The sequence below is a fragment of the Psychrobacter sp. TPE 89C genome, assembly GCF_055522395.1.
On sequence record NZ_JBVFXW010000024.1, the window covers coordinates 1 to 51,044 of the forward strand.

General features: G+C 40.4%; 41 protein-coding genes, 1 tRNA gene and 1 pseudogene. 29 read left to right on the top strand and 14 right to left on the bottom strand.

All coding sequences use genetic code 11. The features are described from left to right. Positions 1 to 864 precede the first annotated feature (864 nt). The 4 genes from thrS (at position 865) to rnr (ending at position 7,316) form a co-directional block, all read left to right on the top strand. Positions 865 to 2,799 carry a threonine--tRNA ligase gene (thrS, locus tag ACZW67_RS08575; RefSeq protein ID WP_110924416.1) on the top strand — a complete coding sequence of 645 codons (1,935 nt, stop codon included), beginning with the start codon at positions 865 to 867 and terminating at the stop codon, positions 2,797 to 2,799. Positions 2,800 to 2,822: 23 nt separating this feature from the next. Continuing rightward, entirely contained in the window at positions 2,823 to 3,326 is a 504-nt protein-coding gene (gene infC, locus ACZW67_RS08580) for a translation initiation factor IF-3 (protein WP_010197324.1), read from the top strand. A 339-nt stretch (positions 3,327 to 3,665) separates the two neighbouring features. Then, the gene (locus ACZW67_RS08585; protein ID WP_110924417.1) at positions 3,666 to 4,910 is read left to right on the top strand and encodes a toxic anion resistance protein; all 1,245 of its coding nucleotides are present in this window, start codon (positions 3,666 to 3,668) and stop codon (positions 4,908 to 4,910) included. Between the two features lie 141 nt (positions 4,911 to 5,051). Continuing rightward, positions 5,052 to 7,316 carry a ribonuclease R gene (rnr, locus tag ACZW67_RS08590; RefSeq protein ID WP_465182922.1) on the top strand — a complete coding sequence of 755 codons (2,265 nt, stop codon included), beginning with the start codon at positions 5,052 to 5,054 and terminating at the stop codon, positions 7,314 to 7,316. Between the two features lie 105 nt (positions 7,317 to 7,421). Here the strand turns inward: rnr and ACZW67_RS08595 are convergent, their stop codons facing one another. From ACZW67_RS08595 to hisA, 3 genes are all read right to left on the bottom strand, one after another. Next, complete coding sequence (locus ACZW67_RS08595) at positions 7,422 to 7,730, bottom strand: hypothetical protein (RefSeq protein ID WP_465182923.1); 309 nt, start codon at positions 7,728 to 7,730, stop codon at positions 7,422 to 7,424. Between the two features lie 189 nt (positions 7,731 to 7,919). Further along, positions 7,920 to 9,548 (bottom strand): mechanosensitive ion channel domain-containing protein, encoded by a 1,629-nt coding sequence (locus tag ACZW67_RS08600; protein ID WP_465182924.1) that lies wholly within the window; start codon positions 9,546 to 9,548, stop codon positions 7,920 to 7,922. Between the two features lie 59 nt (positions 9,549 to 9,607). Next, positions 9,608 to 10,348: a 1-(5-phosphoribosyl)-5-[(5-phosphoribosylamino)methylideneamino]imidazole-4-carboxamide isomerase gene (hisA, locus tag ACZW67_RS08605; RefSeq protein ID WP_465182925.1), complete on the bottom strand. Its 741-nt coding sequence runs from the start codon at positions 10,346 to 10,348 to the stop codon at positions 9,608 to 9,610. A gap of 1,050 nt (positions 10,349 to 11,398) precedes the next feature. On the opposite strand from hisA, the gene ACZW67_RS08610 reads away from it, so the two are divergent. The 14 genes from ACZW67_RS08610 to ACZW67_RS08675 all read left to right on the top strand — a co-directional run bounded on the left by ACZW67_RS08610 (position 11,399) and on the right by ACZW67_RS08675 (position 27,087). Then, positions 11,399 to 12,751, top strand: a complete 1,353-nt coding sequence (locus ACZW67_RS08610; protein WP_201589170.1) for a Na(+)-translocating NADH-quinone reductase subunit A — start codon at positions 11,399 to 11,401, stop codon at positions 12,749 to 12,751. A gap of 5 nt (positions 12,752 to 12,756) precedes the next feature. Further along, positions 12,757 to 13,992 carry an NADH:ubiquinone reductase (Na(+)-transporting) subunit B gene (locus ACZW67_RS08615; protein ID WP_194196322.1) on the top strand — a complete coding sequence of 412 codons (1,236 nt, stop codon included), beginning with the start codon at positions 12,757 to 12,759 and terminating at the stop codon, positions 13,990 to 13,992. Further along, positions 13,973 to 14,875 (top strand): Na(+)-translocating NADH-quinone reductase subunit C, encoded by a 903-nt coding sequence (locus ACZW67_RS08620; RefSeq protein WP_465182926.1) that lies wholly within the window; start codon positions 13,973 to 13,975, stop codon positions 14,873 to 14,875. Before ACZW67_RS08615 ends, ACZW67_RS08620 begins: the two co-directional genes overlap by 20 nt. A gap of 1 nt (position 14,876) precedes the next feature. Beyond that, positions 14,877 to 15,548, top strand: coding sequence for an NADH:ubiquinone reductase (Na(+)-transporting) subunit D (locus ACZW67_RS08625; protein ID WP_465182927.1), 672 nt, complete (start codon positions 14,877 to 14,879; stop codon positions 15,546 to 15,548). Continuing rightward, on the top strand, positions 15,548 to 16,156 hold the full coding sequence (nqrE, locus tag ACZW67_RS08630) for an NADH:ubiquinone reductase (Na(+)-transporting) subunit E (RefSeq protein WP_011281361.1): 609 nt from the start codon (positions 15,548 to 15,550) through the stop codon (positions 16,154 to 16,156). Before ACZW67_RS08625 ends, nqrE begins: the two co-directional genes overlap by 1 nt. A gap of 122 nt (positions 16,157 to 16,278) precedes the next feature. Continuing rightward, positions 16,279 to 17,514, top strand: a complete 1,236-nt coding sequence (gene nqrF / locus ACZW67_RS08635) for an NADH:ubiquinone reductase (Na(+)-transporting) subunit F (protein ID WP_110924426.1) — start codon at positions 16,279 to 16,281, stop codon at positions 17,512 to 17,514. Positions 17,515 to 17,693: 179 nt separating this feature from the next. Further along, the gene (locus tag ACZW67_RS08640; protein ID WP_465182928.1) at positions 17,694 to 18,494 is read left to right on the top strand and encodes an SDR family NAD(P)-dependent oxidoreductase; all 801 of its coding nucleotides are present in this window, start codon (positions 17,694 to 17,696) and stop codon (positions 18,492 to 18,494) included. A 178-nt stretch (positions 18,495 to 18,672) separates the two neighbouring features. Further along, positions 18,673 to 19,791 carry an FAD:protein FMN transferase gene (locus ACZW67_RS08645; protein ID WP_465182929.1) on the top strand — a complete coding sequence of 373 codons (1,119 nt, stop codon included), beginning with the start codon at positions 18,673 to 18,675 and terminating at the stop codon, positions 19,789 to 19,791. Positions 19,792 to 20,104: 313 nt separating this feature from the next. Then, positions 20,105 to 20,350 carry a (Na+)-NQR maturation NqrM gene (gene nqrM / locus ACZW67_RS08650; protein ID WP_110924429.1) on the top strand — a complete coding sequence of 82 codons (246 nt, stop codon included), beginning with the start codon at positions 20,105 to 20,107 and terminating at the stop codon, positions 20,348 to 20,350. Between the two features lie 355 nt (positions 20,351 to 20,705). Then, entirely contained in the window at positions 20,706 to 21,983 is a 1,278-nt protein-coding gene (locus tag ACZW67_RS08655; protein WP_465182930.1) for an MFS transporter, read from the top strand. Between the two features lie 94 nt (positions 21,984 to 22,077). Then, positions 22,078 to 22,959, top strand: coding sequence for an arylesterase (locus ACZW67_RS08660; protein WP_465182931.1), 882 nt, complete (start codon positions 22,078 to 22,080; stop codon positions 22,957 to 22,959). Continuing rightward, on the top strand, positions 22,956 to 23,684 hold the full coding sequence (locus ACZW67_RS08665) for an ABC transporter ATP-binding protein (protein WP_465182932.1): 729 nt from the start codon (positions 22,956 to 22,958) through the stop codon (positions 23,682 to 23,684). Before ACZW67_RS08660 ends, ACZW67_RS08665 begins: the two co-directional genes overlap by 4 nt. 34 nt (positions 23,685 to 23,718) lie before the next feature. Next, a complete protein-coding gene (locus ACZW67_RS08670) occupies positions 23,719 to 26,292 on the top strand; it encodes an ABC transporter permease (protein ID WP_465182950.1) in 2,574 nt (857 codons plus the stop codon). 81 nt (positions 26,293 to 26,373) lie between these two features. Then, the gene (locus tag ACZW67_RS08675) at positions 26,374 to 27,087 is read left to right on the top strand and encodes a hypothetical protein (RefSeq protein WP_465182933.1); all 714 of its coding nucleotides are present in this window, start codon (positions 26,374 to 26,376) and stop codon (positions 27,085 to 27,087) included. A 99-nt stretch (positions 27,088 to 27,186) separates the two neighbouring features. Here the strand turns inward: ACZW67_RS08675 and ACZW67_RS08680 are convergent, their stop codons facing one another. After that, entirely contained in the window at positions 27,187 to 27,894 is a 708-nt protein-coding gene (locus ACZW67_RS08680; RefSeq protein ID WP_465182934.1) for a hypothetical protein, read from the bottom strand. Positions 27,895 to 28,314: 420 nt separating this feature from the next. Here ACZW67_RS08680 and ACZW67_RS08685 point away from each other — a divergent pair, with 420 nt between their 5' ends. After that, a complete protein-coding gene (locus ACZW67_RS08685) occupies positions 28,315 to 29,649 on the top strand; it encodes a valine--pyruvate transaminase (RefSeq protein WP_465182935.1) in 1,335 nt (444 codons plus the stop codon). A 52-nt stretch (positions 29,650 to 29,701) separates the two neighbouring features. On the opposite strand, the gene ACZW67_RS08690 is transcribed toward ACZW67_RS08685, so the two are convergent. The 3 genes from ACZW67_RS08690 to hisB all read right to left on the bottom strand — a co-directional run bounded on the left by ACZW67_RS08690 (position 29,702) and on the right by hisB (position 31,719). Then, entirely contained in the window at positions 29,702 to 30,091 is a 390-nt protein-coding gene (locus tag ACZW67_RS08690; RefSeq protein WP_465182936.1) for a hypothetical protein, read from the bottom strand. Positions 30,092 to 30,247: 156 nt separating this feature from the next. Then, positions 30,248 to 30,883: an imidazole glycerol phosphate synthase subunit HisH gene (gene hisH, locus ACZW67_RS08695; RefSeq protein ID WP_465182937.1), complete on the bottom strand. Its 636-nt coding sequence runs from the start codon at positions 30,881 to 30,883 to the stop codon at positions 30,248 to 30,250. A 188-nt stretch (positions 30,884 to 31,071) separates the two neighbouring features. Further along, on the bottom strand, positions 31,072 to 31,719 hold the full coding sequence (gene hisB, locus ACZW67_RS08700; RefSeq protein WP_465182938.1) for an imidazoleglycerol-phosphate dehydratase HisB: 648 nt from the start codon (positions 31,717 to 31,719) through the stop codon (positions 31,072 to 31,074). A 428-nt stretch (positions 31,720 to 32,147) separates the two neighbouring features. On the opposite strand from hisB, the gene ACZW67_RS08705 reads away from it, so the two are divergent. Further along, the gene (locus tag ACZW67_RS08705) at positions 32,148 to 32,570 is read left to right on the top strand and encodes a hypothetical protein (protein WP_201589143.1); all 423 of its coding nucleotides are present in this window, start codon (positions 32,148 to 32,150) and stop codon (positions 32,568 to 32,570) included. 122 nt (positions 32,571 to 32,692) lie between these two features. After that, positions 32,693 to 32,768: transfer RNA gene (locus ACZW67_RS08710), tRNA-Phe, on the top strand. Positions 32,769 to 32,847: 79 nt separating this feature from the next. Here ACZW67_RS08710 and ACZW67_RS08715 read toward each other — a convergent pair. After that, the gene (locus ACZW67_RS08715; protein ID WP_201589141.1) at positions 32,848 to 33,189 is read right to left on the bottom strand and encodes a hypothetical protein; all 342 of its coding nucleotides are present in this window, start codon (positions 33,187 to 33,189) and stop codon (positions 32,848 to 32,850) included. A 179-nt stretch (positions 33,190 to 33,368) separates the two neighbouring features. Between ACZW67_RS08715 and ACZW67_RS08720 the strand changes: the two genes are divergently transcribed. Together ACZW67_RS08720 and ACZW67_RS08725 are read left to right on the top strand one after the other, a co-directional pair. Then, positions 33,369 to 33,869: a DUF4385 domain-containing protein gene (locus ACZW67_RS08720; protein WP_201589139.1), complete on the top strand. Its 501-nt coding sequence runs from the start codon at positions 33,369 to 33,371 to the stop codon at positions 33,867 to 33,869. A 137-nt stretch (positions 33,870 to 34,006) separates the two neighbouring features. Further along, positions 34,007 to 34,681: a phosphoglycolate phosphatase gene (locus tag ACZW67_RS08725; protein WP_201589136.1), complete on the top strand. Its 675-nt coding sequence runs from the start codon at positions 34,007 to 34,009 to the stop codon at positions 34,679 to 34,681. 101 nt (positions 34,682 to 34,782) lie between these two features. On the opposite strand, the pseudogene ACZW67_RS08730 reads toward ACZW67_RS08725, so the two are convergent. Then, positions 34,783 to 35,427: pseudogene (locus ACZW67_RS08730) on the bottom strand (ATP-binding protein); the annotation flags it as partial. A 143-nt stretch (positions 35,428 to 35,570) separates the two neighbouring features. Here ACZW67_RS08730 and ACZW67_RS08735 point away from each other — a divergent pair. From ACZW67_RS08735 to ACZW67_RS08760, 6 genes are all read left to right on the top strand, one after another. Beyond that, positions 35,571 to 36,215 carry a TnsA endonuclease N-terminal domain-containing protein gene (locus ACZW67_RS08735; protein WP_465182939.1) on the top strand — a complete coding sequence of 215 codons (645 nt, stop codon included), beginning with the start codon at positions 35,571 to 35,573 and terminating at the stop codon, positions 36,213 to 36,215. Next, on the top strand, positions 36,202 to 38,184 hold the full coding sequence (locus tag ACZW67_RS08740; protein WP_465182940.1) for a Mu transposase C-terminal domain-containing protein: 1,983 nt from the start codon (positions 36,202 to 36,204) through the stop codon (positions 38,182 to 38,184). The genes ACZW67_RS08735 and ACZW67_RS08740 overlap by 14 nt, the downstream gene beginning before the upstream one ends. Beyond that, positions 38,184 to 39,074, top strand: coding sequence for a TniB family NTP-binding protein (locus ACZW67_RS08745; RefSeq protein ID WP_465182941.1), 891 nt, complete (start codon positions 38,184 to 38,186; stop codon positions 39,072 to 39,074). Before ACZW67_RS08740 ends, ACZW67_RS08745 begins: the two co-directional genes overlap by 1 nt. Beyond that, positions 39,032 to 40,198: a TniQ family protein gene (locus tag ACZW67_RS08750; RefSeq protein WP_465182942.1), complete on the top strand. Its 1,167-nt coding sequence runs from the start codon at positions 39,032 to 39,034 to the stop codon at positions 40,196 to 40,198. Before ACZW67_RS08745 ends, ACZW67_RS08750 begins: the two co-directional genes overlap by 43 nt. Before the next feature lie 118 nt (positions 40,199 to 40,316). Continuing rightward, positions 40,317 to 41,594, top strand: coding sequence for a hypothetical protein (locus tag ACZW67_RS08755; protein ID WP_465182943.1), 1,278 nt, complete (start codon positions 40,317 to 40,319; stop codon positions 41,592 to 41,594). A 64-nt stretch (positions 41,595 to 41,658) separates the two neighbouring features. Continuing rightward, positions 41,659 to 43,284, top strand: a complete 1,626-nt coding sequence (locus tag ACZW67_RS08760; RefSeq protein WP_465182944.1) for an N-6 DNA methylase — start codon at positions 41,659 to 41,661, stop codon at positions 43,282 to 43,284. A 93-nt stretch (positions 43,285 to 43,377) separates the two neighbouring features. Here the strand turns inward: ACZW67_RS08760 and ACZW67_RS08765 are convergent, their stop codons facing one another. The 5 genes from ACZW67_RS08765 to ACZW67_RS08785 all read right to left on the bottom strand — a co-directional run. After that, the gene (locus ACZW67_RS08765) at positions 43,378 to 45,618 is read right to left on the bottom strand and encodes a S8 family peptidase (protein ID WP_465182945.1); all 2,241 of its coding nucleotides are present in this window, start codon (positions 45,616 to 45,618) and stop codon (positions 43,378 to 43,380) included. Positions 45,619 to 45,743: 125 nt separating this feature from the next. Beyond that, complete coding sequence (locus ACZW67_RS08770) at positions 45,744 to 46,832, bottom strand: AAA family ATPase (RefSeq protein ID WP_465182946.1); 1,089 nt, start codon at positions 46,830 to 46,832, stop codon at positions 45,744 to 45,746. A 269-nt stretch (positions 46,833 to 47,101) separates the two neighbouring features. After that, positions 47,102 to 50,188 (bottom strand): Eco57I restriction-modification methylase domain-containing protein, encoded by a 3,087-nt coding sequence (locus tag ACZW67_RS08775; RefSeq protein ID WP_465182947.1) that lies wholly within the window; start codon positions 50,186 to 50,188, stop codon positions 47,102 to 47,104. 98 nt (positions 50,189 to 50,286) lie between these two features. Beyond that, on the bottom strand, positions 50,287 to 50,697 hold the full coding sequence (locus tag ACZW67_RS08780) for a hypothetical protein (RefSeq protein ID WP_465182948.1): 411 nt from the start codon (positions 50,695 to 50,697) through the stop codon (positions 50,287 to 50,289). After that, positions 50,690 to 51,044, bottom strand: a 355-nt coding sequence (locus ACZW67_RS08785; RefSeq protein ID WP_465182949.1) for a hypothetical protein, incomplete at its 5' end; no start/stop codon positions are given. The genes ACZW67_RS08780 and ACZW67_RS08785, both read right to left, overlap by 8 nt.

Consider the following 51,044-nt stretch of genomic DNA (forward strand, 5'->3'; position numbering starts at 1 on the left):
CCAACTTTATTTTTTAACATTCTGAATCAGCAAAAATCCACACAAGTTGTTCTTTAGTTATGCTTTTAAATAATGCCTAATCACTGTCGTCCAGTGTTAGTATTTCAAACTAAATACTCCCAGCCAATGTGGCTTATCCTATTTAGCGAGCTGACTATCATATCATGTTTTAATAGTCTGTCAACTTCTTTTTTAATTCGTTTCAATGAGTTAACTGGGTTTTAATTAAGTAATTATCTCCTAATTACTGCCAGTTCTCCCTAATGAGGTGCGTATTATATAGAGTTCTCACACCGTGTCAACTGCTTTGCTAAAGGTTTTTTAACTAATTTGACAGCATATTTAATAACTGATTATTTTCAATGGGTTAGGAATAGAAATACTTAAACCGCATTTTAAGAAAGTCTTTTCACTGCTGTTTTATGTGGTTGGAAGGCTCATTTCTACTATCTAGTCTCTCACTATGAACTTACTATAGTCATTGATCTGATATTTAACGCTACCTATATTAATCACTATTGATATTGGTACAAAGTGTACCTATATATAGAAGCAGACCTAACCCCTTACTATCTAGTGTTGATAGGCAGTTTTTGCTATAATAGTCGCTTTTATGACATTGCTTAATAGCCGTTCTGCTTTATCGTACGAGAAGGTAGTTCGTTTCACCTTATATAGCGTTGATTATAGCTTGTTAAATGGCGCTTAATCATCATGTTATATAAGGTAAAAGACAGTGCTATTAAGTTGTGCTTATCTCTTACAACATATCATAGTAGTTAGATATAATTGACGTGGTCTCACGGTTATATGATTGATGGTTGCAATCATCACTGCCAACGGACCCAAAAAGGTGAATAGATTATGGTAGCGATTACTTTACCCGATGGTAGCGTAAAAAACTTCGAAGGCAATACTACGGTCATGGAAGTGGCGCAAAGTATAGGAACAGGACTAGCGAAAGCAACAGTTGCTGGACGTGTAGATGGGCAGTTGGTAGATGCGCATGATCCTATCATTGCTGATGCTAAAGTCGAAATCGTGACGCCAAAAGACGACGACGGTGTTGATATCATTCGTCACTCATGTGCGCATTTGTTAGGTCACGCTGTCAAGCAGCTGTACCCTGATGTGAAGATGGTCATCGGTCCAGTAATCGAAGACGGCTTTTATTATGACATCTATAGTGAGACGCCTTTCACCCCTGAGCATATGGAAGCGATTGAAAAGCGCATGATGCAGCTGATCAAGCAAGATTATGACGTTGTTAAAAAGATGACACCACGTGCAGAAGCAATTGAGATATTTGAGTCACGTAACGAAGATTATAAGCTTAAGTTAATCAATGATATGCCAGGTGAAGAAGCCTTCGGTTTGTATCATCATCAAGAATACGTCGATATGTGCCGTGGCCCACACGTGCCAAACACACGATTCCTAAAAGTATTTAAACTAACCAAAATGTCTGGTGCCTATTGGCGTGGTGATGCGAAAAACGAGCAGCTACAACGTATTTATGGTACTGCGTGGGCGGATAAGAAACAGCTAAAAGCCTATATTCAACGTATTGAAGAAGCAGAAAAACGTGATCATCGCAAAATTGGCAAAGCGTTGAATCTGTTCCATATGCAAGAGCAAGCACCCGGTATGGTGTTCTGGCATGCAAACGGCTGGACCATTTATCAAGTACTTGAGCAATATATGCGCAAAGTGCAACATGATAATGGCTATGAAGAAATTAAAACGCCACAAATCGTCGATCGTAGCTTGTGGGAGCGTTCTGGACATTGGGGCAACTATGCCACTAACATGTTCACGACATCTAGCGAAAACCGTGATTATGCCGTAAAACCGATGAACTGCCCTTGCCATGTGCAAGTGTTTAACCAAGGCCTAAAGTCTTACCGTGACCTGCCTTTGCGTATGGCAGAATTTGGTTCTTGTCATCGTAACGAGCCATCAGGTTCATTGCATGGCTTGATGCGTGTTCGTGGCTTTACCCAAGATGACGCGCATATCTTCTGTACTCAAGCGCAAATTCAACAAGAAGTGGCTGACTTTATCAAGCTAACGCTTGCGGTCTATGAAGACTTTGGTTTCGATAGCATTATTATGAAACTCTCAACTCGTCCTGAAAAACGTGTTGGTAGTGATGAGTCATGGGATTTTGCAGAAAAAGCACTGTCAGATGCGCTTGATAGCTCAGGTCTTGACTGGGATTATTTACCAGGTGAAGGTGCATTCTATGGTCCAAAGATTGAATTCAGTCTAAAAGACTCATTAGGTCGTGTATGGCAGTGCGGTACCATTCAGGTTGATCCAAACATGCCTGAGCGTTTAGATGCTGAATTCGTTAATGAGCAAAATGAGCGCGAAGTACCTGTTATGTTGCACCGTGCTATATTAGGTTCATTTGAGCGTTTCATCGGTATATTGATTGAAAACTATGCGGGTTGGATGCCAGTATGGCTAGCACCACAGCAGGTAGTTGTCATGAATATTACCGATAAACAAGGCGAAGCTTGTGAAAACGTCGTCAGCGAACTAAAAAATGCAGGTTTGCGAGCTATTAGTGACTTGCGTAACGAAAAGATTGGATTTAAGATACGAGAGAAAACATTAGAACGTATTCCCTATATGCTAGTATTAGGGGATAAAGAAGTCGAATCGGGCAGTGTCAACGTCCGTACGCGTGAAGGTGAGAACCTTGGCGTGATGAGTGTTTCTGAATTTATTACATTAGTACAGACCGCTGTCGCTGAGAAAGGCCGACAGACCCCAAAAACAGATGAGGAGTAATACCTATTAAACAGTCGAACCGTTTGAACATCAACGAAGATATCAGTGCCAAAGAAGTCCGTCTGGTTAAAGAAGACGGCGAACAAATGGGCGTGGTCGATATCGACACCGCGATGAAAGCGGCACGTGAAGACAGTCTAGATTTGGTTGAATTAGTTCCTGAAGCTAAACCGCCAGTATGCAAAATCATGGATTATAAGCATTTCCTCTATGATCAAAAGCAAAAGGCAAAAGAAGCTAAGAAAAACCAAAAACAGACTCAGCTCAAAGAGATGAAGCTACGTCCAAGTACCGAAGAAGCCGATTATCAGGTTAAACTGAGAAAAATCGTTAGCTTCTTGGAAGATCAAGACAAAGTTAAAATTAGCATTCGTTTCCGCGGACGTGAAATGGCGCACCAAGATATCGGTCGCAAACAACTTGATCGTATTATTGAAGATACCGCTGATATCTCAAACGTCGAGCAGTACCCTAAGATGGAAGGTCGTCAAATGGGTATGCTGCTTGGACCAACTAAGAAAAAATAATCTGTTTTTTAGATTATTTTAGTTGTGGCTGTTAGTCGATGTAGATACTTGTAATCTTAACCATCAATATGCTGCGGGATATTGATGGTTTTTTAATATTTAGGCCTGTAAATAGTCTTTTTTTAATATAATAAGTCGACGCTACTTTACAAAATCTATCTTCTCAACCTTTTCATTACCAGTTAATCTAAAGGTCTGCTGTACCACATTTATATCATTTGAATTAAGTACAATCGAGTGTATAAAAACATCCATCTACTGTTAACGTGTTTTACGATTACCGTCTTTTGTAGCTATTGACCAAAAATACTGTCCATTTCAGATATTATAGGAAACTTCATGCAAGAATTGACTCCACCAGAAAACGCAACAACTCCAAGTATTTCTTTGACGCCGCCTGAACCTGTGAAAGAAATACAGAAAAGTGAAGCAGATCAGATGGTCAAGTTGGATGAAAGTCAGATTCCAGAGCTCGATGCCAAAGTTGATGCTTTTGTGGACCACGTTATCACTAACTCTGTTCATAGCGACGAGTTTCGACAGAACGTACAGTCTATTCATAATTTAGGTACGAAAGAAATCCGAGAATCCGCACAGGTTTCTAATCGTATGTTGGATTTGCCAGCCAAAAGTCTCAATGATAGCTTGTTTGACAACTCCCCTATTGCCAAGTCATTGACTGAATTGCGCGGTATCGTAGAAGATTTAGATCCGAGTAAAAAGGAGCTAACCAGCTCACGCAAGCTGTTCGGTCTCATACCTTTTGGCAACAAAGTGCAAGACTACTTTCGCCAATATGAATCAGCACAATCACATATCAATGCCGTGGTGACCAGTCTTTATAATGGTAAAGATGAGCTGCTCAAAGACAATGCGATGATTGAGCAAGAAAAAGTCAATATGTGGGAATTGATGCAGTCTATTCGTCAGTATGTCTATGTCGGCAAAAAAATTGACGAGCAGTTGGAACACAAAATCTATGCAATAGAAGCAACTGACCCTGAAAAAGCTCGCATTATTAAAGAAGAAATGCTGTTTTATGTGCGTCAAAAGAATACGGATTTCTTGACCCAATTGGCTGTCAACGTACAAGGTTATCTGGCACTCGATACCATTCGCCGCAACAATTTAGAGCTAATTAAAGGCGTCGATCGTGCAACGACCACAACTGTTTCAGCATTACGTACTGCTGTCGTCGTCGCTCAAGCAATGACCAATCAGAAACTGGTACTTGATCAAATCACTGCGTTGAATAAAACCACCAGTAGCTTGATTGAATCAACCTCGGCGATGCTAAAACGTCAGTCAGGTGAAATTCATGAACAAGCTACTAGCAGCAGTATCGAGCTTGATAAACTGCAAAACGCCTTTAATAATGTCTATGACACGATGGATATGATTAGCAATTATAAGATTGAAGCGCTAGAAAACATGAAGCTAACAGTCAACACCTTGACCAGTGAAGTCGATAAAGCACAGAAATATCTCGATAAGTCTAATCAGACGACCGTGCTAGAAGTCTCAAAAGAAATTGACAGTAAAAAGATAACCAATAAATCAAGTAAGGTCGATGTTGATATTTGATTTATCACAATAGTTGTTACCAGTTGAAGGTAACGACTCCTTGCTACTGAACACACATAAGACAATTGACGCAAGATATTGCCACGTTGTTCGTGTTAAGATAGCCCCTATTAATAATTTTAAAAATAGATACGGTAATTTATGAGTTGGAATGATCCAAACGCCTCAAGCGAGGCAAAAAGATATGACAATCCCATCCCTAGTCGTGAGCTGATACTTAGCACGATTACTGAGCATGGTGAAGTCACTCATCAGCAATTGGCAAAAGCCTTTAATATTGATGATCCGGACCAGTTTGATGCTTTGGGCAATCGCCTAAAAGCAATGGCGCGTGATGGACAAGTAAACCGCGACGGTCGTCCTTATCGCTATCGCACAGTGACTCAGCAAGATATTGTCACTGGTACAGTGTCTGCGCATCCTAAAGGTTTTGGTTTTGTGCTTTTGAGCGACATGCCAGATTTGTTTTTGCATGAAAAACAAATGCGTTGGGTATTCAATGGCGACACCGTCGAAGCGGTCGGTACTTCAACAGACAATCGTGGCCGTACCGAAGGGCGTATTGTCGATGTCGTTGAACGTCGCCAAAACAACTTTATTGGTACATTGGCTCGTGATGATGATGGCTACTGTGTCGAGCTTGGCAGTCCAAATAACCATCAGCCAATTACGGTTACTGAAGACAACGTACAAGCGTTTAATGCCAAACAAGGCTCTCCTGTCAAAGTCGATATCATCGATTGGCCAAACCAGCATGAGTTTGCTACTGGTAAAATCACGGAACTGCTGTCTGATGACAATGATCGTGAACTGATTATTGAAACCACGCTACTCAATTATGACATCCCTTCAGACTTTAGTGAAGCCACGCTCAAACAAGCTGATGGCTATCAAGAGCCGACTGAAAAAGACATAAAAGGTCGCACAGACTTACGTCATTTACCACTCGTCACTATTGATGGTGAAGATGCACGTGATTTTGATGATGCCGTATTTGCTGAAAAACGATCTGGTGGTAACTATCGCGTTTTAGTAGCGATTGCTGATGTCAGTTATTACGTGACGCCAAATTCAGCACTTGACCAAGATGCTTACGAACGTGGTACCTCAGTATACTTCCCGCATCGCGTGATTCCGATGTTGCCAGAAGTACTTTCTAACGGTCTGTGTTCATTGAACCCTAATCTTGATCGTCTGTGTATGGTTGCTGATATTAAGATATCACGCGCAGGCAAGGTTACTGGGTATGAGTTTTACCCTGCGGTCATGCATTCACAAGCACGCTTAACCTATAATCAAGTAAATGATTATCTGGTAAATCCGACTGATAAGCGCTTGCCTGAATCATTAACAGGTAATAAAGACGTTAAAAAATCTGTCGACACGTTACATCAGCTTTATGAGCTACTGCTTAAAAAACGTGAAGAACGTCATGCGATGGAATTTGAAACCGTTGAAACCTACATCAAATTCAACGAAAAAGGCGGCATCGAGGCTATTCTGCCACGTACTCGTGGTGATTCTCAGAAACTTATCGAAGAATGTATGCTACTGGCCAATACTTGTGCAGCGAACTTTGCGCTAAAGCATGAACTACCTGTCTTGTATCGTAACCATGATAAGCCTGATGGTGAAAAATCAATGCGTATTCATGAATACGCAAAGAACTTTGGCCTATCTTTCCCAGAAGAGAATCCAACGCAAGCGGATTATCAGCGCATCATTGAAGCGACTAAAGACAGACCCGATGCGATTAGTATCCATAGCATGCTATTGCGTTCGATGATGCAAGCAAACTATGCACCTGACAATATCGGTCACTTTGGTCTGGCATATGACGAATATAGCCACTTTACGTCCCCTATTCGTCGTTATCCTGATCTGATGCTGCATCGTGCTATTAAAGCAAAAGTGACTAATAGCCAACAGCCTACCATGGACTTTTCTCTTGAAGGTGCTGGTACGCAAACGTCAGATACAGAACGCCGTGCAGAAAAAGCCTCTCGCTATGTAGAGTCTTGGCTCAAATGTCATTACATGAAAGACCATGTCGGCGAAGAGTTCGAAGGTGTGGTGACTACCGTTACTAGCTTCGGTCTATTTGTGACATTGACCGACTTATATATCGATGGTTTGGTTCATATCTCAAATGTCGGCGATGACTTCTTTGTCTATGATGAGCAGCAGCAACAACTGATTGGTAAAGACAAAGGTACTTTGTTTGGACTTGGTGATTCGGTCAAGGTTAAAGTTGCTGGCGTGAACATGGATCTATTGCAAATTGACTTTGATTTAAAAGCCAAACTACAATCTAGTGAAATGAATCAGACAAAAAAAGCACCTGCTAAAAAGAGCCCAGCCAAGAGAAGTAGCAGTCGTAGTAAAGGCGCTAATAAGAAAGGCTAGTTTTGGTTAAATACTAGAAATATGAAAAAGGCTAACGTCATCGTTAGCCTTTTTTTATGTCTCACTATTCATATAAATGCGTGGTACTTGCTTAATAAGCACTGGCTACTGTGCAGTGTTATTCATCTCTTCTAGGTTTTTCTGTTCTGTTTGTTGAGCTTGATCTATTTGAGTCGTGGCACTGTCAAGGATGGCTTTAGGCTGCTCACCCAAAGGCTTGCTAGTGATAGCATCAGAGCTGCTTGCTTCGATGTGAGTCTCAGGTATTTCTGCGCTGATATCACTATGCTCAGATGTTACGCTACTGACGAGCGCTTCTCTATTTTTGTCACGTTGACTACCATTAATAAGGTTAAAACCAAGTAAGGCTACCATGCCAACTAGCGCGAATATAATCAGATGTTTCATTTGCATAGAAAATGTCTCGTATTTGAATAATTATCAGATATACGTTTCGTTGCATTTTCTATGCCTATTTTAAAACTGGTCTATATATAGTTGATTCAATATAATCTGGATACAAGGAAGGCGAGTGAAAGTACTACAAATAGTAGACTAAATGAGACTGACACAGTATCCAGTTTATAGAGGATTGACTATACGTCATTCTTGCGGGCTATTATTATTCAATAAATCAGTCTCATCTGAACGTTCTGCAATCTCTTGCTCGACCTTTTTCATTAGCTTGTCATCAGAACGCGCACTGAGAACATCACTAGCATTGTCATCTTGCAAAATAAGCTTGGCACGTGCTTTTGCTTGTTTTTTGTCCTTATTATCAGTATTACTACTATCACCATTTATAACGCTATCGGGCACAGCCGGTGTAACCGTCACGTTAGATGTATTGTTTACATGACTGCTTTGCATATGCTCAAAGGCTTTTTCCAAATCACGATTAAAACGTAATCGATAAATAGGTTCAGGTAGGCTGAAACCTTCATCCTCTAATGCATGCTTGGTCTCACGAATGGCAATACTGCGTGCTTTTGAAAAGTCCGTCTCTGATTGATCTACCCAAACTTGAAACTCTAAGACGATATTAGAGTCACCAACATTACTAATGACAGCGATCGCTTTTGGCTCATCCAAAACGAACGCTAAACAATGTATTGCGTCCAATCCAACCTTGATAGCAGCTAATGGATCATCATTAGCATCGACGCCCAACTCAAAGGTGAATCGACGTTCGGGGTTTTTGGTGTAATTGAGGATAGTACCTTTGAAGACTTCAGAATTAGGAATCCGTAACTGATTGCCATCTAGTGTCATCAATATCGTTGCGCGTGAAGTCAAGCGCACCACTATACCCTCTTGCCCATTAATCACAATATGATCACGTGCACGAAATGGTTGGCGAATACTGAGCATTAGCGATGCGATATAGTTTTCAATCGTATCTTTGACCGCAAAACCAACCGCAATACCGATAACACCAGCACCACCAAGCAATGTGCTTAAGATGGTCTCTGCTCCTATTAAGCTGAGCGCTAGGATCAGGCCAAATATAATAAAGATGACTTTGACGGTTTGTGACAGTAGTTCAGCGACAAATGGATTAGGTGTCAACCGTTGCCACATTCTTTTGCGATTAGACAACCAGCTACCAAACCAGCTTACCAGTATAAACAGAATGATACCGACCAATAATAGTGGTAAGGCTTTAACTAAATTTTTGGCTTGTATTTTGAGACCTTGATAGACAGTAGTGACGTTATCTTGTACATCTAAGGTACGATCAATCTGATCTGACACGGTGACCACATCTGTCAAACGATTGGTTAAATTAATGGCCTGCTGTGCTTTCTTTTCGTTTGGAGTCTCTCCCGTTAAGGTAACAACACCTTGGGCGACACCAACATTGACAGCTTGTAACCCATCAATTTCAGAAAAAATACCTTCGATACGTTGACGAATGTCATTGTCTTTTTGCGGGGTCGGTGTGGTTTCAATTTGGGCATTATTGGTACTTTCGCTGACGGTTACCGGCGATGGAGTTGGCTCAGGTTCAGATGACTGCGTAGGAAGCTCAACAATGTCAGCTTCTGGTTCCGCAATATTATTTGATACAACGCTTTCTGCACGCTCTATTTCTGATACTTTGGTTATATCAGTGGTTTCTTCACCAACAGCATAAACCGGAAGAGAACAAAGGATACTTAGTAGCAACCATATCTGACACCACGCTCTTGGACAACTGCGTATCCTTGGAAGGTCTAAACGAGTTGCCATAAGCATCCTTTGCTAGCTTTACTGATTTTTATTGCTAATTTTCACTGCTAAATTGTGTCTTATTTATGATCTAGATAAATCTGCGCTTCACTTAGGCTTAGCGTGCCCTCATAAATAGCACGGCCAGTAATGATGCCCTCGATACAGTCACCATAAGGCTTCAATAGCTCGATATCTTTCATATTGGTCACGCCACCTGACGCAATCACTGGTAAGCCGCCTTCACGAGCCAAGTTAACCGTTTGCTCGACATTGACGCCTTGCATCATGCCATCACGGGCAATATCGGTATAGACTATTGAAGAGACACCTACATCAGCAAAACGCTTGGCAAGCTCAGTTGCTTTGGTATCAGTAACATTCGCCCAACCATGGGTTGCGACCATGCCGTCTTTTGCGTCGATACCTACAATGATATGCCCCGGAAATTCGCGGCAAGCTTCTGCGACAAACTCAGGGTTTTCAACTGCTTTTGTACCGATAATAATATAAGTCAAACCTGCAGTGATATATTGTTCAATGGTGTTCATATTACGCACACCGCCTCCCAATTGAATAGGCAAATTCGGATACGCTTTGGTGATATCATTGACTACTTGTCTATGAACAGGCACACCATCAAAGGCGCCATTCAAATCAACCAAGTGTAATCGGCGTGCACCTTCCTCTACCCAGCGTGCTGCCATCGCAACTGGATCATCAGAGAATACCGTATCATCTTCCATACGGCCTTGTTTTAAGCGTACACATTTACCATCTTTTAAATCAATCGCCGGGATAATGACAGGCACAGCACACATATCGCATTCCTTATAAAACAAAATATTAAATAAATTTGAAAAACTAAACTTTGAGTATTATGGTGTATTGAGTCCTCAACACACGCTAAATAATGATAAAAAACATTGCCCAAAACCGTATTCATGACATAAAAACTAAAAGTTATAACTATAAGTTTTTATAATTACAGCCATTGAAAACATTAGGTAAATTGAATTCCTGACTGGCAATTTTAGGTCAATTTAGCGTATAATCCTAGGTAAATTTTATTTGTTTCTATGTGATAGTAACCATACGTTATATTTTTATTAGGTCAATCACGACTAAAAAAAGAGTAGCGGTCAGGATGAATCGAGTAAGAGCTAAATACATTTACATGATATTGGCTGACTTCTTGCTAAGAAAGGTTATATTAGAAATCTCAACTGGTCGATCGAAACAGATTACCCTGCAGTATTACACACTCTAATTAAATACCTTTCCTAACGTTTTCATATAGTCTTTATCACTGGTCAACGACACTAAAATAGCTATTATCGGCTTTATAGCAATATTATACGATAAGTGAACGCTGCTTGTTAATTGCTTAGCCAGTTTGTCTTTTTACCAGTTTATCATCTATCTCAATAGATCGTTATTTGGCTACATACTTATTCAATTAAGTATCTTTTCTAGGATACTGAACTTATAAGTAGGGTCTACAATACTGGTATTAAGAACTTTAATTTTCAATGAAACGTATGATAAAGCTGTTTATCTTAAGAACTGTCACTTTTAGCTCACTGCTTTAGCGATGGTTTTTAATTGGATAGTTTTAACATACACCTTGGTAGCCAGTCGCCACTTTGGTAATTCGAATAAGACATTAACGTGTTGTTAAGGAGTCTAAGGTCAGCGTTAATACTCTTAATAGTAGTTATGATCGTGCTTTATTTTTAGAAAACTCTATCACCATCCTATTATAGGAGTCGGTGAGTGAGTGCTTTATTAAATGATGCATATGTTCATACTACCGATGTACCAAACAGGAAGTCTGGTATCGTTTTAGACTATGGACTAAGTTTTCGCTTATGATTACCATCAAAAAAGGTTTGGATTTGCCCATCACCGGCGAACCCTCCCGCGAGATATCTGAGCACCAACCGACACACGTAGCTCTTATTGGCTATGATTATATCGGTATGAAGCCCACGATGAATGTCAAAGAAGGTGACATCGTAGCAAAAGGTCAGCCCGTTTTTGAAGATAAAAAACGTGCAGGCGTTATCTACACTGCCCCTGCTGCTGGTAAAGTTGTCGCGATTAAACGCGGTGACCGTCGTGTGTTTGAGAGCCTCGTTATTGCGGTCGACCCAAACGGTGAAGAAGTAGACTTCGAGCGCTATGACTCCCAGCAACTGGCTGACCTAGACTCTGAAGTTGTCGAAACCCAATTACTTGCCTCTGGCGAATGGACTGCGTTTCGCACGCGTCCCTTTAGCCGTACGCCAGAAATCGGTGCCCGTCCTCATGCCATCTTTGTCACTGCTATAGATACCAGTCCCCTAGCGTTTGATCCAATGTTGCTGATCAATGAGCAGCTACAAGCGTTCAATGATGGTCTTGCTGTGTTGTCGACACTCAGCCCAAAGACGTTTGTCTGCCATCATGGTAATGCCCAGCTGACACCGGTCGCAAAAACTGCTGCGAATAATGTTACTGAGTATCATGGCTTTGCTGGTAAGCATCCAGCTGGTCTGGCAGGTACGCACATTCACTTTTTACACCCAATCATGCGTGGCGTGAGCGTCTGGACGATTGGCTATCAAGATGTGATTGCGATTGGTAAGCTATTTACCACCGGCCGTCTATACACACCTCGCTTGATTAGCTTAGCAGGCCCCTCTGTCAGTAACCCACACTTGGTTATGACTGAGCGCGGCGCTGATATTACTGCCTTGACCAAAGGTCAGCTAGCAGCTGGCGAGAACCGTATCATTTCAGGTTCGGTATTATCTGGTCGCAAAGTGTTTAGCAATATTGCCTATATTGGTCGTTTTCATAATCAGATCAGTGTGCTGACGGAAGGTCATGAGCGCCCAGCGTTCCACTTCTTTACGCCAGGTAAAAACCGTTTCTCAAAGCTGCCTATCTATATCTCGCAGTTTTTTGGTGGCAAAAAGTACAACTTTACCACCACGAGTAATGGCTCACCGCGAGCGATGGTACCAATTGGTGTCTATGAAGAGGTCATGCCTCAAGACTATCTACCAACCCAACTACTACGCGCATTGATTGTCGAAGATATGTTGGTCGCCGTTGATTTAGGCGTACTTGAGTTGGATGAAGAAGATTTGGCACTATGCACCTTTGTATCTCCTGGCAAATATGAATTCGGTGATATCTTGCGTGATAACTTAACGCGCATCGAACTGGAGGGCTAACCACGATGAAATTTTTACACAATATGTTCGATCGTATGGAGCCATCTTTTACCAAAGGCGGCAAACACGAAAAATACTATGCCATCTTTGAGATGTTTGATACGTTTTTGCGTCAACCAGACTCAACCACATACGCGTCATCACACGTACGTGACGGGATTGATCTAAAGCGCATTATGATTACCGTATGGCTATGTACTTTCCCAGCGATGTTTTGGGGTATGTACAATATCGGTCATCAAGCGCTAACGGCGGTTGCTCAGCTTGGCTTGCAGCCTGAAGGCTGGCGTACGGTTATCACTAGCATGGCAGGCTATAACCCAGACAGTGTCTGGGCAAGTTTTGTCTACGGTGCGATGCAGTTCTTACCTATTTACCTTGTGACATTTGCCGTTGGTATTCTCTGTGAGATTATCTTTGCTGTTGTGCGCGGGCATGAAGTCAACGAAGGCTTCTTTGTGACCTCGGTATTATTTGCACTATGTCTACCACCAGATATTCCTTTATGGCAAGTTGCCTTGGGTATTATCTTTGGTGTGGTCGTAGCCAAAGAAGTATTCGGTGGTACAGGTAAAAACTTCCTTAACCCTGCCCTATCGGGTCGTGCATTCCTATACTTTGCTTACCCAGCCTATATGTCTGGTGACTCTGTATGGACAGCGGTTGATGGTTTTTCAGGAGCAACGCCTCTCGGTCTTGCTGCACTTGGTGTCTCTCCTCAAGATTTCGTCGATGTCTATGGTAATGCGATCACGTGGAGTGATGCATTCTTCGGTAACATGCAAGGCAGTATCGGTGAAGTATCAACACTAGCAATCTTAATGGGTGCCGTTGTTCTACTATGGACGCGTATTGCCTCATGGCGCATCATGGCAGGTTGTGTGGTTGGTCTTGTGGCTACCTCGCTTATCTTCAACATGATTGGCTCTAAAGACAACATGATGATGAACTTGCCATTCTATTGGCACTTAGTTATCGGTGGTTTCGCCTTCGGTGCCGTGTTTATGGCAACCGATCCAGTCTCAGCTGCACATACCAATAAAGGCCGTTGGGCTTATGGTATCTTGATTGGTTTTATGACGGTATTGATTCGTGTCATCAACCCAGCTTTCCCAGAAGGCATCATGCTGGCTATTCTATTCGCCAACTTATTTGCGCCATTGTTTGATTATTTTGTGACCCAAGCAAACATCAAACGCCAAACAGCTCGGAGGGTTCGTTATGTCCAAGCCCAAAAGTAATAATGCGAAAACCATCAGTGTGGCATTAACGCTATGCTTGGTGTGTTCAGTATTGGTCTCAGCAGTTGCAGTTGGCCTAAAGCCTGCACAACTTGAAAATGCGCGTTTAGATCGTAACAAAAACATCTTAGTCGCGGCCGACATGTATGATGCTGAGTCTGACACACAAGACGATGTTGCCGAACGATTCAAAGACTTTGATGTCGAAATTATTGACTTAAGTAAAGGCAACTATGTCGATGATGCAACGCTAGCAGACGCGGGTATCCCTGATCGCAATGCTTATGACGCTAGTCAAGCGACTAAGAATCAAGCATTGAGTGACGACCTAGGTAACGATGATCCTGCGGGTATCGGTCGTAAGCCTAAATATGCCAAAGTCTATGTCAAAAAAGACGATGCTGGTCAACCTGAAGTCGTCGTATTACCTATTCAAGGTTACGGACTATGGGGCACTATCTATGGTTTCTTGACGCTAGAGAGCGACATGAATACTATTAAAGGTATTAGCTTCTATGAGCATAAAGAAACCCCAGGTTTGGGTGCTCGTATCGAAGAGCCAGAGTGGCGCGCCAAGTGGACTGGTATCCAGTCTTATGATGAAAACGGTGAAGTTGCTACTGGTGTGACCAAAGCAGGTAATCCAAAAGACAACTGGGTTGATGGTATCAGCGGTGCGACATTGACTAGTCGCGGTGTCAGTAACATGATTCAGTTTTGGTTAGGCGAGCAAGGTTATAAGCCTTATCTAGATATGCTGCGCAAAGAGGGTGGTCAGACAGTTGATACTGCAGAAACACAAGCAAATCAATCAAAGCAAACCGCTCAACCTAAAACCGAACTGGCAGCAAAACTACCAGTAGCAAACGGCAAGGAGGCTTAACATGGCTGACACTAAAAGTATTTTAACCTCGCCTGTCTTTGATAATAACCCTATTGCCCTACAGATCTTAGGTATCTGTTCGGCACTAGCGGTCACCACGAGCATGGCAAACGCCATGGTTATGTGTGTAGCATTGACACTGGTAACGGCATTTTCGAGCTTCTTTATCTCGATTATTCGTAAGCAAATTCCATCAAGTATTCGTATCATCGTGCAGATGACCATCATTGCCTCATTGGTTATCTTGGTCGATCAGGTACTAAAAGCTGTCGCTTACGATGTGAGTAAAGGCTTGTCAGTTTTCGTTGGTCTGATTATCACCAACTGTATCGTAATGGGCCGTGCTGAAGCGTTTGCTATGAGCAATCCACCAATACCGAGCTTTTTAGATGGTATTGGTAATGGTCTTGGCTACTCTGCGGTACTACTGTTCGTCGCCACTATCCGTGAGCTATTAGGCGCAGGTACTTGGTTCGGTATCACTATTCTACAACCAGTGACTGACGGCGGTTGGTATATACCAAACGGCCTATTATTGTTACCACCGTCAGCATTCTTTATCATTGCTTTGTTCATTGTCATCGTCCGTATTTGGAAACCAGAACAGGTTGAAGAAGCGGAGTTTGTAATGAAGCCGCAGTCTAAAGGCATGGCACATGGAGGCGGTCACTAATGGGACATTATGTTAGTTTATTTATAACCTCAGTCTTTATTGAGAATATGGCGCTTGCCTACTTCCTAGGTATGTGTACTTTCTTGGCAGTATCAAAGAAGGTTTCAACCGCTATTGGTCTTGGTGTTGCCGTTGTCGTCGTCATGGCGATTACCGTTCCGCTAAATAACTTACTATTTCAGTTCATCCTAAAAGATGGTGCACTGGCATGGGCAGGTTTCCCTGATATCGATTTAAGCTTCTTAGGTTTGCTTAGTTATATTGGTCTTATTGCCGCTACCGTACAGATTTTAGAGATGTTCTTGGATAAGTTCGTTCCTAGTCTATACAACGCCCTTGGTGTGTTCTTACCGCTTATCACTGTAAACTGCGCTATCTTAGGTGGTGTACTATTCATGGTTGAGCGTGACTATAACTTCGGCGAATCAGTCGTTTATGGTGTGGGTGCAGGCTTTGGTTGGGCATTAGCGATTACCGCATTGGCTGGTATCCGTGAAAAACTGAAATACTCAGATATCCCAGCACCGCTGCGTGGTCTTGGTATTACGTTTATCACCGTTGGTCTGATGTCACTTGGCTTTATGTCTTTCGGCGGTATGTCAATTTAGACCGCTAAGCTTAAACACTTATTTAGCGATTTGACCTATTTAATTCATTTATTCGGTAGGGGTTCAGAAAAACGTTATGACGTTACTTCGCTCCCCTACTCCATAGATTAAGGATACCTACCATGGATTACGCTACGGCGATTGGTGGCGTTGCTATGTTTACCTTGATCATCATGGGCCTTGTCGCCATTATTTTGGCGGCGCGCTCAAGACTGGTCAGTTCAGGCGATGTTACCATCCATATCAATGATAATTCCGATAATGACGTCGTGACACCAGCGGGCGGTAAACTACTGCAAACACTTGCGAGCGAAGGTATTTTCTTATCTTCAGCATGTGGTGGCGGTGGTACCTGTGCGCAGTGTCGTTGCCGCGTTATTGAAGGCGGCGGTTCTATCTTGCCGACCGAAGAAGGCTATTTTACTCAAGGCGAAATCCGCAATCACATGCGCTTAGCTTGTCAGGTAGCTGTTAAGCAAGACATGAAAATCGAGATTGATCCTGAGTTTTTTGATGTACAAAAATGGGAGTGCGAGGTTGTCTCTAACGATAACGTTGCCACTTTCATTAAAGAGCTGGTACTAAAAATTCCTGAAGGCGAAGAAGTTAACTTCCGCGCTGGTGGTTATGTACAGCTAGAAGCGCCACCGCATGAAGTGCACTATAAAGACTTTGATGTTGCAGAAGAATACCGCGAAGATTGGGATAAATTTGGCATCTTTAATTATGTGTCAAAAGTTGATGAGCCAGTTATTCGTGCTTATTCAATGGCCAACTATCCTGAAGAAAAAGGTCTTATCAAGTTCAACATCCGTATCGCAAGCCCACCACCACGTGGCCCAGACGGTATCCCACCAGGTAAGATGTCTTCTTGGACATTTAGCTTAAAGCCTGGCGATAAAGTAACGGTATCGGGGCCTTACGGTGAGTTCTTTGCTAAGAAAACTGAAGCTGAAATGATCTTCGTCGGCGGTGGTGCAGGTATGGCACCAATGCGCTCGCACATTTTTGATCAGCTTAAGCGTTTGAACACAGACCGTAAGATCAGCTTTTGGTATGGTGCACGCTCTATTCGCGAGATGTTCTACGTAGAAGACTATGATCAACTTCAAGAAGATTTTTCTAACTTTGAGTGGCATGTGGCATTATCAGATCCGCTTCCTGAAGACAACTGGACAGGCTACACCGGCTTTATCCATAACGTCTTATTAGAAGAATATCTGAAAGGTCATCCAAACCCAGAAGACTGTGAATATTACATGTGTGGGCCACCGATGATGAATGCTGCGGTCATCGATATGCTACATAGCATGGGTGTTGAAGATGAAAACATCATGCTTGATGACTTCGGTGGTTAAACCCACTGGTTAGAAAGTACGATTAAGTTAATACCATAAAAAAGAGTCTCAATTGAGGCTCTTTTTTTTGTTTCTGATAATCGTATTTTTTGGATGTAGTATAAGGCTACAAATTTAACTAGTCGCTAGCACTTATCATCCTATATCATGAACTATTCACATGTGAAGAAAGGATTCTTATGAAAACCAACGTTAAAAAATTAACCATTTGGATTACTGGTGCCTCTAGTGGTATTGGTCAAGCACTTGCTATTTCTTTCGCCAAGCGAGGCGCCAGAATTATACTGAGTGGTCGTGATCAAGAGAAACTAGAAGCGGTCAGAAAAAACTGTAAAGGTAGCAAAAACCATATTGTCATTCCATTTGATATTGGTGATACCAGTCAAACAAAAATAGCGTATGAGTCAGCTATTCAGCAGGCAGGTAAAATTGATTGGCTGATTAATAATGCTGGCATCAGTCAACGCTCATTAATCGTGGAAACCACAGAAGACGTCGAACGGCAATTGATGGAGATAGATTACTTTGCACAAACACGTCTGACCAGACTGGTATTACCAAAGATGATCGCACAAGGTGGCGGTAAAATAGTCATGGTATCGAGTATCGCAGGTCTACTAGGTACTCAGTATCGCGGCGCTTACAGTGCTGCCAAAGCGGCTATTCATATGTGGGCGAACAGCTTACGTGCTGAATTACATGATCAAGGCATAGAAGTCGCCACCATATTTCCAGGGTTTATCCAAACCAATGTGTCTATCAATGCGTTGACTGGAGATGGTAGCGCGCAGGGTACGATGGATGACGCCACTAAGAAAGGGTTGACTGCCGCAGTATTTGCCAAACAAGCCGTCAAAGCGCTATTAAAAGAAGAAGAATATATTGTTATTTCTGGTCCAAAAGAGAAGTTTGCCACCAAGGTCAATCGCATATCTCCACCCAAACTGTACAAACTCATTCGTGAGTCAAAAGTGACCTAAGCAAAATGCCATCTTCACCCTATAGCGTTAGCTATGAATACATAGCGCTATTAGTGTCTAATATTACTAGCAAAAATGTTGTTTACGCTCAAAGCAATTGGCGTTATCGGTGGCAAGAGGTGTAAAATAAGCACAGTTTGTTTTACACCTCTCACTCCTCTGCTATAGCAAAAAGCTTATGAAAACGATAATACTTTCTACTAAGACAACTCGCACAGGTTACAGCCTTATCGCTCTTGTCAGTGCGCTTAGCCTCACCGCTTGCCAGCAAACACCAGATTACGACTATCTGGCTGGGGAGACAATGGGTACTAGCTATCATATTAGTTATCAACTACCCGATGATGTCGATGAAGCGACTATACAAGCTTCGATAGATGAGCGCTTAAAGCAAATTAATGACAGTATGTCTACCTATCAAGCAGACTCGACTATCTCTACATTCAATCAGTTAGGCAAAGAAACACCCATCACTATCGATGCAGATTTTAGTCGCGTGCTCGACGTCTCGCGTATCGTGTACGAACAATCTGGTGGGGCATTTGATCCGACTGTGATGCCATTGGTAGAAACGTGGGGCTTTGGTAGTACTATGACCGTTGATCGGTTACAAAGCCCACCGACGGCCTTAGAGATTGCTCAAGCTAAAGCATTGGTAGGTTTTGACAGTATCATACACAAAGACAAAACCATTTATAAAACCAAAGAGGGAGTCGAACTTGATTTCTCAGCAGTGGCAAAAGGCTATGGCGTCGATGTCATCGCGGATGTATTGAGAGAGGATTATAAGATTCGCAATTATATGGTCGAGATTGGGGGTGAGATTTCGACTGCTGGTGTCAATAACCAAAAGCAGCCATGGCAAATTGCAATCGATGCGCCTATTGAAGGCAGCACAGTGAGCGAGCGCGAGACGATATCGGTCATTCGCCAACCAATCAATACGCACAATAAAATGCATTTAGCGACGTCTGGCAACTATCGTAACTCCGTCATATTCGATGGTAAACGTTATAGCCATACTATTGACCCTACCACTGGAGAGCCTATCGCTGGTGGCGCACCTTCTGTCACTGTAGCAGCTGATTCCGTTGCACTTGCTGATGCATGGGCCACTGCTCTGACTGCAATGCCATATCAGAAAGCCCTAGAAGTTGCTAAAGAACAAAACCTAGCTGCCATGTTTGTCATCTTGACTGACGATGCAAAAAAGAACAATACCGACGATAACATCGATGATTGGCAAGTGATAGAAACACCTGCCATGCAAGCTCTACGCGCTGATAAAAAGTCTTAGATGCTAATACTAGGGCGTGTCCTCAATTCAATCGATAGTTATCTAAATGAGTTAAAAATGGCTAAATCTTGCCAAACGGCGTCAAATAGCTGACTAATATCTCGATATTATCTGCGCTATTTTCCTTGTTTGACTGCTATTTATCTCATTTTTATCACCATTTTTAAAATGAGCACACGCCCTAATACATGAACTAACACGATAGGTATAAACGAGCGAAACAAAAATTTGCTATACTATTATGTAGATAATGTTGAAGATATATCGTTATCATAAAGATAACTACCCTATTTTGAGAACTGAGGTGCCCACTATGCTTAGTCAATTGCTTCCCATGCTCGCTATTACCTTTACTGTATTTGTCCTATTTTTTGTATTTATGGGTATCGGTTATATGGTAAAAAAGACACCACTTAGAGGGTCTTGTGGTGGTGTCGCTAAACTGATGGGCAACGAAAAATGCTCATACTGCGGCGATGATCCTAACAAGTGCGACTCCATCATTGCTGAACAGCAAGAGAACGCACTCAAAGCCGCTCAGTTAGGCAAGTCTGTATAGACTTAATCCTTACATACACCGCGTTTGTTACCATACGCTGGTAGTATTGCCTGACATCTGTTCTTATAATAGCGCTGGTTCTTTGAAAAGGACTGGCGCTATTTTTATTATATTACTCAAATCATGTTGCTCAGGTTATAACGCTTAGGTCATATAATTATTTTCAAAGACATGACTCATATTTTGTACTCTGCACATATTTCTATTTTTAATTTGCGATTCTGTTTTTCAATTCTAATTTACGATATCAGTCACCCTTTAGGTACGTTTTCTTTGGTGTTGTTTACAAGCGATGATTCTTCAGCGCGGTTTAACGACGTATTCTTTTTCTTATTCTAATAATAGTCGTCCTGTTATGCCTACCTCTTCTCACTCTCAATCGGATTTGCCATCACAGCCTCATTCAGATAGCGCCTCACCATTGAAGCTACCCTCTTCACGCTTTACTTTTTGGCTCATACTGTGTGCCATGATTTTACTCGCCAGCAATATGCGAGCACCTATCGTGGCGCTAGGCTCTATTGCACCAGTCGTAAAAGACGCGCTCAATATCTCAGAGACGCAAATTGGTTGGTTAGGTGCAGTTCCAATGCTAGGATTTGCCATTGGCGCACTTATCTCACCAGCGATTGGGAAGCGATTCGGTCTAGAAAACACCCTGATTGCGATGATTGCGCTATTAACTGCCGGTATGATTATTCGCAGTATTGTACCGACTTGGAATTGGTTTTTGGCAGGTACGTTATTACTGACATTGGCGATCGGTTTTGCCAATACCCTAGCAGCACCTATTATCAAACAGCGTACACCCAAACATATTCCATTAATAACAGGTTTATTTAGTCTAACCATGACGGCAACAGCAGGAATTGTCTCTGGGTTAGTATTACCGCTATCGGAGCAAGTAGGCTGGCAATGGGCACTGGGCGGTTGGGCTATATTAGGTATCTTCGCCATCGTACTTTGGGGGTTTTTGCGTTTACGTTTAGGCTCATCCAATCATCAAACAGCTATCCTGCCAACGTCAGCCTCTTCAAACATATCTAGCATATCTATGTGGCGTATGTCATTTGCTTGGCAAATCGCGATATTTATGGGTTTACAGTCATTACTGTTCTATACCGTGGCCAGCTTCTTACCTTCCATTTGGGCCAGTAAAGGACTATCAGTGGTTCACGCAGGGCAAATGGGCTCAGTATTTCAGTTTATGGCGCCGATATCTATCTTAAGCTTAACCTGGCTCATCAATCGTGGTCGTCCTATTCAGGCATTGGCGGTATTTGCGTCGGTATTAAATGTCGTTGGCATATTGGGCGTCAGTTATTTATCCACGGATTTAGCTTGGCTGTGGTCAGGGATGATGGGGATAGGTTGTTCAGCGATTTTTACCTTGAGTATGATGCTGTTCTCATTACGGACTTATACCACCAACCAATCAAGCGAGTTGTCTGGTATGGCTCAAGCTGTCGGTTATTTGATTGCGTTTTTTGGTCCATTGGGTACTGGTTGGCTGCACGAAGCGACAGGTAGTTGGGACTTACCACTTTTATTGATATTGATACTAATGGTTGTCAATGTTGTCATTGCGTGGCTGGTCAGTCGTCCTGTTATGGTCGATGGTAAAAAAATCTAATATTCACGATTAGATAAAGTAACCTTCGGATAATATTGGTATTCGTCTTATTTTGCTACACTGGCTTAATTGCATATAGGACAGAATAACTATCATGAAAGTATTTCCTCATTTCTCTCGACACTTGCCAGCGGTGGTGATGCTAACCATGGCATTGGTCATCAGTGGTTGCCAAAAAGACGCTGAACCAACTGACACCACTGATTCACAAAATGCCAGTTCGCAAAGCACTAATTCACAAAGCACTGATGCGTCAATCGCTAACACTCAAACTGATACCAATGAAGTCACGGCTGACGTGCCAGTATCTACCGACCAACAAGTCAACTCATCACCCGTCACCATTTTAGCGCTTGGTGACTCACTAACCGAGGGGCTGGGTGTCGATAGTGATGCCAACTATCCTGCGCAATTGGAAGCTAGCTTAAAAGAGCTGGGCTATACCAATGCTAAAGTCATCAACTCAGGTTTGAGCGGTGAAACCAGCACTGGCCTAGTGAATCGTTTGGACTGGGTGGCGCAGACCGAACCTGATATCACTATTTTGACCATTGGTGCCAATGATGCAATGCGTGGTTTAGATGTAGCGACCATTGAAGAGAACATCCGTACTGCGGTCAAAACGCTGCAAGACAATGGCAGTGAGGTTATCTTAGGTGGTATGTCAATCTATGACAATCTAGGTAATGACTATGTTTCCGCATTTTCAGACATCTACCCTCGTGTGGCAAAAGACATGAATGTGCCTCTGATACCTTTCTTTTTAGAAGGCGTGGGCGGTGACCCTGAGCTTAATCAAGCCGATGCGATTCATCCAACCAAGGAAGGCTATCAAATTATCGTCAAAGACAATATCTTGCCTATCTTAAAGCCTGAGATTGAAAAATTAAAAGCCAGCAATTCTACCAATACGACAGCATCAAAACTACCTAATGAACCAGCATCAAACAATACGCCAACTGAGACCATGCAATGACATCATCACCTTCAGCTGACACAGTGACGACGCCTACCGCTACAGAAAAAGCATTACTGACCGCCGCGCATTTAAACAAAACCGTGCAAGTCGGCGAACAAACGCTATCCATTATTAAAGACGTGAACGTTCATATTAATGCGGGCGAGTTTGTGGTCATCATGGGCAAGTCTGGCTCTGGTAAATCGACGTTATTGGGATTGCTAGCAGCACTCGACTATCCTGATAGTGGAACCGTTGAGCTGGCAGACCAAATGCTCAGCAGCCTTGATGAAGATGCACTGGCGGCTATCCGTCAACGCGACATGGGCTTTGTGTTTCAGTCATTTCATCTACTGCCAACGCTGACCGTGGCAGAAAACATTGCCTTTCCGCTAGATATTGCACGGCAGCCAAACCCTGCACGAGTCGACGAGTTAATCGAAGCTGTTGGCCTCGGTCATAGACGTGATAGCTTGCCCAATCAATTATCAGGTGGTGAGCAGCAACGTACTGCTGTCGCCCGCGCATTGGTGTCGCATCCAAAAATCGTATTCGCTGATGAACCTACGGGCAACTTGGATGAGCAAAACGCCGACCAAGTCATGCAGCTACTGTTAGATTTAAGACAGCAAGTCGGTTCGGCATTGGTCGTCGTGACCCATGACCCTGCACTAGCGAACATGGCAGATCGAGTCATCACCATGCATGATGGCATGATAGATGGATCAGCTGCCAATGGATAAGCCTTCTATAGACACCAATGGCAACGCTAACGATATGAATCAAAGTAAAAGTAGCAATCCCTTCAGTTCTCGAACTTTAGGTGCGAAAGCTTTGTCTCGCAGCTGGTGGCGACGTTGGGTATATCCGCTGCTATTCTTACTCACGTTGATGCTATCGCTTGCCACTTATCTGACGTTGGACTCTATCCAACAGTCGGTGAATACCTACGTCAATGACAATCAGCTGGCACTCGTCGGTGGTGATTTAATATTAGAAAGTAATCAAGCATGGCCTGAGGAAGTCTTGGCACAAGTCCAGACGTTGCCTGATAGCCAAACGGTTTATGACTATCAATTTAATGCCATGTTGGTCGCAGCAGACCAGACACTGTTGGCTCGTATCAAAGGTGTTACGGTTGCTTATCCTTTATACGGTGAGGTTGAACTGGCATCAGGCAAACCCTTATCCGAGCAGCTGAGTGCAACAAACGTGGTAGTCGCGCCTGAGGTTCTCAGAAGTCTAAACGTGTCGATTGGTGACAGTATCAATATTGGTGAGGGAACATTCACCATCAGTGATGAGCTCGTCAAAGAGCCAGATCGCCCACTAACGGCCTTTGGCTTTGGTGGTCGCGTCATGATGCAGCAAGACGCATTAGAATCGACCGATTTAATCGGTCAGCGCAGTCGAGTCAGTTATCAAATCGAGATGGCAGGCACGCCAGAAGTCATTGCCACTCAGCGTGAGCAGTTGACGCAGATGCTCGTTAATTATCCCGATATTGAGCTGTCTGACCCTACCTCAGAGGAGACATCTGTCTCACGCATCTCTGACAATGTATTGATGTTCTTGAAACTGCTGGTCATTGCCGTTCTCTTATTATCTGCGGTTGCTATGTATGGGGTGATTACGGCCTTTGTGACCAAACAGCAATCCAACGATGCCATACGTATGGCGCTGGGTGAGACCAATCGTTCGATTAAGCGTAGCTATTATTGGCTACTATTAATCATGGCGGTCTTGGCCTGCGTCGCGGCAGTATCGCTCAGCCTTGTGTTACTCAAAATTGGTCAACCATATCTGACGGCTATTTTACCGTCAGACTTAGGATTGGCGATTAACCCGATTAGTATCTTCAAAACGATCGTCATCGCGCTTGTCATGACGCTACTGATTACCCAGCGCAGTCTGCGCGCCCTTGATGGCACGAAACCTGCGGCACTGCTCAATCAAGCGACTGGCAAATCATCAAAACGTTTGCCTTGGCAGCAGCGGATACCATTCTTACGCTATGGTTTATTATTCATCGGACTGTATGCCTTCCTTGCCTATGAAGTGCAATCTTTAGCATTGGGCGCACAGATACTGGTCGGATTGATTGTATTCATTGCGATATTCTGGGCATTGGCACGCGGTTGGCTTTGGTTGCTGGCGCGCATCGCCACGGGCAAAAAAATCAGCTGGATGCAACGCATCGCGATTCATAATCTGGCTCGTAAGGGAAATCAGTCAGCGTTGTTCTTTGTGACATTGTCATTGTCCGTTGCGGTATTGACCCTTATCACGTCGATCAATCATAGTATCAATGAGCAGTTTATCAATGCCTATCCTGAAGATGCACCGAATCTGTTTTTATTGGATGTGCAGACCGAGCAGCACGATAAAATAGACAGTATTCTCAAAGCACCTGTCACTTATTATCCAGTGATTCGAGCACGTATCGGTACGGCTAACGGTGTGGAACCCAAAGATATCGATGCGCCTGAAGGCGAAGATGACCCTACTCGGGTGTTCAATTTAAGTTATTCCGATACGGTCATGGACACAGAGTTCATTACTGAGTCGCTGACTGACGATGCGCTTTATACGCCGATTGAAAATCAAGATGCGAGTGCCTCTCCGATTTCGCAAGTACAGCCGTTGTCTATTTTGGATACGGCAGCCGAGATGCTAAACGTCGGTATGGGCGATCAGATCAGCTTTAATATTCAAGGTATCGAGTTGGTTGGCGAGATTACCAGTATTCGCTCGCGTTTCGAGCGTGGCCCGAGTCCGTTTTTCTACTTCTTATTTGAACCTGAGATACTGGCGAGCGCACCGCAAATTCAATTTGCGACGGCACATGTCTCTGCCGATGATATTCCTGACCTGCAAGGTGAGCTGGTACGCGAGTTCCCAGCGGTGACCAGTATTGACGGTACGATTATCGCTGAGCAAGTCCAAGGGTTGGTCGCACAGATGAGCCGCTTGGTGTATATCTTTACTTTGCTTGCCTTGCTTACGGGCATCATGGTGCTCATCAGCTCGCTACTCTCTACGTCACAAGATCGTATGAAAGAGAGTGCCTCGTTTAGACTATTGGGTATGCAAAAGCGTGACTTGTACATGCTCAATATCTTAGAGCTGGGTGTGCTTGGAATTAGTGCGGCGACATTTGCGGTGATTATCGCCACTGGTGGTGCGTGGCTGGCGGTCACTCAATGGTTCAATCTACGCTTTAGTGTGCCGTGGGCAAACTTAGGATTTGGCGGTATTGCGTTAGTTGCCTTGCTGTTTGCCATCGCCATTATTTATGTTAGATTGGTGATTGGACGCGGAATTATGGCGCGGGTAAGGGCGATGGTTTAGGCGTATTCAGTTTTGGCTTTAAACTAAAAAACTCCTTAATTGGGGTTTTTCAATAAACATGACCTTAATTAGGATAAGAAAATGTTACAAGAAAAATTGTTTGAGCGTTATATGAGTATTGCCGAAGAGCATAAGGATTTTTTAGATAAATCTTTATCTTATGAAGGCTTAGCAAAACTGCTTTTGGGCGGTGTACCTGATGAATACGAAAAAGCACCTAATAAAATACTAATTATTGGTAGAGAAACTAGGGATTGGTTAGAAAGTTGGAAAGACCTCCAATATAATGAAGATGGAATCAAGCGTTTAATGGATAAAAGTAAAAGCTTTGTAGGAAATCAATTAAAAGAGGAGAAAACAAATACTCGAGGTCACTCATTTTTTAATTTTGTGCGTGATATTGCAAACAAGAGCGGCAAAAACGGTATCTTATGGGCTAATATCTATGCCTTTGACTATAAAGGAGGACATATCAATCACATAAAAGATGAGAATATGATAAAAGAGATAGAAATTATTTCTAAAAAAATTATTGTCGCTCAAATTGAGGTACTAAATCCCGATATCATCATATTTGCTACAGGCAATCAGGGTATTGCCGCAAGACGTAGATACTTCCCAAATTCGGAGTTGAGAGAACGTACAGCTATTGAAGGCTACCCCTCAAAGGATTTATGGGCTTTTAAACTGCCTGAACACGATGCCCAGTGCTATCGAATACATCATCCTAGCTCATTTCGTAGTGAGAAAAAGCAAGCAAGACAAAAATTGATTAATTTATTACCAAATCTATAAGCATTGAAGGCTCGGCTAAGTAGTCTTTAGATAAAGTATGAAATAGCCAAATTATTTATATTACTTTCATTTGCCGCAGCGAGTCATGACTTCTTAACTTCATTGTGGCTCTATAGGGTATACGACACTGATATAAGCATAGTTTAATATACTGCTCGCCATACTATAAATCGGAACGTCAGAATCACTAATTTGTCTATTAACTATGTCTATAATTTCATTAAACCGCTCAAAACTTGCAGGATTAATTGTATGTGTGTAGAGCAATAAACTCTTAACATTTATTATCGGTAATTTAGCTATAAAATCTTTTAACTCTTGTTTGTTTTTCTCAATAAAGTCATCTGATAAATAGAGTTTTGATTCAGTATATCGAGTATACGGACATTTATTAAAAAAACTGATTATGTCATTTAGATCCATAGCGATGTAGCTTCCGTGTACACTTAACATAGCTTGAAACTGATGTATTAGCCGATCAACTTGCTCAAGCTCGCAGCAAATAGTACCGTCTACGACGTTATCAGTTTCCATAAATCTATCACTGGTTTGTATACCAATTAATAAGTCTGCACCTGCCTGCCTTTTTAATACTTTAAGGTCTGTTTTATCCCACTCATTATTAGTTAAAAAGAAAGCACAGCAACAAGGTACGTTAAAGTCATCTTCTGGATAATACAGTCTAAATTGTGTGTTAAGTTTCCAGTTATTGATAGTATCATCTGATATATAATACTTTGAGCCTGTCGATTTGATGGGTTTAGTTTTGAGGTCAACTTCGTTAAGTAAGTGTTTGACGCTATTCATTCTCACTCCTTTCATTATCTAAAATAAATCTACCGAACCGCACTATAACTGCATTAGCAGCATCATAAATATTGCACTCTGCTTTATATATCTGTGTTTTTAGGTTTTTTAGCCCATCTCGTAACTCTGCATCAGCATAAATACTCACAGTGCTAACCTCATGCGCTTTTTATCACTGCTTGGTCGATTTAACTTAAATATAGCTAAATTAACCAGTTTTATTATGAGGTTGGCGTTAATAGTATAACGTTACCTCATAAAGTATTTTAGAGGTTGTCATAAACTATTTAGCATTCAAACTCAAATATCTATCGAGCCACCTGATTACTTATATAATTAACACACCATTTGCTATACTAGCCTAAATTTTATCAATCAAACTCCTTCTTATCAAACCCTCCAAAACAGCATGGTAGTCTTATGAAATTCTCAAAGTTCGGTCAAAAATTTACCCAGCCCACTGGCATCTCACAATTGATGGACGATTTGGGTGATGCGCTAAAAAGCGATCAGCCAGTCAACATGCTGGGCGGTGGTAACCCTGCCAAAATTGATGCAGTCAATGAGCTATTTTTAGAGACGTATAAAGCGCTTGGTAATGACAATGATGCAGGCGAGGCCAATAGTAGCGCGATTATTAGCATGGCGAATTACTCTAATCCTCAAGGTGACTCGGCCTTTATCGATGCCTTGGTTGGCTTCTTTAACCGTCATTATGATTGGAATCTCACCTCAGAAAACATCGCCCTGACCAATGGCTCACAGAATGCGTTTTTCTACCTGTTTAATCTGTTTGGCGGTGCGTTCAGTGATAATAAGCTTGATGAGAAGAACGAATCTATCGATAAATCTATTCTACTGCCATTGACCCCTGAGTATATCGGCTATAGCGACGTGCATGTCGAAGGTCAGCATTTCGCAGCGGTATTGCCACATATCGATGAAGTGACTCATGATGGTGAGGAAGGTTTCTTTAAATATCGTGTCGATTTTGACGCATTAGAAAACTTGTCAGCGCTAAAGGAAGGCCGTATTGGCGCGATTTGCTGCTCACGCCCGACCAACCCGACTGGCAACGTGCTGACAGATGAAGAAATGGCGCATTTGGCCGAGATTGCCAAACGTTATGACATACCGCTTATCATCGATAATGCCTACGGTATGCCCTTCCCTAACATCATTTATTCAGATGCGCATTTGACATGGGATACCAATACGATTCTGTGCTTTAGCCTGTCTAAAATTGGCCTGCCCGGCATGCGTACGGGTATTATCGTGGCCGATGCGAAAGTAATCGAAGCGGTCAGCGCGATGAATGCCGTAGTGAATCTAGCACCGACACGCTTTGGTGCAGCGATTGCCACGCCATTGGTGGAAAACGACCGTATCAAACAGTTAGCCGATAATGAGATTAAACCGTTTTATCAAAAGCAGGCGACCCTTGCCGTGAAGCTGTTAAAAGAAGCTTTGGGTGATTACCCATTGATGATTCATAAGCCTGAAGGCGCGATTTTCTTATGGCTATGGTTTAAAGACTTGCCAATTACCACAGTTGAGCTGTACGAGATTTTAAAAGAAAAAGGCACGCTCATCGTACCAAGTCAGTACTTCTTCCCTGGTGTCGATGTCAGTGATTATCAGCATGCACATGAATGTATTCGTATGAGTATCGCGGCTGACGAGCAGACGCTGACTGATGGTATTGCAGCGATTGGTGAAGTGGTGCGTGAGCTTTATGATGAAGCCAAAAAATAAGATTAACTGCTAGAATCATAAATTCAAATAGCAAAATCAAAAAACGGACTTATTAATAGTCCGTTTTTTTATGCCGTTTGGTCAACGAGGTAGGTTTGCTGGTTGGACGAAATATGGTCGTCCATTTATTCAACGCATAAAGCACATAAGACAGCATGCAGGTATTGATCAAATCACGGATACTTGCGGTAATCTGATCACGGCTTAGACCTGCCATGCCAAGCGATTCAATCGTCTCTCGATTGTCCAAATATTCACCCAATAATGCAATACAAGTCACTATTACTAAGGCGACAAAAGACCTGATACCTTGCTTCTTAAAAATAGGACGCAGCAGTACCAAACACAGCAAATAGACACCAACACCGACATAGATGTGCAAAGCATCTTTGGCCAGCCCTGTTGTCTCGATAATATTCATTTTAAAGGCAGTAAAATCCACTGAGATATTCCAAATATAAACGAGCAGAAAACAACTGAGCGTATCACTAAACAATGATGGTTAAAAAGTGATAGCTGAGAACAAAAAAGGCAGATTATACAATGGATAATCTACCTTACTGCTGAATCAAATATTCAATTCACGTTTATCGTCTATTTATATATCCCACTCTACAAAGTTCTTTAGCAATTGCAAGCCAGCGGTGTGGCTTTTCTCTGGATGGAACTGGGTCGCAAATAAGTTATCTTGGATAACACTGGCACAAAACGGCTGACCATAATCACAAATAGCAGCCACTTGTGAGGGATTGGCAGGCTCGCAGTAATAGCTATGCACAAAGTAAAAATGCGCATTGTCTTGAATGCCATTCCACAATGGATGCTCAAAATCCATGCCGCTGATGGTATTCCAGCCCATATGCGGTACTTTGATAGTTGCGCCTTGCTTGTCTTTCCACGTAGGGTCAAAGGCTTCTACCGTGCCCTTTAAGATGCCAAGACATTCTGTACCACCATTTTCAACTGACTGCTCAAACAACGCCTGCATGCCTATGCAGATGGCCATAACAGGCTTATTAAATATAGCCTGACGTATGACATCATCAATCCCAGCGTCATGCATGCCAGCGATACAGTCGCGCATGGCACCGACACCGGGGAAGACGATTTTATCTGCTGCAGCGACGACTTTGGGGTCGTTGGTGATAGAGACTTCTGCCCCGACCACTGACAATGCTTTACTGGCGGAATGCAAATTACCCATACCATAATCTAATAGTGCAATTTTGGTCATCGATTGGTTCTCATTTTTAAATATTTTGACTACTGTACTATTTATATCGTTAGCCATTTATATTGTTGGCTATTGCCTTTTCTATTATCGCGGGTGTAGATAAGGTTTTGCTACAAGGAAGTCAAGCGCAGGCTGTACAGCTAGTACGCCAAGCTTGACTGACACCGTAGAAGAGCCTTAAATACACCTTAGAAAGCCTCTTTGGTCGATGGCAAGGTGTTCAACGCACGCTCGTCATATTCGCAAGCCATACGTAGGGCGCGAGCAAAAGCCTTAAAGGTCGACTCAATTTGGTGATGGCTGTTTTTGCCTTTGAGATTGTCCAAATGCACGGTCATCCATGAGTGATTGACGAAGCCGTAGAAAAACTCACTGAACAAATCAACATCAAAACCGCCCACGTGCGAGCGGGTAAACGGAATGTCCATGTGTAAACCAGGACGACCTGATAGATCGACAACGGCGCGAGTCAACGACTCATCGAGTGGTGCATAAAAATGCCCATAACGACGGATGCCTTTTTTGTCGCCCAATGCTTTATTGAACGCTTGTCCCAAGGTGATACCGGTGTCTTCGACGCTATGGTGATCATCGATAAAGGTATCGCCTGCGCACTTGATATCCAAGTCAAATAAACCGTGACGCTTGATTTGATCAATCATATGATCTAAAAACGGTACACCAGTGTCTACAGTGCCTTGACCAGTACCATCAAGGTTGACAGTGCACTTCACTTGCGTCTCTGCAGTGATACGCTCAACCGTGGCGATACGCGCTGGACGACCATGTAGGTTCGGATTCTGTGATGGGTTTTGCTCAGTTGCATTGGCTGTCATGGCTACTCTCTATCAGTTTTTTATCAGTGAAAAGCGGTCAATAAGATAGGACGAAAACACGCCCGAGTCTTTAAATAAGTGAATAATGAAAAATTTAAAAAATCTATCAATGTTTACGTATGATACGAATAATATTAGGATTTATGCCTACTAGGGCGTGTCCTCATTTTTAACCCATTTAGATAACTATCGATTGAATTGAGGACACGCCCTAGGCATTGTCTGTCTTCATCATAGCAAAACCTAACATTTACTGCTATGTCCAAGCCGTAAACCACGCACAAATTTACCTCATTCTGCTAAAATAGTGTGTTCAGTATTATCAATCATGATGCACGCTAATGCTATAACACGACCATTTGCGACACCACACTCTATGACATTATGATGTCTCACATCATAGAAACCCTCTGTTTATAGGAACTGCTATGCCTTTAGAAGCGATCGCCATCAATAGTTTGGATGCACCACTGATTAAAAAACCTGCACGCGAAAACGAGCTGGCAGAACGCCTACAGGCTTTATATGACAGTGACGATGCTCAGCCCAGTGGTGCCGATGTACTCAGTCTCGTTGAGCAAGGATTTAAGCGTGGACAGTATCTCTATGTCGGTATGTTCAATGACAAGCCTATCGCTGCTGTCGCCTGCTTTGATGATGGTCAGACCAATGCCAAGCGTTTGCAGTATCTAACGGTGCATGAACAGAATCGCGGCCGAGCCATTGATGCTAAGTTTATTAAACTGGTCTATGATGCCGAAGTGAAAAAAGGCGTACGTGAGTTTGTGCCTGTAGATACGGATATTCATCGTATTATGAGCGAGTATGAGCTACTGCGGGTAAAAGACTAAACTGACAACTAGAATGTTTAATTTTGCCCATATCTGACTATTTATCGTCTTTTATCAGATATAATGCAAAAACTACTTGACAGCAGTGCGTATATTTAGTTTAATAGCGCCTCAACGAAGACGGCTCGATAGCTCAGTCGGTAGAGCAACGGATTGAAAATCCGTGTGTCGGCAGTTCGAACCTGCCTCGAGCCACCATTTCGTTTAAGAATTCTAAAAAGCCTCGAACATTTATGTTTGGGGCTTTTTTTATGTTTAGATATACTTGGAACTAGTCTTATAAACGCTTTCTTAATAGTAACTCACAACGCTCACGCGAGTTCAAATCATAAACCGTCGCACGGTAATCAATACCATGACGTCCTTCAAAAAATATAACCCGATCGCCCACTGCTAAGAAGCAAGATTTACGAGCATCATAAATAAACCCATCAATCACAAATGCCAAATCACGATCTATCTCGCGTACCGTGTATGTCTCCCCTTTTGGAATCAAACCCTCAAACCAAGCGCTATGAGCTGCACTAGAGATTAGCATGCTTATCAGTACCGCTGACATCATAAAAATATTTTGTGATAACCGCATAAAACGTGAAGACGTAGTCGTTATTTTATTCATGATGATTGGCTCCCTGATAAGTAATATCTTCAACCCACGATAGTATTGAAGCAGTTTTGTAGTAGGCAGACTTTAAGGCTGACAGTCACAGCTGAACAACATTTATAGGCTGTTTTTTCAACAGTCCGGCTCAGTATACTAGGACGTGTTAAATATCGATATCCTCAGCAGGTAACGTTATGAGAGAGTTTGATTACGACTTAGACTACAAAAACCTAGATTTGCGCGCGCAGCCCGAGCTGTATCGTGTTGGTCGTGGTGAGCAAGGTGTACTACTCGTAGAGCCCTACAAATCCGAAATACTACCGCACTGGCGCTTTGCCGATCCTGATATAGCGACAGAAAGCAGCGAAACTATTTATCAGATGTTTTTAGATTATTTGGCTGCCGATGACTTTGTCGGTGCTGATATGGCACGCAAGTTTATTCAAATGGGCTATACCCGTGCGCGCCGCTATGCCAATCATAAAGGTGGCAAAAAATATAAAGGTGCCGTGCCTGATGATAAAAAAGGCCAAAGCGGTGCACATGGGCGTGAAGAGTTACCACGGCAAATCGAAGACCCTATAAAAGCGGAGTCAGCACGCATATTTAAACAAAAATGGGACGAGTGTCGTAAAAACGAAGATTATCTAAGAATGAAAAAAGAGCATCGTGAACGTTATAAAAGTGTCGAATGATTGCTTTCATTCATTAGAGTCTGTTGAACATTGAGTAAGGGAATTCTTTAGCCTTAAAACATGACTATGCTAAGGTATGGCACAAAGCGCGATACAACCCATATAACAAATATAACTATTTCAAATAGCGAGGAATAATGGATAAGCAACTTTTGATTTTTGATTTTGACGGAACACTCATTGATAGTGTGCCCGATTTAGCTGATGCGACCAACGCTATGCTAACCATGCTGGGCAAAGAGACCTACCCTATCGAGACGATACGCAACTGGATAGGCAATGGCTCAAGATTATTGGTCGAGCGAGCGCTAGTGGGTAAGGTAGAAGTGCTAGAAAATGAGTTAACGGTCGAGGAAGCTGATCACGCAGAGCAAATATTTTTTGAGGCTTATAAAAATCTCAGTGGCAGCAAAACCGTCGCTTACCCAGATGTCGATAACGGACTAAAGAAACTGAAAGATGCAGGTTATACACTGGCATTAGTAACCAATAAACCCATTCGCTTTGTACCGAAGATATTGCAGTCCTTTGGCTGGCAGGACTTATTCAGTGAAATACTGGGCGGTGATAGTCTCTCGACTAAAAAGCCTGATCCGGCACCGCTATTGCATGTCTGTGAAGCATTAAACGTTCCTCCAGAACAAGCCGTTATGATTGGTGATTCTAGAAACGATATCTTAGCCGGACAAAATGCCAATATGGACACGCTTGGGCTGTCTTATGGCTATAACTACGGGCAGGATATTCGTGAGTTAAATCCTACCGAAGCATTTGATAGCTTTCAGGCGCTGCAAGATTATCTGCTTAAATAATTATAATCTCAAAAATCTCCACAAGGTTAGTCGCATCTTTTGTGGCTTACCTTGCGGAACTTATCTTGTGGGAATGTGTGGCTCATCTTGTGGGAATAAAGTCACTTGCTACGATAACTGAGTGCCTCGGATACATGGACACTCGTTATATCTACACTGTCAGAAAGGTCGGCGATGGTACGCGCTACTCGCAATACTCGATGGTAGCCACGGGCGGACAAATTTAGGCGCTGCTGTGCGAGTTGTAATAGCTGCTGCTCACCCTCTCCTAGTTGGATATATTTATCAGTCTCGCTAGGACTCAGCTCATTATTGACCTTTTGTTGTCGCTGCATCTGATGCTTATGAGCAGCAATAACTCGAACACGCACTTGTTCAGAGGTCTCACCTGCTTGAGCATTTTGCAAGTCAGCAATGGGTAAAGCAGGCACGGTGATATGCAAATCAATGCGATCTAATAGTGGTCCTGATAGTTTATCTTGATAGCGTTTAATTTGCTCGGGTCGACAGCGGCAACGCCCTGATGTATCGCCATCATAACCACATGGGCAGGGATTCATGGCAGCGACCAATTGAAAATTTGCAGGAAAAGTCATTTGTGAATTGGCACGGCTGATGGTTATCTGCTTGGCTTCCAATGGCTGCCGCAACACCTCTAACACCGTACGATCAAACTCTGGCAATTCATCAAGGAATAACACACCCTTATTCGCAAGGGTAATCTCACCAGGTTTTGGACGTGAACCGCTGTCAGATTCCATAATTAATGTCATGAATCAAACACAAATACAGGCTTTTATGCCATAATAACCCATAATAAATGTCATGCTATTACCCTAAATAGCTGTCATATTGTGGTTATTTACCAACAATAGGTGTCATTTTATTTATGAAACAAGTTAGAAAAATAAAACCTACTCGTAGAAGTATATCAGGCAATGTTTCTTTCAAAGGAACACCGATTGCTTTTGAATCCTCATTAGAACGTGATTTCATTATTTACCATTCATTTAAGAATGATGTTATTGACATAGTTCCACAGCCAATAGCGATACCATTTAAGAAAAATGGTAGAAATTATGAGTACACGCCTGATTTTTTTGTTCAGATGGCTCCCGATACAGGGAAGTCTTTGATAGTTGAAGTAAAACCTAAGAAAGAATGGCAAGAAAACTGGCGTGACTGGTCTGATAAATGGAAAGCAACTATCGTATTTTGTAGGGAGCAAGACTTTAAGTTTGCTATCTATGATGAGGATAGAATCCATCACTTAGCTCTTGATAATATTAATTTCTTGATGCGTTATAAGAATACTTCTGTTGTACCCGAAGAACTTAGAGCTATATTAAAAGATATAGAACAAAGAGGCTGTACTACTGTTGAATATATACTAGAACGCTATTTTAAGTCTCATTTATATAGACAACAAGGTAAACATCTAATCTGGTATTTGATGGCAAACAAAATGATTGGATTTAATATTTGGAGTGACATTCGTAGCGAAGAATTGGAGATATGGTATGAATACCTATGAGGATGAGTACAGCCTAATAGATAATAAACTAGGGGTTGAAGTTAATCATCATTTTGATGCTATTGAACGCGATTATATCCAAATGACATTAGGAGGTGTCTATAAAAGAGTTTCTGATAATAAAGAGTACCAACTAGTAGAGTATCTTGAGGATATTAATCAAGCTGTATTTAAGAATCTATCAACCCTAAAAAACAATGTTTTAAGCGTCCACGAATTTCGTAATGTCACGAGTGTTAGCGATGTTTCAGTACAAGTCGATTTAAATGAAATCAGTGACGAAGATTGGCAAAAAGCTCAAAAAAAATATTTAGCAATTAAACCATTAATAGGTGGTGCTTATGATGAATATACGGGTGATCGTGGGTATGAGAGACGCGCTACTGAAACGGAGGTGTCTGCAAGAACACTAAAGCGTTGGGTTAAAGCTTATAAATCAACAAACTCTATTGCCTCATTGCTTGACAAAAAACGTGGGTGGCAAGATGGTAAAGGTCGAATATCAAACAAACTAGAAAAACTGATAGATGATGTAATAAGTGAGCATTACCTAAGCATACAGCGACCATCGGTTGAGGCCACCATCAGAGAGGTTTTTAAACGCTGTCATCAAAAAGCAATTGTAAAACCAAGCAAAAATACTATTCGCAGACGTATCGAAAGGATCAGTGAGCGCGATTTTCTAAGAGGTCGCGGATATCGTGAAAAAGCTAAAGATAAATTTACACCAAAGGCAGGCGTATTTCCTAATGCAGATTACCCGCTTAGCGTTATTCAAATTGACCATACACCAGTAGACATTATCTTAGTTGATGACAAGTATAGAAAGCCTATTGGTAGACCGTTTATTACGGTGGCTATTGATGTTTATAGTCGTATGATCACAGGCTATTACATCGCACTTGATGCCCCATCTGTGACCTCTGTAGGTATGTGTATTTCAAGAAGTGTATTACCTAAAACTGATTTACTTTTGGAGTTTGGCCTAAATGATGTCACATGGGATGTTTTTGGTATGCCAAGAAAAATTCATGTCGATAATGGCTCAGACTTTAGAGCTGAGAGTTTGCAAAAATCTTGTGCTTTTCACGGTATAGATCTTGAGTTTAGACCACTTGCGCGTCCTGAATTTGGTGGTCATATTGAACGCTTAATTGGTACTTTAATGAAAAAAGTACATGAGCTTCCTGGAACTACTTTCTCAAACATTAAGCAAAAGGACAATTATAACTCTGAGAAGAAAGCTGTCTTAACGCTACATGAGTTTGAGCTATGGTTTGTGACCTATATTACAAAAATTTATCATCAAACTGTACATAGCGGTATTAATAAAACGCCAATACAGCAGTGGCAGATTGGCTTGTTTGGTGACGATTTTAACGAAGGGATAGGCATACCTGCTCTACCATCGAACCATAAAACACTATTGTTAGATTTTCTACCAAGTGTTGAGCGTACCATTCAAAGAAATGGCGTTAATATTGGCGGCTTAACTTACTACGACCCCAGCTTAAATCACTTTATAAACCAAACAGATAATGACACTAAGAAAAAGAGACAGTTCACTTTTCGTCAAGATCCAAGAGATATCAGTATTATTTGGTTTTATGATCCTGTACTAAAAACCTACTTTAATATTCCTTTAGCAAACCAAGCGCTACCAGCAATGAGCTTATGGGAATATAAAGCTCTGTATAAAGAGGTCAAAAATCAGTCTGGAACGGTTAATGAGGCATTAATCTATCAAGCATGGGAAGACATGCAATCATTGGTAGAGTCATCAGAAAAAAATACTACGACATCGCGCAGACAAGAACAACGTAAAAAACTTCATACCAAATCTCAAGAGATACACCAGCCTTTAAAAGATGAAAATAATTTTACCCAAGTCAATATCGCTCTCAATACAGCGCAATCAGTCAATGACGATGATGATGATGACTTAGACTTCTTTGAGGATATAAGATAATGACAGATGCCACTTACGATCATATCCACAAGACATTTAGGCACATTGCTTTTCTACCAGATAGTGAGCGTATTGAGTTTATTGATACGCCAAGGTGGATCGGTTATAGCCGAGCGAATCAAGTTTTAGAGGTTATGCAAGATTTGATGAATAAGGTAAAACAGCACCGAATGCCTAACTTATTGCTCATTGGTGACTCTAATAATGGCAAGACGACTATTATTCAAGATTTTGCCGAAAGGTTTGGTGAAAGCTATAGTGATGAGCATTTGGTTATACCTGTTTGCTTGATACAAGCACCACCATCAGCAAACGAGAAAGACTTATACATCAGCTTAATTGATTCATTTGCGCTACCTTACAGATCAAGCGATTCAGCAGGTGTTTTACGCGCTCAAGTGGTTCATACCCTAAGAGAAACTCATGTAAAAATACTAATCATTGATGAAGTTCATTCGATGTTAACAGGAACAGCGAGACAGCAACGCTTGATTATGAATGCTATTAAGTACCTTTGTAACGCGCTACAACTGCCCATTGTGCTTAGTGGCACTAAAGATGCTGTGCGTATCTTACATACAGATCCTCAACACGCTAGTCGATTTGACGTAGCAGAGTTACCTGTTTGGCAGAACGATAAAGAGTTTAAACGGCTTGTAGGTAGTTTTGAGAAAATATTACCTCTGAAAAAACCTTCAAACCTCACGGAAACCTCTATTTTAAATTTAATTTACAGTATTAGTGGCGGCAATATAGGTAATGTAAAAAGATTAATAAACGAGTGTGCTATTGAAGCTATCAAATCGGGTGAAGAGAGTATTACTATAAAAATGATTGAGGATAAGTCATGGTTAAGACCAACCAAAGGGCTACGCAAAATTATCGGATAAAACCACTGACATTTGCGACTCCCTTACTAGAAGGTGAAAGTCTAACATCATGGCTAGTAAGGGCTGCTCTTAATCAAGGTTGCAGTCCTCAAACGCTGGTCTATTATTTTTGGCCTAACTACCGTATTTGGACTTACGATGTTGACAAAGGGTTCAATCATATTGACCCTACTATTCATGCAGACATGGCTGTATTAGCAAAAACCACTGCGGATGAATTTGCTAGTCAGACCCTTATTAATTTTTCACAACTAACAGGTAACGATGTAAGCAGTAAAACGCCTTTGCTTTGGACGCAGCCTTTGTCAAAAAGAAATCGTTATTCACGAGTTGGTTATCCTCACTGCCCTGATTGCATTGAGAACAGTAAGACCGCTTATCTAAAGCTACAGTGGCGTTTTACATGGTCAATTTGCTGCACTAAACATAGAAAACTTTTGCAAATAAATTGCTTACGCTGCAATCAGCCTTACCAGCCGCAATTGATAAATACCGATCAAAGATTTATAAACCACTGTCATCTTTGTCGTAGCAAGCTTGGCGTAGTAGATAAAAAATTAGTGGTCACCGAGGCAAGTTATCAGTTCCAGCTACAGGCAGATAAGGTTTTTCATGATAAGCAAGGGATTGTTTTAGACAAGATGGTTAGTATGAATGATTGGTTTGACTATCTAATATTCTCAATCAATTTAGTAAGAATAGCCTTAAGACATCCTAACTATATGTTTGCAAAATTGCTTTTTAAATTTGGTATCGATATTAGGGGTTTGTCACTACCAAAAACTGCTTTAAGATTTGACTATCTCCCCATTGAGGAAAGAGCAGTGTTGCTTGAACACGCCTTTTGTATTTTTAATATAACCTCTAAGGATTGGGTACGCTGTTGCCAAAAGTTAAAGATTACTCAAAATAGCTTCCAGTGGTCAAAACGTACTGTGATACCAAAAGCATTCTATCAAGTCTATGACCAGCTACCTAAAATGCCTACGCGCAAATATGTGGCGCAAGAAGAAGATCTGCAACCTACTTCGCCAAAGGCAGTTAGAGCATCTTGGAATAGATTAAATCGTAAAATGAAGATGACAGAAAACTATGAAAAAAGTCTCAGAAAAGATCACGACTAGATGCGATCAATGTGCTAATAAAAACGTCAAAATCCAAAGGCGTTATAAGAATGAATCGTATTGTGCCAACTGCTACAAAACATGGTTTATTAAAAAGCCTTGTAGTAAATGCGGTAGTATGAATCGCTTGCATAAAAAAGAAGATTTTGGTGTTTGTACCGACTGTCGCATGAAAGAGCCTTGCATTCGTTGTGGTGGAGACGCTATCAAAGATGGTGCTAACACGGAGTATGGACGAGTATGTCAAATTTGCTATCAAGGCCACTTTAAGATCAAAAAGCAATGTTTTGAGTGTGGTAAATTAAAACGAAATATTAGTAGGTACTCAAAAATATCGCATGGTCAAGCTATCTGTACAAGTTGTTATCAAAAGCACGTCATGGAAATTTGTGCTCTATGTCATAAATATAGGGAATTGATTGATACAGAGCAAGGCAGGATTTGTAGAAAATGTGATGAGTTTGGCGAAATACCCTGTACAAACTGTAGCAAGCTGATGCCAGCAGGAATGGGAAAGCAATGCCAAGATTGCTATTGGCTAAAGAGACTGTTACACGAAGCCGATTTGAACGCTCATTTATTAACTTCTAACGAGATTAAAAAAGCTTATTCTGACTTTATTATATGGTTTGCAGATTGTAAAGGTAGTATGGTGGCTGCCTTAAAACATAATAAGTTCATCTACTTCTTTATTCGTTGTGATGAGGTTTGGCACAAGATACCCAGTTATAGTTCATTAGTGCAAGAATTTAAGCCAAATGGCTTACGTGAACATCTAACTGTGTTGCGATGGCTGATTATAACTAAGCAGATTACTATTGATTCTGCTGCAAAAGCACAGGTTGCCGAGCAAGAGCGTATCGTCAATCTACTAGCAAAGTTTGACAATAAAGTACCTAGTTGCATAGATGATTATCACAATTTTCTAGAACAAAAACTTCTTGAACGTAGAACCTCAATAAAGTCTGTTAGGCTAGCTTTACAACCAGCGGTAGGTCTTTGTATAGAGTATGGAGTTAAGAGCTTAAATAAGCCAACACAAGAGCATGTGGATGGCTACTTAATGGTTAAACACGGTCAATACAGCGCTCTATATGGTTTTATAACTTTTTTGAATAAAACTTATGAATTGGATCTAGTTTGTGATAAACCAAGTGAAGAAGAGGTATGGAAACTTAAGAAAAAAGATCTTGAGCAGAAGATGATTGAGTTTTATAACAAGCCTAAACCATTGTCTTCAAAAGAGAGTTTACAATGGCTGCAACTGGGTATGGCTTATTTTCATCAAGTTGACATTCAGTTAAAAATACTAAAGACAATAACTGTCCAGCCTTGTGATGAAGAGATGTCTAAAATAGTTTTTAATAAAAAAGAGTATTGGTTGCCGATAATATAAAGAGCCAATAACTTTTCTAATCCCTATCTTATTACCAAGTACAAACAATTGAAGGTCTTCTATAGTGAAATTTAAGTCTGATCAAACTGCTGATAAATTAAGAGGTGGTTACTATACACCTCAGCATTTAGCTGATTATATAGCAAACTGGACAATCAGAGACTCTAGTACATCTGTTTTAGAGCCTAGTTGTGGAGATGGGGTCTTTATTCAAGCTTTGAAAAATGCAAAGATTCATCACTCTATTGATATAACCGCTTTTGAAATAATTGAAGAGGAAGCTAAGAAAGCATCTTCTAAAGCTGAGGTGTTAGGCTTTAAAAACACTGATGTTATGAATCAAGATTTTTTAAGCTGGGCAAATGAAGGAATGAGTAGTAACACAGTAAGATTCTCTTCTGTAATTGGTAACCCACCTTTTATTAGATATCAGTTTCTAGAACCCTTCTTTCAACAACAGGCTGAGCTTATATTCAAACGATTGGAGTTGAAATTTACAAAACATACAAACGCTTGGGTCTCCTTTATTCTAGCCTCTATCGAGCTTCTAGAAGACAACGGTAGATTAGGTATGGTTATACCGTCTGAAATAATCCACGTTACCCATGCACGTCCTTTAAGAGAGTATCTTGAAAAAACTTGCAGTAAAATATTAATTATTGACCCAAAGGAAATATGGTTTGAGGACACCCTGCAAGGGGCAGTTATCGTTTTCGCTCAGAAAAAAAATAGTGTTGACGAGCCTTCAGAAGGTATAGGAATCCAACAAGTGCAGGGTTTAGAGTTTTTGAACCAAAATCCTGATGAAATATTTGCTAAAACTAACAAAATAGGTAAGGAAACAGCTAATGGTAAATGGACTAAAGGACTACTTACGAATGAGGAGTGGTTACTGATTAGTCGAATAACCAGCGATGAAAACATTCATCAGTTTAAAGATATAGCTAGTGTTGACGTAGGTATTGTTACTGGTGCAAACGCCTTTTTCTTAGTTGATGACAGTACTGTAAAAGAATACAGCCTACAAGAATATGCTCATAGCATGTTTGGAAAGAGTCAGCATTGTAAGGGAGTTATATACGATGAAGAACAACATAGAGCTAATCGTGAGCAAGGGTTGCCAACTAACTTTTTGTATATTGAAGAGTCGCTTGAAGATTTGCCAGATAAGGTTCAAGAATATATTGAGTTAGGTGAACAGCAAAAGCTACATACTAGATATAAATGTAGAATTAGAAAACCTTGGTACAAAGTACCTTCCGTATATACTACAAATTTAGGTATGCTCAAGCGTTCTCATGAGTTTCCTAGGCTCATTTTTAATGAAATGGAAGCTTATACTACAGACACCGCGTACAGAATAAAATCTGATATTTCTTCCGACTTGCTTGCTTACTGTTTCATTAATCCACTAACAGCTATTTATGCCGAGTTAGAAGGTAGATCTTATGGTGGTGGAGTCTTGGAGCTTGTTCCTTCTGAGATTGAAAAAATATTCATCCCTGTTCCAAAAGGCTTAAAATTTAATATTCATGATCTTAGTGAAGAAATTAAGCTAGGAAACCATGAGGCGGTACTCAAAAATCAAGGAGAAATAATATTTAAAGCACTAGGGATAGGCAAAAAAGAGAGAGATGGCTTATTTGATATCTGGTTAAAGCTGAAATCTAGAAGGCAAAGAAAAAACTAATTAGTAATTTCACCTTTAGCTGAAATTTATTTTATTAAAGATGACTAAAACTGGTATATTTATATCTGTCAGTTTTAGTCATTACGAATTATATCAGTTACTGATTTGAACCGTTTGTTGTGGAGTTAATGGGTTAAGAATATTTCTATATTTTCTTACTACCTCACTGTATAAATCTCTATCTTCCTCTGACCTTATAGTAATAACACAAACAAACTCTATAGGCTGCTTATCACTTTCATCTTGGCCTTTATCTCTATGATGACTACTAATATCAAACACTGGGTTAAAAAGTTTACTGCCATCAAACCTATTTTCCGCTTTTCTGACACACTCCCACTTCGCAGCTTGAGATTTCATTGTGTGTTCACTTGATTGAGATGGTTTATCATTTGGGAAAAAGGATTTAGATTCAGGATGCTCGCTTTTATCACTACTATATCTGCTAGCATCAGGTCTAAATACAACTTCAAATCCGTTTTTCGTATAAGCAGCAGCATAGTCAGGATCTACATCTGTTTTCGATATAACAGTACATTTTATAGATACCTTTCCATTAAGCTCGATATCGTTCAAAGGCAATGGTAATCTTGTAAGATGACCGACACCTAAAGTATCTTGATAAATTACAGTTACTTCGTTGTCATCACAAGTAACAACATGATTAGTATCATTATGGCACTTACCCCAACCTACCTCTTCGTGAGTAAATTTGTTCATTTGAGATTGATGTATAAGTATAGCTCTTAAGGCCAAGTTAGAAACGTTAGATCCAAAGCTACCTTTTATAAAAGAAGCATGTCTCATTGCCAGAGGTGCAGCAAAACTTGTCCCCTGTTGTTTGTTAAGCACAAACTTGCCGTTATAAGTATCAAGGACCCTAAAATAGTTATCAGTACTTCCACCAAAGGCTAATATATCGGGCTTAATTATTCCAGGATTTCGGCCTGGACCCATAGCGCTATAAGAAGCTCTTTTCCAGTTATTGCATGTTGAGTCTGCCGCTCCAACACTTAATATATTAACCCCGTCAGAGGGTATCTGGACTCTATGAAGACTTCCTATTCTAGAATCTTCGCCATTGTTCCCAGCAGCAACAGTTATTAAAACATCTGCTTTAGCAGCATAACTATCAAGCTTAGCTGTCCAGTAGGTAACCTCGTCATCATCTACCGCACAATCAGGACCTAAACTAATATTAACTAAATCAGGACCTTCCTTATTCATGTAGTCAACCATACCATCAACTACGTCATACAAATCGACATCATCCATAGTTTGAGGATTAAGATGTTTCTCTCCAAGAACACGAACATGAGTGACATTTGAAATAGAGTTTAAACGATCAATCCTATCTACATGACCAAATAGATAAGCACCTGTAACAGCTAACCCATGTCGAGTAAGTTCTTCAAGAGGTTTTCCAATCCCTGCCATTTCCTCATACTTAATATAGCTAGGTAAATGCAAGGTTTCTGATAAACCGCCATCAAAAACTACGGCTTTAATGCCTTTAAATAAAACATTCGCAGGTAGTTCAGATAATTGATCGTCCACAGTTCTGGTTAACGGAGGACGAAAAGGCCTCAACTCTGGCATTTTTCTAAATGCTCTTAAAAAGCTAAATTTACCAATGTTTTCTAGATTTTTTGAGTTAGTCATAACTGGCACGAAACCCAAGTGACCAACCGATCTGACTTTGCCAACTTTATATTCAATCTGATTATCTAGTGTTGATAAGTACTCGAAAAATTCAGAAAGTATGTTTTCGGATGAGCCATTGTGAAGTACACATTCTAGCAACACGTTTCCTTTATCACTATAACCATTAATATCTCCTTGAAACTTTTCTATACTTGAATCTATATTGAACTGCTCAAAGTAGCATATAGTCTTGTTTAATTCATTTTCAGACAAGTCATCAATAGTATGTAAAAAATTACTTAGGTTTGAAATTGAGGATTTTATATAATATATGTCAGTTAATGACTCCTCATCAGGAATTTTTTTAGTACCCCATTTTTCAGGCTTAATATATTTAGACTTGCTCCCAACTGCAATTAATTCCTGAGACTCAAAAAACTTTTGGGGATGGTCGCTTTTTGAAACATACCTTGGATGCAAAGTTACTGAGACAACGGCCTCATTATTAGGCTTAGCTTCGCTTGGAAGCGCAGATATGTTACTAATAAGCTGTTCTAATTGAAAAGAAAGCCTATCTTTGGCCTCATCAAAACTGTAAGGGCTTTTTTTTGTTCCTCCTCCCGTTTTTCTTATCTCTGTAGAAATCAACCTCTCCCCATTACCAACTAAAAAGTTCTTCTCTCTAGCCATATCTAACCCTCCTTTTTTAATCATTAAGACTTTTTTATAATATATCTACACTACTGATTCATTGTTGATAAATAATTGTTGATTAATAGTGAAGTTTACTTGAGTTAGAACTTAGAATAAATATTCTAGACCATTTTGCTAAGAGTAGGCCTACTAATACCTGTAATTTTAGTTGTTTCTCTCTGACTAACACCGCCATCCAACAATTTCTTCGCTAATATCTTCATCTTTTCCTTATTACTCTTATCCATGTGCTTGTCTGCCTCATTCACATACTCTTTTATTAATGTTTCTAGAGGCATGTTAGTTAAGACCGCTTTCTTTCTCAGGTTTTTTATCTCTTTATCAATGCCAGCATAAGTATCACCAACAAATATTATGCCTAAAGGATAAAAAACTGAATTGTCCTCAAGACTTTCATTCAAACTAGTTTTTAAGAAGCTTAAAATATCATCATAACTTGGATAAGGGAAAGACACAGTTTTGTTGAATCTACGCCATACTGCGGGATCTAGAAGTTCCTCATGATTAGTAGCAGCAATTAGCATGCCGTTACTAGGCCAGTTTTCAATTTCTTGCAATAATACTGTGACCAATCTTTTAAGTTCTCCTATTTCTCCATTATCGTCACGTCGCTTTGCAATAGCATCGAATTCATCGAGTAAAAGTACAGCAGACTGAGATTTAGCGAAATCTAGCACTGTTCTAATGTTGCTACCTGTTCTACCAAGATAGCTGCTCATTACCGCTGATAAATCAAGTACGTAAAAAGGTTTGTTAAGCATCAACGCTAACCAAGCAGCCGCTAAGGTTTTTCCAACCCCTGGAGGACCTACAAACAACAAAGAAGTTATAGGCTCAAGACCAGCTAAAATTAACTTTTCTTCGAAATCTCGCTCATTAATTACTTCTTCCAATACTGTTTGAACTTTGTCAGGCCATTTTGTCTCTGGAAGAACCTTCGAAGTAACAGACGTTTTGATTAATTCTAGTCTGCTATCCTGATCTACAGGTAAAGGTGTTTTAGCAAACCTAACATTTCTAGTGACTTTTGAATCTCTGCTTTCTTTGATTATTTTCAAAATCCTATCATTCAATTCTGGATATCGTTTGGCAACCTTCATGAGGTTCTGTCGAGCAAATTTAGCAGCACTATTGTCGTCACCATTCAAAACAAGTTCTGCTAAATTTAAAAATACATCATATTCGTTCATTACTTTACCACCTGAAACCCTGTTTTTACAACATTCTAAGGCATGGTGGTAAATTTTACAACGATATATTTAAAATATTTTACCACTATACTTTATCAGGTTAGAGTCTGTTAAGTATTGCTTTACTCTTGAGCTATGCAACACAATACAGCGTAGTAAACATCAAAAAAATTAATAAATAATTAGAATACCTACTACTAAACTTGAGACAAATTAATATTATAATATTCAAGTTTAGGCGTACTAAGTTATGTTTAAGCTGCCCAGTCTCAAGAATAGAGTTCTTCAATTTCTGGAATGCTCTCGTCTTGACTAAAATTAAATAGTTGTTTCAATTTTATCTTCATCTGTTTATCAAAGGATTTAAACCTTCTCTCAAGGGGTTTTTGCTTCGTAGGTTCATGTTCAAGATTTATTATTAATCCATAGGTTTGGTTCATTTGCTGCTGAATATAAGCAATATCATCATGTAATTTTTTTGTTTCTACATTCTCGAAGTCAATTGTTGGGATAGGCATTTTTTTTAGTATACTCGTCCCTCTAGAAATATAGCCACCCCTAAAAATACTGCCTGTAATAAAAGCGAATTTTTCAAGATATTTAGAGTTTATAACGGCTTGTATGTAATATATGGAATAATTACTATTGTCAGGCACATTTATATAGCAATAACCCGCAGTTCCACCTGATGATATAAAAGTTCTTTTATTATCTATAGAATATTTATTGCCTTGAGATAAAACGCCAACAATTATTTTTTGCTCCACATCACAATTCTCTAACGCTTGATGTCGGCCGTATCGATACCATTCATTATCTGTCTTTGCATCTGGTTTAACACTCCTCTTTGGGTTTTTTAATATATGTTTAATGTCTTGAAGGTATGAGTAAAGAAAAGGGTAATTTATCTTCAAATTCTGTATATCAACTAACTGTACTTTAGTACCATTATTTCTATACGGGTATATAACGAAAGAATTTGGTTTAACATCTTGGTAGGTATAAAAGGAGTCAGAAGGCTCTTGATACTTGGTATCGTAATAAGGTCTAGTCAGCTCCTTTTCTACACCATATTCCTTTCCTTCGTATTCAAAGAAAACCAGATTATCTTCTTCTCTTATAGGTTTATGAATATAGTCATCCGTTGCACTCGTTTGAATACCATTACCTACGCTACCTCTACCTACTATAGTTTCAAGACTCGTGCCTCGGCTGTATAAATTAGATACATACCATATATCTTGTTCTCTTAGATTCCAAACCTTGTCATCTAAGACATCTCTATTGTGTATAAATCCATGAAAAATTTTGCGTGCAGCCTGTTCTGCCATTTTTAAAATGTGCCTACCTTCTTCCTCAGATATTGCTTGTTTACTCTTTTCTTTCGCTATTTTCATAATCAGCTCAGGTTCTTTCAATTTCCATTTTTTAAGATCGAAAGCTTCATAGAATATAAAATAATCAGGTTGCTTATTTTTTATACCAAATAGTAATGCTGTATATGTAGTTTTATCATCAAATATCTGATGCCTTCCAAAATATACTATTGACTTCAAAAAACCATCTTTTGCCAATAACTCTCTTAATTTTTTAGCTGAGTCAATTTTTATAAATTTTGAAGGAACGATATACCCCAGATAACCATTTGGCTTTAAAAGCTGGATAGCTCTTTCAATGAACAAATAATATTTATCATACTGCTTATTTACAACACTATACTGATTCTTATAAATATCTACCTCCACTTTAGATGTAGAAGACTTGATATGTTCTGTAGATAAATAGGGTGGATTTCCAACAATTACATCAAAACTTAGTCCATCAAATGAGAAAGGATTTATATTTTGTAGCACTTCTATACTTTCTTCTTCAATATAGCTTGGATCAACCAAACTATTACCAAATAGTATGTTTTCATCAAGACTCGGTAGTGCTGGAGAGGTTATTGTATTTTCATTCTCATTCTCAAGCAGCTTCAAAAGCAAACCGAACTGAGTGGCTTTAGTGGCGTTATAATCCTTATCTATACCGTAAATACAGGAGGTTAAAATTTGCTGTTTAACTTGATATTTCAGCTTATAGGTATCTTTGCTAATTATTTCGAGTTTGGACATATCACCTTCGGATAGGTATTTTTGAGTAACTATATCCTGCAAGGTTTCAAATACTTCTAGTAGAAACGCCCCTGATCCACAAGCGATATCAGAGAATTTAGAACTTAAAATTTGCTCAATAGATAATTTTTCGCAATATTTAAGTACGGTATTTTCTATAATTTCTTTAATAATAAATGTGGGTGTTGTGACAATATCTCTATCAACATCCTTTGGGACTACACTAAGGACTCCAGACTCAACATGCACTTTACTCCCAAGAAAAATCTCATAAATTTGACCTAATATATCAGAAGGAAGGACTGAAAAAGAGAACGGGCTTTCTGGATAATACAGTTGATATATGATTTTCCATAGATATGACTTCTTATCATTGAACAACTCATCTGTAAATGAGAGATTGAAAAGTCCTGCGTTATATCTTTTATCAGCATCTTTTAGCTTGACAACTAATTTCTTATGATTGTAATTTTTTGCTAGACCTAACAGTGTGTAAGGCGTTTCAATCCCTCTATCTTCGCAAACTCTTAAAAATATAATACTGTTCAAATATGCTTGTACCATATTATTTAAAAGCTCTTCAGGCATATCTGATTTTATAGCGATGAAGTCTTCTGCAAGGCGTAACCTCCATTCATTTATTTGCATAAGAAACAAAGTATTGACGTTTAGCTTCTGTATTTTATTTTCAATATCCTTCCATTCATCATCAAAACTTCCTCCATAAACACTATCTTTACCAAGTCTTAACAGTATCTCGTCTAATTTTTCAGGATACTCTGTGTAATGATATCTCGCTATTACCGAGTGACTTGCACTATCGTTCTCAATAACTGGCATTGAGCAGTCATAAATGACTAAGTACTCAAAATTCGTCAATACTGATATTGGGAGTTTTGCCGTAAACCCATATCTTCTTATTTGCTTTGCTTCTTCTGCCCCTTCTACAACATTAATACTCGGTTTTTTAGCCTCGACAAAGAACTTTCTTTCAGAAAATAAGCGAAATGTGTAATCAGGCTTTTTGCCATGAGTACTAGCACCATCTTTTAGTATTTCTTCTACTAGCACCTCTCTTTCACTAGCTAAATTACCTTTGCTATTACTGATATCCCATCCTAGGATACTGAAAAGCGGATCAATAAAATCTATTCTTAATTGAGCTTCCGAATAACTAGATTTTTGATAAAAATGAATGCTATCTTGGTACTTTTCGACTAAAGATATAATTTTATTTTTCATTGTTAATCCGTATATTTTTCATTTAATTGTTACTGTTTTGAATAAGGAAACTAAGGTTGAGGGCATCACGTAGCTTAAATTTAAAGATTAATAATTAATTAACTTTTATTACTCTCTAATAGCTCCTTATTCTCATCACATAGCTTTAAACCTATTTTTACAGCCGTACTAAGGTCTATATCTTTTTTAACTCTGTATGGCACGTTTGAACGCATATCAGCATGTTTTAAGGAGTTGGCTGCTGCTTGGTTAAGTGGTGTACCAATATAAGATTCATCGGTAAAACCATCTGGCGCGAAATATACTTCACGCCCAAAGTTTGGATGAAAGTCACATGATATCTCACCATAAGGTACAGTAAATGGATAAGGCGTGGTATGTTCAAACGGCCACAAAGCCTCATCCACATTGATAAAACCTGCGCCATAATATTCATCATAATCTTGTAGTGCAGGCTTACAGGCTATTATTATTGGCAAAAAAGCTAAGCTCAGTATTAATTTATTCATTTAAATGGCTTTCTTCGGATTCTACTGCATTTATGTTTTTGATAACGGTTGCTACCCAATTGCTACTTTCTGAATTTGTATGCCTGAAATTCGCTATTGAACCGTATAACCGATTCAAAATTTCTGGATCAGATAATCTACCGTTATTCTCAAATAACTGCTCTAGTACAGCTTCTATACCAGCATTCATAAAGTTGTTATCGTTATTTACTTTAATACCAATTCCACTTGTATTTACGCCCGTTGATATACTATAGTCAGTCCAAAATAGAAAAGGTACAATACTTTTAAACCAAGCAAAGTGAAATATAAAAGATGACCTACTCAGCAGATTTTCGAGCACAAGT

Bases quoted from the DNA above. Each gene is read 5' to 3' on its own strand.
- thrS (WP_110924416.1), top strand. From the start codon at position 865: ATGGTAGCGATTACTTTACCCGATGGTAGCGTAAAAAACTTCGAAGGC.
- ACZW67_RS08585 (WP_110924417.1), top strand. From the start codon at position 3,666: ATGCAAGAATTGACTCCACCAGAAAACGCAACAACTCCAAGTATTTCT.
- rnr (WP_465182922.1), top strand. From the start codon at position 5,052: ATGAGTTGGAATGATCCAAACGCCTCAAGCGAGGCAAAAAGATATGAC.
- ACZW67_RS08595 (WP_465182923.1), bottom strand. From the start codon at position 7,730: ATGCAAATGAAACATCTGATTATATTCGCGCTAGTTGGCATGGTAGCC.
- ACZW67_RS08600 (WP_465182924.1), bottom strand. From the start codon at position 9,548: ATGGCAACTCGTTTAGACCTTCCAAGGATACGCAGTTGTCCAAGAGCG.
- hisA (WP_465182925.1), bottom strand. From the start codon at position 10,348: ATGTGTGCTGTGCCTGTCATTATCCCGGCGATTGATTTAAAAGATGGT.
- ACZW67_RS08610 (WP_201589170.1), top strand. From the start codon at position 11,399: ATGATTACCATCAAAAAAGGTTTGGATTTGCCCATCACCGGCGAACCC.
- ACZW67_RS08615 (WP_194196322.1), top strand. From the start codon at position 12,757: ATGAAATTTTTACACAATATGTTCGATCGTATGGAGCCATCTTTTACC.
- ACZW67_RS08620 (WP_465182926.1), top strand. From the start codon at position 13,973: ATGTCCAAGCCCAAAAGTAATAATGCGAAAACCATCAGTGTGGCATTA.
- ACZW67_RS08625 (WP_465182927.1), top strand. From the start codon at position 14,877: ATGGCTGACACTAAAAGTATTTTAACCTCGCCTGTCTTTGATAATAAC.
- nqrE (WP_011281361.1), top strand. From the start codon at position 15,548: ATGGGACATTATGTTAGTTTATTTATAACCTCAGTCTTTATTGAGAAT.
- nqrF (WP_110924426.1), top strand. From the start codon at position 16,279: ATGGATTACGCTACGGCGATTGGTGGCGTTGCTATGTTTACCTTGATC.
- ACZW67_RS08640 (WP_465182928.1), top strand. From the start codon at position 17,694: ATGAAAACCAACGTTAAAAAATTAACCATTTGGATTACTGGTGCCTCT.
- ACZW67_RS08645 (WP_465182929.1), top strand. From the start codon at position 18,673: ATGAAAACGATAATACTTTCTACTAAGACAACTCGCACAGGTTACAGC.
- nqrM (WP_110924429.1), top strand. From the start codon at position 20,105: ATGCTTAGTCAATTGCTTCCCATGCTCGCTATTACCTTTACTGTATTT.
- ACZW67_RS08655 (WP_465182930.1), top strand. From the start codon at position 20,706: ATGCCTACCTCTTCTCACTCTCAATCGGATTTGCCATCACAGCCTCAT.
- ACZW67_RS08660 (WP_465182931.1), top strand. From the start codon at position 22,078: ATGAAAGTATTTCCTCATTTCTCTCGACACTTGCCAGCGGTGGTGATG.
- ACZW67_RS08665 (WP_465182932.1), top strand. From the start codon at position 22,956: ATGACATCATCACCTTCAGCTGACACAGTGACGACGCCTACCGCTACA.
- ACZW67_RS08670 (WP_465182950.1), top strand. From the start codon at position 23,719: ATGAATCAAAGTAAAAGTAGCAATCCCTTCAGTTCTCGAACTTTAGGT.
- ACZW67_RS08675 (WP_465182933.1), top strand. From the start codon at position 26,374: ATGTTACAAGAAAAATTGTTTGAGCGTTATATGAGTATTGCCGAAGAG.
- ACZW67_RS08680 (WP_465182934.1), bottom strand. From the start codon at position 27,894: ATGAATAGCGTCAAACACTTACTTAACGAAGTTGACCTCAAAACTAAA.
- ACZW67_RS08685 (WP_465182935.1), top strand. From the start codon at position 28,315: ATGAAATTCTCAAAGTTCGGTCAAAAATTTACCCAGCCCACTGGCATC.
- hisH (WP_465182937.1), bottom strand. From the start codon at position 30,883: ATGACCAAAATTGCACTATTAGATTATGGTATGGGTAATTTGCATTCC.
- hisB (WP_465182938.1), bottom strand. From the start codon at position 31,719: ATGACAGCCAATGCAACTGAGCAAAACCCATCACAGAATCCGAACCTA.
- ACZW67_RS08705 (WP_201589143.1), top strand. From the start codon at position 32,148: ATGCCTTTAGAAGCGATCGCCATCAATAGTTTGGATGCACCACTGATT.
- ACZW67_RS08715 (WP_201589141.1), bottom strand. From the start codon at position 33,189: ATGAATAAAATAACGACTACGTCTTCACGTTTTATGCGGTTATCACAA.
- ACZW67_RS08720 (WP_201589139.1), top strand. From the start codon at position 33,369: ATGAGAGAGTTTGATTACGACTTAGACTACAAAAACCTAGATTTGCGC.
- ACZW67_RS08725 (WP_201589136.1), top strand. From the start codon at position 34,007: ATGGATAAGCAACTTTTGATTTTTGATTTTGACGGAACACTCATTGAT.
- ACZW67_RS08735 (WP_465182939.1), top strand. From the start codon at position 35,571: ATGAAACAAGTTAGAAAAATAAAACCTACTCGTAGAAGTATATCAGGC.
- ACZW67_RS08740 (WP_465182940.1), top strand. From the start codon at position 36,202: ATGAATACCTATGAGGATGAGTACAGCCTAATAGATAATAAACTAGGG.
- ACZW67_RS08745 (WP_465182941.1), top strand. From the start codon at position 38,184: ATGACAGATGCCACTTACGATCATATCCACAAGACATTTAGGCACATT.
- ACZW67_RS08750 (WP_465182942.1), top strand. From the start codon at position 39,032: ATGGTTAAGACCAACCAAAGGGCTACGCAAAATTATCGGATAAAACCA.
- ACZW67_RS08755 (WP_465182943.1), top strand. From the start codon at position 40,317: ATGAATCGCTTGCATAAAAAAGAAGATTTTGGTGTTTGTACCGACTGT.
- ACZW67_RS08765 (WP_465182945.1), bottom strand. From the start codon at position 45,618: ATGGCTAGAGAGAAGAACTTTTTAGTTGGTAATGGGGAGAGGTTGATT.
- ACZW67_RS08770 (WP_465182946.1), bottom strand. From the start codon at position 46,832: ATGAACGAATATGATGTATTTTTAAATTTAGCAGAACTTGTTTTGAAT.
- ACZW67_RS08775 (WP_465182947.1), bottom strand. From the start codon at position 50,188: ATGAAAAATAAAATTATATCTTTAGTCGAAAAGTACCAAGATAGCATT.
- ACZW67_RS08780 (WP_465182948.1), bottom strand. From the start codon at position 50,697: ATGAATAAATTAATACTGAGCTTAGCTTTTTTGCCAATAATAATAGCC.